The sequence below is a fragment of the Lysobacter sp. GX 14042 genome, assembly GCF_021390425.1.
Taxonomy (GTDB): Bacteria; Pseudomonadota; Gammaproteobacteria; order Xanthomonadales; family Xanthomonadaceae; genus Novilysobacter.
The window spans coordinates 55,892-110,184 of record NZ_JAJUWY010000004.1 but is presented as its reverse complement, the minus strand read 5'-3'; the positions used below and the strand labels follow the sequence as shown (position 1 = coordinate 110,184).

The window sequence follows — 54,293 nt, the reverse complement described above, 5'->3', positions numbered from 1 at the left end:
CAGCTGCAGCGCGGTCTGCTGCGCTCCGGTCGCGTTGGCGGCGGTGGCAGGCGCGGCGTCCTGCGGGGCGGCGTGGCTGATCCCGGCGGTGGCGATCAGCGCCGCTGCGAGGGCGGCGGGAAGCAACATGCGCATCTACGACTCCTTGGTGGGTGCGGGCCGGGCCCGGCAGTGCGCTAGCGATAGCAGGCCGGAGCCGCCGCCGCAAGCCTCACGGGGTGATCCGGTACAGCGGCGCGGGGATGAATTCGCCGGTGGCATACAGTGCGCTGCCGTCGGCCGACCAGCCCAGCGCTTCGGCCTGTGGCAGCCAGGGCAGGGGCTGCACGCGCGGGGTGCCGGCCACCGCGTTGGCCCAGTCCTGGCCCTCGCGGCGGTGGTAGAGCAGCAGGTGGCGGTAGGTCATCACCGCCAGGGTGCGGCGGTCGGGCGACAGCGAGGCGGCGGTGACCTGGCGCGCCAGCGGGGTGCGGCCTTCCGGGATCCCGCCGTCCTCCAAGCCGGGCATGCCGTAGAGCGTGCCCTGTGGCCGGGCGGTCAGCAGCTGCACGGTGGGCGGACGCAGCGGCAGCACGAACAGCTCCGGCGGCTGGCGCTTCTTGGACACCAGCAGGACTTCCCCGCGGACCGGGTCGACCGCGACCGCCTCGGCATCGCGCGGTCCGTCGGGCCAGCGGAACGCGATCGACCAGGCCGGGCGCAGGCGGCCGTTGGCGATCTCCGCGGGTTCCTCGAACACGTGCAGCTGCAGGCTGCGGCGCAGGCCGCCGTTGTCGCCGATGTCGGCCACCAGCAGGTAGCTGCGTCCGTCGAGCCGGAACGATTCCATGTCCTCCCAGTCGGTCTTGACCACCCCGTCGACGTTGAAGCTCGCCAGCCGGCGCCCGCTGGTGGTGACCGCGAACAGCCGCGCCGGGTTGCCGCCATCGTCATGCAGCCACAGCACGCCCTCGTGCCGGGTGGAGGCCGCCAGCCCGCTGATCTCGCGAAGCTGCATGTCCAGCAGGACCCCGGCCAGCGTCGTGCCGGAGGTATCGGGCGCCGCCCGGCAACCGGCCAGCACGGCGATGGCCGCCAGGACGGCAATGGCGAGGCGCAGGCGCAGGGAGGAACGGGTGGGTGGCATCGGGCGAAGCATCGCATGGACCGGGGCGGGCGTAACCGGCCGGTGGTGGCCGCAGCCGCTAGACTTGGCGCCCCATCACAGCCGCGCCGCCATGCCAGACACCACGCCCGACCGCTCTCCACCACGGCCCGTCACCCTCGGAACACCGCTGTCGCCGCACGCGACCCGGGTCCTGCTGCTGGGCTCGGGCGAGCTGGGCAAGGAAGTCGCGCTGGAGCTGCAGCGCTTCGGTGTCGAGGTGATCGCCGCCGACCGCTATGCCGACGCGCCGGCGATGCAGGTCGCCCACCGCAGCCATGTCCTGGACATGCTCGACGGCACCGCGGTCCGGGCCCTGATCGCGCGCGAGCGTCCGCACCTGGTGGTGCCGGAGATCGAGGCCATCCACACCCGCACCCTGGTGGAGCTGGAAGAGGAGTTCGCCGTGCGCGGCAGCGGCACCCGGGTGATCCCGACCGCGCGCGCCGCCTGGCTGACCATGGACCGCGAGGGCATCCGCCGGCTCGCCGCCGAGACCCTGGGCATCCCGACCTCGGCCTACCGCTTCGTCGACACCCGCGAGCAATACCTGGCCGCCATCGGGGCGATCGGGCTCCCGTGCGTGGTCAAGCCGGTGATGTCGTCCTCGGGCAAGGGCCAGTCGCTGGTCCGCGCCCCCGGCGAGGCGGAGGCCGCCTGGGACCATGCGCAATCCGGAGGGCGCGCCGGCAGGGGCCGGGTGATCGTCGAGGGCTTCGTCGATTTCGAGTACGAGATCACCCTGCTGACGGTGCGCCACCGCGACGGCACCACCTTCTGCGAGCCGATCGGCCATACCCAGGCCGACGGCGACTACCGGGAGAGCTGGCAACCGCAGCCGATGTCGCCGTTGGCGCTGGAGCGCGCGCAGGACATGGCGCGCCGCCTGTCCGCCGATCTCGGCGGGTGGGGCGTGTTCGGCATGGAGTTCTTCGTGCGCGGTGACCAGGTGTGGTTCAGCGAGGTCTCGCCACGCCCCCACGACACCGGCCTGGTCACCTTGGCCGGGCAGGACCTGAGCGAGTTCGCCCTGCACGCCCGCGCGATCCTGGGGTTGCCGGTGCCGGTGATCCGCAGCCGCGGACCGTCGGCTTCCTGCGCGGTGCTGGCCGAGGGCCATGGCGTGCCGGTGTTCGGCGCGGTCGAGGCCGCGCTCGCCGAACCCGACACCCAGGTGCGCCTGTTCGGCAAGCCTCGGGTCGAGGGGCGGCGCCGGGTGGCGGTCGCCCTGGCCCTGGGCGACGACATCGGGCATGCACGCGAGAAAGCCCGCCGCGCCGCAGCCCGGCTGCGGGTACACCTGCGCTGATTCCCCTCTACCGGAGCCGACATGCAACAGCGAGTGCTGGACCGTTACGCCGTTTTTTTCTTCCCCCAGGCCCTGGAGGCACTGGGCGAGGACGCCGCGCCATTCCTGGAGGGCGAGGGCAACAAGGCCCACGTGATCTGTCGTGAGATCGATACCGCCGGCGCATTGCTGGAGATGACCCTCGACTGCCAGACCCCTGAGGGCGAGCCGATCGAGGTCGAGTTGATGGTGCCCAGCAACATGGTGCGGATGATCGTCTCCGCGCGCAGCGATGGCAGTTTCGGCTTCCGCCCGCGCCCGGTGCCGCATCCGGTCCCGCAGGCGGAGATTCCGGGGCGCGGCATGGCGGCTTCGTCCAGCCCCGATCCCGCACCGGGTTCCGCGGCCTGACCCGGCGCTGGCCCGTCCGGCCGCTTCAGGGATTGGCGATGTCGACCCACACCAGGTGGTGATCGCTGGCCCCGGCGATGTCCGCTCCCGGGGCCCCCGGCTCCAGCCAGTACACCGCGCCGTCGCGCACCGCCAGGTTGTTCGAGGGCAACACGTAGTCCAGCCGCAGGGTCCCGCTGCGCGGGCCGAAGTCGCCGGTGTGCGTCGCGGTCTCGCCCTGGCGCGGCAACCCGTGCTCGCGCGCCCGCAGCACCGCGCCGCGGCTGCGCGGGATGAAGCCGGCATTGACCCGCGGGTGCGAGAGCAGCTGGTCGATCGCCCCCGGCGCGCCGTCGCCGTCCACCGGGTCGGCGTTGTAGTCGCCGGCGATCACGAAGCGTGCGTCCCGCGCCAGCCCGCCACACTCCCCGCTGTCATCGCACAGCCAGGGCAGCGCGCCGCCGCCGATGTACTCGGCCCACAAGCGGATCTCGTCGGCGTTGCGCCGGCCGTTGCGGTCCTCGGGACCGTCGAACACCGGCGGCGTGGGGTGCGCGGCCAGCAGGTGGATGGTGCCGATGGGCGTGGCCACCGGGACGTCCCAGTGCGACTTGGACGACAGCCGCAGCTGGCGCCAGGTCTCCGCCGGATACCACGGCTGGCCGGACGCCGGATCGAGGGGCTGGCGGGCACCCGGCATCGCGCTCCACGGCAGCAGCCGGAAACTGCGCACCTGCGAGGCGCGGATCGGATGCCGCGAGAGCACCAGCATGCCGTACTGCCCCGGGTGCAGGCCGTAGCCCCACGCATCGTTGCCGCGGTCGCGCCCTTCGCCGCCGGTCTCGCCGTTGCGGTCCAGGTCCAGCCCGCTGGGAACGCCGGTATTGACCGGTGCCAGGTAACGGTACGGATAGTGCAGCGCCTCGCCGCCGCCGGGCTGGGCCTGCTCCAGGTACCGGCGCTGGAACAGCGTGGCGGCGACGCCCTCCGGGTCGTAGTCGAACTCGTTGAGCAGCACCACGTCCGGGCGCACCCGCTGCAACACGGCGGCCACGTCTCGGGCGCCGGCGTCACCGGCACGCAGGCGCGCGACCAGGCCGCCGGCCTGCTCGTCGTACAGCGAGGTGTTGTAGGTCGCCACCCGCACCGTCCCACGCGAGCGCACCGCCTCGGCCCAGCCGTCGGGATCGCCGTGCACGTTCATGCGCACGCAACCGGCGACCAGCACGACCAGGCCGGCGAGGGCCAGCGGCCAGTGGCGGCGCAGCGCGGAGCGCGGGCGGGAGGAAGGGGACGGGGCGTGGGTATGGCGGGGCCGGTGCGGCGGCAGGGTCATGCAGGGTCTCCGGGTTGCAGGTCGCGCCAGCGGCGTCCGTCATGGATCTCGAGCGGACGGAAGCGCCGCTTGTACTCCATTTTCGGATGCCCGGCGATCCAGTAGCCCAGGTAGAGGTGGCGGTGGCCCTGCTGCCGGGCCCATTCCAGCTGGTGCAGGATCGCCAGGGTACCCAGGCTGCGGTGCGCCTGGTCCGGGTCGTAGAAGGTGTAGACCGCCGACAGGGCGGAATCGACGACGTCGGTCACCGCCACCGCCAGCAGCCGGCCGTCCTCGCGCAGCTCCAGGAACCGGCCGGTGTTCCAGCTGCCAGCCAGGAACTGGTCGAACTCGGTGGCGCCGTGGGTGTCCATGCCGCCGCCGCGATGGCGGGCACGCAGGTAGCGCTGGTAGAGCGCCAGCTGCTCCCTGGTGCGTTCGGCCGGCAGGACCCGCAGCTCCACCGCGGCGTTGCGCGCCAGGCAGCGGCGCTGGCTGCGGTTGGGAGTGAACCGGCGCACCGGGATCCGCGCTGCCACGCAGGCACGGCAGCCGGGACAGTGCGGGCGGTAGAGGATGTCGCCGGAGCGGCGGAAGCCCCAGCCCAGCGCCATCGGATACCAGTGCGGCAGGTGCGGATCGCGCGGGTCCAGCACCAGGTCGCGCGCGCTGCGCTCGGGCCAGTAACCACAGGCATGGGTGCCGGTGTGGAACAGGCGCAGGTCGCCGGGATCCTGGCTGGCATCGGTACCCATGGCGCGCAGCATAGCCCTGCCTCGTGTGGATGGGGTGCAGGTGCGGGACGGCGGCTCAGAAGCCGATCAGGCCGCGGCTCTCCACGTGGCGCAGGGTATCGGTGACCTGCCAGTGCTCATCCACGCGGGCCAGCTGCAGGGTCTTGTAGGTGGCCCAGCCGCGGTGGTGGTAGGACTCCAGCTCGGCGGTGGCGTGCGCCTCGTCGGCGGCCCGGAAGGCAGCCACCCGGACCAGGGTCGCGGGCTGGCCGCTCGCCCGGTGGAAGCTGCCGCGGTCCTCGTCGGCGACCTCCACGCACTGGCTGGCCGGCACCACCAGCACCCCGTCGCGGCGCAGCGGGTCGATGACGTGGGCCGGCGCGTCGGCACCGTCCACCGACAGGCATGCGACCGGGGTCGAGGCGTCCTCCAGCGCCAGGGCGAACACCGCGCGGGCCGCACCGGGCACGGTGGCGCCGACGCCACCGTCGAACGGGCCGGCGGCCAGCTGCGGCTCGGGCGGCGCCTGGGTGGCGATGCGGAACAGCGCGAACCCGCCGACCACCGCGATCGCCAGCAGCAGCGCGATCTTGAACAGCAGCATCCGCCGCTGTGCCGGGCGCGCGGCCTCCTCATGGCGGCTACGGAACTGGTAGCTGGGCGCGGTGCCGGCGCGGGTGGTGTCGATCAGGCCCGCCTCGCGCAACAGCTCACGCGCCCGGGGTTGCTGGTCGGACTGTACGACCCAGACCGCCGGGCGCGGCGCGCTGGCATCGCTGTAGCTGAAATGGCTGCGGCGCTGGCCCTTGTACGAGCGTCCGTTGGTGACCCGCACCTCGATGCCGGCCTGCTCGAGCAGGTGCGCGACCTGCTCGACGTTCTCCAGTCGCTGGCTGCTGAAGACCTGGCGCACCGTCAGCCCTGCGCCGGCACGGCGCGCGCGGCGGCGGCGTCGCCGACCACCCGGATCAGCCCTTCCTGGGCGGTGCTGGCGACCAGTCGCCCCTGGCGGTCGTAGATCTGGCCGCGGGCCAGGCCGCGCGAGGCCTGTGCGCTGGGGCTGTCGATGGAGTACAGCAGCCACTCGTCGACCCGGAACGGACGGTGGAACCACAGCGCATGGTCCAGCGAGGCCATCTGCACGTTCGGCTGGTAGTAGCTGATGCCGTGCGGGAAGGTGGCCGTGCCCAGCAGCTGGAAGTCGCTGGCGTAGGCCAGCAGCGCCTGGTGCAGCCGCGGGTCGTCGGGTACCCGGTCGCACAGCTTGAACCAGACCTGCTGGTGCGGCGGGCGCCTGGGCGGGTTGAGCTCGTCGCGCGGGTAGACGTGGCGGAACTCGAACGGACCGGTGCGCGAGAGCCAGCGCTGCACCTTGGTCGGCAGCTTCGCCAGGACCTTCTCGGGGACCGCGGCGGCCGGCTCGATGTCCTCCGGCGGCGGCACCGTGGGCATCGGCAGCTGGTGCTCGGCGCCGCCTTCCTGCTCCTGGAACGAGGCGGCCATGAAGAAGATCACCTGGCCGTGCTGGATCGCGGTCACCCGGCGCACCGAGAAGCTGCCGCCGTCGCGGGTGCGGTCGAGCTGGTAGACGATCGGCGCATCGATGTTGCCGGCGCGCAGGAAATAGGCATGCAGCGAGTGCGCGCCGCGCGGCGAGGACAGGGTCATCTGCGCGGCGGCCAGTGCCTGCCCGAGCACCTGGCCGCCGAAGACGTACTTCGTCCCGATGTCGCGGCTCTGGCCACGGAACAGGTTGTCCTCGAGGCGCTCCAGTGAGAGCAGCTCGACCAGCTCGGTGACGGGTGAGGACATGCGCAGGCCAGCTTGGGGGGACCGGCGATTATAGCGGCCGCGGGGCACCGGGGCCGGGCGCCAGGCGCCGCAGCGGGATGCGCGCCAGCACCTCGTCCCACGGGAACATCGGGCCGGGATCGCGCTTGCGCCGCACGCTGGCGCCCGGCGCGTCGGTGGCGTCCACCAGGCCGGTGTCCAAGTCCTCGTGGCCGGTGATCCAGCGCAGCCCGGGGCACTCGCGGGCCAGGCGGGCAAGCAGGCCCACCAGCGCCCCGGTCTGCGCGGCCGGGTAGGGCTCGTTCATCTCCTGGCGGCGGGAATCCCACCAGTCGGGATAGCGGCCGGTGTTGACCAGTTCGATGCCGAGACTGCGGGCGTTCCAGTCGCGCACGTGGTGGGCGACCCGGTCCAGGGGCACGTAGCGGTGCACGCTGCCGTCGCGGTCGATGTAGAAGTGGCCGCTGTTGCCGGTGCCCGAGGCGGGGTGGACGATGCGCTCGCCGTATTCACGGGCGGTGGCCAGATCCGGCAGTTCGGTGCAGTGGATGACCACCAGGTCGATCCGTGCCGGATCCCGCGGTTCCAGGCGCCCGGCGTAGGGCAGCAGGTGGTCGTGCACGGGGAGGGTGGGGACCGGTGGCGGCGGCTCGGGCGGCATGCCGCGGATGCTAGCATCGCAGCCCCTCCGCCCACGGTCCCGACATGCCCGGTCACTGCATCCTTTCCCACGGTTTCGAGAGTGGCCCGGAGGCGACCAAGGTGACCGCACTGGCCGAGACGGCCGGGCGGCTGGGCTGGAGCTGCGAGCGGCCGGACTACACCGACCTGGACGCCCGCAGCCAGGTCAGTGGACTGGGCGACGTGGCGGCCCGGGTGGAGCGGCTGCATGCGCTGGCGCAGGCGGCAGCCGCGCGCGGGCCGCTGGTGCTGGCCGGTTCCAGCCTGGGAGCCTGGATTTCCGGCCACGTCTCGCGCCGGGTGCGGGTGGCGGGGCTGTTCCTGATGGCGCCGCCGGTCAGGCTCGATGAAGCGCATCCGATCGAGGCCGACGAGGTGCCCACCAGCATCGTCCACGGCTGGGGCGACGAGCTGATTCCCGCCACGCACGTGGTCGACTGGGCGCAGGCGCGGCGCGCCACCTTGTTGATGGTCGACGACAGCCACCGACTTGCCGGCCACGTGGAGGCCAGCGCGCTTGCCTTCGGCGAGCTGCTGCGGCGCCTGGACGACTCCGCCGGCGACCTGCGCGCGGCCGCCCGATGAGGTTCTTCGCCAGCTGCGGCAAGGGCCTGGAGTACCTGCTGGCCGACGAGCTGCAGGCACTGGGCTGCGAGCGGGCGACCGCCACCATCGCCGGGGTGAACGTGGAGGGCACGCTGGCCGACGCGCAACGCGCGGTGCTGTGGTCGCGCCTGGCCAGCCGGATCCTGTGGCCACTCGCGGAATTCGAATGCCCCGATGCCGAGGCGCTGTATGCCGGCGTGGGCGCCGTGCCCTGGCCGGAGCACCTGGCCGGCGGGGACACCCTGGCGATCGATGCGCACGTGTCCGGCGAGGGCATCACCCACGCCCGCTACGCCGCCCAGCGTGCCAAGGACGCGGTGGTCGACGTCATGCGCCAGGCCACCGGCAGCCGCCCGGATGTCGACGTGGAGCACCCGGACCTGCGCCTGAACCTGGTGGTGCGCAAGGGCCGGGCGGTGCTGTCGGTCGACCTGGGCGGCGGGCCGCTGCACCGCCGCGGCTGGCGCGCCCACCAGGGCGAGGCGCCGCTGAAGGAGACCCTGGCCGCGGGCGTGCTGCTGCGGGGCCGCTGGCCGCAGGTGTACGCCGGTGGCGGCGCGCTGCTGGACCCGATGTGCGGCAGCGGCACGCTGCTGATCGAGGGCGCGTTGATGGCGGCCGACGTTGCGCCGGGCCTGCTGCGCCACGGCGGCTTCCCGCCCTCGCACTGGAAGGGCTTCGACCCGATGGAATGGCAGCGCCAGCTGGAGGACGCGCGCGGCCGCGAGTCCACCGGACGGGCCGCGCTGCGCCCGGTATTCACTGGCCGTGACCTGGACCCGCGGGCGATCGCCGCGGCGCGGGAGAACGAGGTGCTCGCCGGGCTGGCCGGCCTGGTCGACTGGAAGGTGGCGCCGGTCGCCGGGCTGGAATCCGCGCCCGGCGGGGACGCCGGACTGGTCGTCTGCAACCCGCCCTACGACCTGCGCCTGGCGGCCGATCCGGCGCTGTACCGCGAACTCGGCGACGCGCTGCGCCGTGCCGTGCCCGGCTGGAGTGCGAGCCTGCTGTGCGGCGATGCCGAGCTGGCCTACGCCACCGGCCTGCGGGCGAAGAAGAAGTACCAGGTGTTCAACGGCGCGATCGAGTGCACGCTGATCGTTGCCGACCCGGTCGCCCCGGCGCGCGCCGTGCGCGAAGACGCGCCCGCCCGACTGGGCGAGGGCGCGCAGATGGTCGCCAACCGGCTGCGCAGGAACCTGCGCCGGCTCAGGGCCTGGCGGCGCCAGGAAGGCGTCAGCTGCTTCCGCGCCTACGACGCCGACCTGCCGGAGTACGCGGCAGCGATCGATGTCTACGAAACCGGTGAAACCGCTCCCCGTACCTTCCTGCACGTGCAGGAGTACGCCGCCCCGGCCTCGATCCCGGAGGACGTGCAGCGCCGCCGGCTGAACGAACTGATGGCCGCCGCGCGCGAGGTCTTCGGGGTCCCGCGCGAGCAGGTCGCGCTCAAGACCCGGGCCCGTGGCAAGGGCGGCAGCAAGTACGGGCGCTTCGACCAGCGCGGGGAGTTCCTCACCGTGCACGAGGGCGACGCGCGCCTGCGGGTGAACCTGTTCGACTACCTCGACACCGGCCTGTTCCTGGACCACCGGCCGATGCGGCTGCGCATCGCCGAAGAGGCGGAGGACACCCGCTTCCTCAACCTGTTCGGCTACACCGGCGCGGCGACCGTGCACGCGGCGGTCGGCCGGGCGCGCGCCACCACCACCGTCGACCTGTCCGGCACCTACCTGCAGTGGTGCGCCGACAACCTGGCGCTCAATGGCGTGGGCGGCAGCCGCCACCAGCTGGTGCAGGCCGATGCCCTGGCCTGGCTGGAGGCCGATCGCGGCCAGTACGACCTGGTGTTCTGCGACCCGCCGACCTTCTCCAATTCCAAGCGTGCCGGCGACTTCGACATCCAGGCCGTGCACGTGCGCCTGTTGCGCGCGGCGGTGGCGCGGCTGGCGCCTGGCGGGGTGCTGTATTTCTCCAACAACTTCCGGCGCTTCAAGCTGGACGACGAGGCGGTGGCGGCGTTCGCAGCCATCGAGGAGATCACCCCCTCGACGATTCCCCCCGACTTCGAACGCAACGCCCGCATCCACCGCACCTGGCGCATCACCGGTAGGGCGCAATAGCCGCCCGCCTCACCGTTCCGGCGGATGACGGCCTCCGGCCTAATCCGCCCTGCGGCGGTGCATGGCAATGCCGGCCAGGCTAACGCCCACCGCGACCGCCACCACGATGATCGTCGCCAGCGCGTTGATCTCCGGGGTCACGCCCAGCTTGACCTTGGAGTACACCACCATCGGCAGCGTGCTCGAGCCCGGGCCGGAGGTGAAGCTGGCGATCACCAGGTCGTCCAGCGACAGGGTGAAGGCTAACAGCCAGCCGGCCAGCAGCGCCGGGGCGATCAGCGGCAGGGTGATGACGAAGAACACCCGCCAGGGCTTCGCGCCCAGGTCCATCGCCGCCTCTTCCAGGCTTTCGTCCATCGAGGTCATGCGCGAGCGCACCACCACCGTGACGTAGCAGGCGGTCAGGGTGATGTGGGCCAGGGTGATCGTGGTCATGCCGCGGTCGGGCCAGTCGAAGGCCTGCTGCAGGGTGACGAACAGCAGCAGCGAGGACAGGCCGATCATCACGTCGGGCATGACCATGGGCGCGGAGTTCATCAGGCTCAGCAGCCCGCGCCCCGGGAAGCGGCCGAAGCGCGACAGCGCCAGCCCGCTCGCCGTGCCCAGCGCCACCGCGGCGGTGGCGGTGATGGCGGCGATCAGGAAGCTGCGCTGCACCGCGTCCAGCAGCTGCTGGTTGGAGGCCAGCTCGGCGTACCAGCGCAGCGAGAACCCGCCCCACACGGTCGACACCCGCGAGGCGTTGAACGAGTACACGATCACCGAGAAGATCGGGATGTACAGGAACGCGTAGCCCACCAGCATCGCGGTGTAGAGGGCGAACGGCCGGCGGTTCATGCCTCGGCCTCGCGGTTGGCGCGGCGGTTTTCCACGTACTCGAACAGCAGCGTCGGGGCGACGATCAGCACCAGCATGGCGATGGTCACCGCCGCCGCCAGCGGCCAGTCACGGTTGGTGAAGAACTCGATCCACAGCACCCGGCCGATGGTCAGCGCATCCGGCCCGCCGAGGATGTCGGGGATCACGAACTCGCCCACCGCCGGGATGAACACCAGCAGCGCGCCGGCGATGATGCCCGGCATCGACAGCGGCAGGGTGATGCGCATGAAGGCATGCCAGGGCTTCGCGCCCAGGTCCTCGGCCGCCTCCAGCAGGGTGAAGTCCAGCCGCATCAGCGTGGCCGTGAGCGGCAGGATCATGAACGGCAGGTAGTTGTAGACGATGCCCACGTACACCGCGGCGTTGGTGTAGAGGATGCCCCAACCCGGATCGACCAGCCCCACCGCCGACAGCACCTGTCCCAGCAGCCCGTTGGCCTTGAGGATGCCCATCAGGGCATAGGTGCGCAGCAGCGAGCTGGTCCAGAACGGCAGCACCACCAGCACCAGCAGCACCATCCGCAGCGAGGGCCGCGCGCGGGCGATGCCGTAGGCGATCGGGTAGCCCAGCAGCAGGCAGAACAGGGTGGACACGGACGCGAACAGCAGCGACTTCAGGTACGCCGATACGTACAGCGGGTCGCTCAGCAGCATCGCGTAGTTGGATGCGCGCAGCCGCAGCGAGACCGCGCCGTCGGCGGCGGTCTCCATCAACGCGGTGTACGGCGGCACCTGGCCGAACACCGCCTGCGAGAAGCTGATCTTCAGCACGATCAGGAACGGGACCAGGAAGAACAGCCCCAGCCAGAGCATCGGCAGGCTGGTCACCAGGAAGCGCCCGCGGCGGGTGCGGAACTCGCGGCCGACCAGGCGGAACCAGCCGAACAGGTTGCGCACCACGTCGAACCAGAAGCCCCACACGCCGGAGGCGGGCGCAGCCTTCATCTGGTGATCCTCATGCCGTCAGCACCACCGCGCTGGCCGCCTCCCAGGACAGCCACAGGGTGTCGTCCCAGTCGTAGTGCGGCTCCGAGCTGCGCGCCACGTGGGTCTCCTGGACCCGGACGATCGCACCCGAGGCGGTCTTCACCCGGTAGACCGAAACGTCGCCCAGGTAGGCGACATCGGCCACCTTGCCCTCGACCACGTTCTCGGTGGCCGCGGTCCCGCGCTCGGGCGGGTGCTCGTGCACGTCGATCTTCTCCGGCCGTACCGCGACGCTCACCGCGGTGCCCTCCGGCAGCGGATCGGTGTGGCGGGCCAGCAGCTCGGCCTCCAGCCGGTCGCACTGGATGCGGACCGTGCCGGTCGCCTCGTCGCTGGACAGCACCCGGCCCTCGAACAGGTTGATGCCGCCAATGAACTCGGCCACGAACCGGGTCGAGGGGTACTCGTAGAGCACCGCCGGGGTGGAGACCTGGACCACGCGCCCGGTGTCCATCACCGCGATCCGCGAGGACATGGTCATCGCCTCCTCCTGGTCGTGGGTGACCATGATGAAGGTGGTGCCCACGCGCTCCTGGATGTTCACCAGTTCGAACTGGGTGTGCTCGCGCAGCCGCTTGTCCAGCGCGCCCAGCGGCTCGTCGAGCAGCAGCAGCTTGGGCTGCTTGGCCAGCGCCCGGGCCAGGGCCACCCGCTGGCGCTGTCCACCCGACAGCTGGTGCGGCTTGCGGTTGCCCAGCTGCGGCATGCGCACCAGCTCCAGCATTTGCTGGACCCGGTCGCGGATCTCCGCGGCCGGCAGCCTGTCCTGGCGCAGGCCAAAGGCGATGTTCTGCGCCACGCTCATGTGCGGGAACAGGGCGTAGCTCTGGAACATCATGTTCACCGAGCGCTTGTAGGGCGGCAGCCGGGTCACGTCGACCCCGTCGATCAGGATGCGGCCGCGGTCGGGGTCCTCCAGGCCGGCGAGGATCCGCAGCAGGGTGCTCTTGCCCGAGCCCGAGCCGCCGAGCAGGGCGAAGAACTCCCCGCGGTAGATGTCCAGCGTTATGTCGTCGCAGGCGTAGACCTTGCCGAAGGTCTTGGTCACGCCCTCGATGCGCACGAACGGCTGCGCCGCCGGGTCGCGCCACGGCTCGGTGGAGGCGACGGGGCCGGGGAGGATGCCTGGCGTGGCGTTCACGGGCTCAGCGGCCGCTCTTGATCTGGGTCCAGGCGCGCACGCGCTGGCGCTGCACGTCCTCCGGCAGCGAGACCGGGTCGACCAGCTTGGCGCGCACATCCGCGGGCGGGTACACGCCCTGGTCGGCGGCGATGTCCGGGTCGACCAGGGCGGTGGCGGCGAGGTTGGCGTTGGCGTAGGCGACGTAGTCGGTGATGGCGGCGATCACCTCCGGCTCCATCAGGTGGTTGATGAAGGCGTGGGCGGCGTCCGGATTGCGGGCGTCGGCGGGGATGGCCATGACGTCCATCCAGCGGATCGCGCCTTCCTTCGGGATCACGTAGCGGATGTCGGGCGCCGGGTTGCCGGTGTTCTCCGCCGCCTCCAGCGCCACGTCGCGGGCTTGGCCGATGTCGCCGGAATAGCCCATGACCAGGCAGGCGTCGCCGTTGGCCAGCGCGTCCTTGTACTCGGCGTTGTTGAAGGTGCGGATGTAGGGGCGGATCGCCGCGTAGGCCTGGCGGACCGCCTCGATCTCGTCGGCGGCGCCGGCATTGGGATCGCGCCCCATCCAGATCAGCGCGGCGCCGAATGCCTCCTGGTCGTCATCCAGGATGCTGATCCCGCAGCCGGCCAGCTTGCTGGCGCTGGCCGGGTCGAACAGCAGGTCCCAGCTGTCCAGCGGCACGTCGGCCCCGAGCGCGGCGCGGACCTTCTCCACGTTCACGCCCAGCCCGGTCGTGCCCCACATGTACGGCACGACGTGCCGATTGCCCGGGTCGATGTCGGTCAGCCCTTCCATGATCTCCGGGTCCAGGTGCTGCAGGTTGGGCAGCCTGTCCTTGTCCAGCGGCATGTACAGGCCGGCGGCGATCTGCCGCTGGGCGAACGGGCGGGCCGAAGGGAACACCACGTCGTAGCCGGCGCCGCCGGCGGTCAGCTTCGCCTCCAGCGTCTCGTTCTCGGAATAGACGTCGTAGTTGACCTTGATCCCCGTGGCCTGCTCGAAGCCGGAGATCGTGTCCTCGGCCACGTAGTCGGACCAGTTGTAGACGTTGAGCGCCTGGCCGCCGGTGCCGGCGCTGCCGGTGGAGTCGCCGCCGCAGGCGGCGAGAAGCAGGATGCAGGCCAACGGGGCGAGACGCAGGGACACGGCGGTTCTCCGGATCGGGTGGGGAGTGGATTCACGCGAAGGCCGCGTACGTGCGGGCAGGGTGCGTCGACGGGGGTCTGGCGCGCGTGAGGGCGCATGTTCGGAGTGCGCCGGCCCGGTGTCAACGCGGCTTCCGCCGCGTCACTGGCGGGTGTATCGTGCCGCCCCTTTTCGCCGCCTGGCGCGCGGCCCATTCCGATCCGGAGATCCACCGATGCGCAACACCCGTTTCCGCCGCAGGGCACTTTCCCTGGGCCTGGTCCTCGCGGTTCCGGCGCTGCCGGCAGTGGCGGCGCAGTCGACGCAGGAGCCGGACTGGAGCGTCGGCGGCAGCGTCACCGGCGCCACCGACTACGTCTGGCGCGGCGTGTCACAGACCGATGGGGACCCCGCCCTGCTGCTGGACCTGTACGCGGGGCATGAAAGCGGCTGGTACCTGGGGGCATCGGCGGCCAGCGTCGACTTCGGCGACCCGGACGACGGCATGGACTACGAGCTGTCGCCGTACATCGGCTGGGCCGGTGGGCTGGGCGCCGCCGAGCTGGACGTGTTCGTCTCCAGGGTGATGTACCCGGGGGTCAACGACGGCTACGACATCGATTACACCGAGATCGAGGCGAGCCTGGGCTTCGCGGAGTACTACCACGTCGGCCTGGCCTACTCGCCTGACATCTTCAACCTCGGCGGGCACGGCTGGTATTACACCGCCGGCGCGGAGTGGCCGCTGGGCGGCAGCGGGCTCACCCTGGCGGTGCAGGCCGGCCACTACGACCTGCGGGACGCCGCTGGCGACAGTTACAACGACTGGCTGCTGGGGCTGTCGCGCGGATTCGGGCCGGTCGACGTGCGGCTGCAGTACACCGACACCTCCAGCTACGGGGAAATCCTCGGCGAGTCGGTGGGCGCCCCGGCGCTGGCGGACGGGCGCACCACGCTGCTTGTGGGCTGGGAATTCTGAGGCCGCGTCGCCGACGATGAAGCGTTCCACCGGCGGGGGTGGCGTCGGCCGGCTCCGGCCCCGACATTGCGACGCATGACACCGCAAACCGGAGCGCATCCCATGACCACCCACGCCCACATCGACCGCATCGTGCGCGGCATGCCGACCTCCGACGGCGCCGGCGTGCGCCTGACCCGCGTCATCGGCACCCCGCAGCTGTCGGAGCTCGACCCGTTCCTGATGCTCGACGAGTTCGGCACCGACCGCGCCGAGGACTACATCGCCGGCTTCCCCGATCACCCGCACCGTGGCTTCGAGACCGTCACCTACATGCTCGACGGGCGCATGCGCCACCGCGACAGCCACGGCAACGAGGGCGTGCTGGTGCCGGGCAGCGTGCAGTGGATGACCGCCGGCCGGGGCCTGGTGCATTCGGAGATGCCCGAGCAGGAAGAGGGGCGCATGCGCGGCTTCCAGCTGTGGGTGAACCTGCCGGCGCGGCTGAAGATGAGCGAGCCGCAGTACCAGGAGTTCGCCGCCGAACGGATTCCGCTGGTCACGCCGGAGGCCGGGGTGACAGTGAAGGTGGTCGCCGGACGGGTCGGGGAGGTCGCGGGACCGGTCAGCCAGCCGGCGACGGAGCCGGTCTACCTGGACGTCTCACTGGATGCCGGCGCGGCCTGGGAGCACGCCCTGCCGCAGGGGCACAACGCGTTTGCCTATGTCTTCGAAGGCGCTGCGGCGATCGGGCAGGACGCCGCCGCACGTGAACTGGCCGCGCCGCAGCTGGCCGTCCTGGGTGGCGGTCCGCGGGTGCGGCTGCAGGCCGCCGGTGGGGGTGCCCGGGTGTTGCTGGTCGCCGGTCGCCCGCTCGGCGAGCCGGTGGCGCGCCACGGCCCGTTCGTCATGAACACCCGCGAGGAACTGATGCAGGCGTTCGCCGACTTCCAGGCCGGCCGCTTCTGAGCCTGTGCCCGGCGCGCCCGTCCTAGGGCGCGCTGCCGCCGCCGGCCACCTGGCGGCCGGTGCCAAAACGCAGTCCGCCGGCCAGGTCGAAGGCGCGTTCGAGCTCCTCGCCGTCCGGCGCCTGCAGCCAGAGATGCGCGATGCGGCCGTCCGGCAGCTTGATCAGCGTCTCGCGGGCGGCGATCTCCGGCTGGGTCGCGATCTCGGCGCGGAACCACTGCACCTGGAAGCCGCCGACCTGGCCGCGCTCCTCGCGGTTCTTGCGCTGTGGCTCGAACGGTGACTGGTCGGCGATGTACAGGCCGAAGGCCTCGCTCCCGTCCTCGCGCAGGGCGCGGCAGAAATCGGATTCCGCGGTGCCGCGGTGTTCCCAGCTCAAGCCCGAGTCGGGTGGAAGTTGCGGACAGCCCGGCGTGGACTGCTGCGCGTGCGTGGCCGAGGCGGCCAGCAACAGCCAGGGCAGGCAGAGTGCGATTGCTTTCATTGATCCCCCTTGCGTCCGCGTTGCGCGGAAGCAGTGCCGACACTAAGGGAAAACCCCTGCGTTGACAAACTTCCGGGTCCGGGCTAGCGCCGTGCCGGGTCGGGGCGCAGCGCCAGCAGCAGCCCCTGGGCGGCCGCGATCCGCGTGGCGGCATCCGGAAGCTCCAGGGTGATGCGCAGGCGGTCGGGTCCGTCCATCCGGTACTTCTGTGGCTGGCCCTGGATCAGCTGGATCACCGCCATCGGATCGACCGCCGGCTTGTCGACGAACTCGATCCGCCCGCCCGCAGCGCCCAGATCGAGTTTGCGGATGCCCAGTCCGGTCGCCGCCAGCTTGAGCTCGGCGATGGCGAACAGGTTCTTTGCCGGGTCGGGCAGCAGGCCGAAGCGGTCGATCATCTCCACCTGCAACTCGCGCAGCCCCCCGCCGTCGCGCGCGCCGGAGATCCGCTTGTACAGCGTCAGCCGGGTGTGCACGTCGGGCAGGTAGTCTTCCGGGATCAGCGCCGGTACGTGCAGGTCGACCTCGGTGCCGCGCGCCTCGACGGCATCGGCATCGGGCAGCTTGCCCTGCCTGATGGACCGCACCGCGCGCTCGAGCAGCTCGGTGTACAGGCTGAAGCCGACCTCGGTCATCTGCCCGCTCTGGTCCTCGCCCAGCAGCTCGCCGGCACCGCGGATCTCCAGGTCGTGGGTGGCCAGGGTGAAACCGGCGCCGAGCTCGTCCATCGAGGCGATCGCGTCCAGGCGTTTCTTCGCATCGCTGGTGATCGACTTGCTGTCGGGCACCACCAGGTAGGCGTAGGCGCGGTGGTGGCTGCGGCCGACGCGCCCGCGCAGCTGGTGCAGCTGGGCCAGGCCGAAGCGGTCGGCGCGGTTGATGATGATGGTGTTGGCGTTGGGGATGTCGATGCCCGATTCGATGATCGTGGTCGACAGCAGCACGTTGAAGCGCTGCTTGTGGAAGTCGAGCATCACCCGCTCCAGCTCGCGCTCGGGCATCTGCCCGTGGGCGATGCCGATGCGCGCCTCGGGCACCAGCGCCTGCAGTTCGCGCTGCATCCGGCCGATCGATTCCACGTCGTTGTGCAGGAAATAGACCTGGCCGCCGCGGGCCAGCTCGCGCTCGAAAGCCTCGCGCAGCTGGGCGTCGTCCCAGGGCACCACGAAGGTCTGCACCGCCAGCCGGTGCTCGGGCGCGGTGGCGATGATCGACAGGTCGCGCAGCCCGGCCATGGCCATGTTGAGCGTGCGCGGGATCGGGGTGGCGGTCAGGGTCAGCAGGTGGACGTTGGCGCGCAGCGCCTTGAGCGCCTCCTTCTGGCGCACGCCGAAACGCTGCTCCTCGTCGACGATCACCAGCCCCAGGTCCTTGAACCGCACGTCCTTCTGCAGCAGCCGGTGGGTGCCGACGATGACGTCGATGGTGCCCTCGGCCACCTTCTCCAGCTCGGCCTTGATCTCCTTGGTCGATTTGAAGCGCGAGAGCACCTCGACCCGGATCGGCCAGTCGGCGAAGCGGTCGTGGAAGTTGCGGTAGTGCTGCTCGGCCAGCAGTGTGGTCGGCACCAGCAGGGCGACCTGCTTGCCGGCCATCGCGGTGGCGAAGGCCGCGCGCACGGCGACTTCGGTCTTGCCGAAGCCGACGTCGCCGCAGACCACCCGGTCCATCGGCTGGCTGGACTGCAGGTCGCGCAGCACCGCCTCGATGGCGGCGTGCTGGTCGGGGGTTTCCTCGAACGGGAAGGCGGCGGCGAACGGCTCGTAGGCGGCGCGGTCGACATCGATCGCCAGCCCGGCGCGGGCCTGGCGCTTGGCCTGGATTTCCAGCAACTCGGCGGCGACGTCGTGGACCTTCTCGGCGGCCTTGTGCCTGGCCTTCGTCCACTGCTCGCCGCCCAGGCTGTGCAGCGGTGCGGTCTCCGCCGAGGCGCCGGAATAGCGGTTGATCAGGTGCAGCTGGCTGACCGGCACGTACAGCCGGTCGCCCTTGGCGTACTCGATCTCCAGGTATTCGTTCTTCTCGCCACCGGCTTCCAGGGTCACCAGCCCGCGGTAGCGGCCGACGCCATGGTCCTCGTGGACGATCGGCGCGCCCTCGGACAACTCGCCCAGGTCACGGATGATCGCCTCGGGCTCGCGCCCGGCCCGCTTGCGCCGCCGCGGCTGGCCGGCGCGCTCCGGGAACAACTGGCGCTCGGTGAGTACGGTGAACTGCGGCGAATCGAAGGCGAAGCCGTCCTCCAGCGGCGCCACGGCGACGAAGAACCTCCCTTCTCCCGAAGGGGCGGACGAGGGCGCCTTCCGGAGGAACGCGCTGAAGTCCGGCAGCACCTCGGGCTGCACCCCGGCGGCGTGCAGTATCTCCAGCAGGGCCTCGCGCCGGCCCGGCGAATCGGCGGCAACCAGCACCCCGCCCGGATAGCTTCCCAGGAAGCTCTTCAGCGCGCCCGCCGGCACCTGGTCGCGGGCGGCCAGCGGCAGCTCCGGCGCCGGCTGGCTGCCCAGTTCGTGCGCGCGCCCGCGCTGCGGGTGGTCCTCGCCGCAGATCTCCACCCGCGCACCAAGGTTGAGGCGCTCGCGCAGCTGGTCCGGCGAGAGGTAGAGCTCGCCGGGCGGCAGCAGGGGACGCTCCAGGTCGTGGCGGCGCTGCTCGTAACGCTCGCCGGTGTGGCGCCAGAAGGCCTCGGCCGCCTCCAGCGCCCCTTCGCCGACGACCGGCAGCGCGCTGTCGGCGAGGTAGTCGAACAGCGTCGCGGTTTCCCTGAAGAACAGGGGCAGGTAGTACTCGATGCCGCCCGGGGCGAGCCCGGACTTCAGGTCCTGGTACAGCGCGCTGCGGCGAGTGTCGAAATCGAAGCGCTCGCGCAGGGTGGCCAGGACGCGGGCGAGGGCCTCCTCCTCCAGCGGCAACTCGCGGCCGGGGAGCAGGTGGACGGAGTCGATCCGCTCCATCGAGCGCTGGGTTTCCGGGTCGAAGCCGCGGATGGTGTCGATTTCCTCGTCCAGCAGCTCGACCCGGAACGGCTGGTCGGCGCCCATCGGGTAGACATCGAGCAGGCCGCCGCGGACCGCGAAATCGCCGGGGTCGAGTACCTGCGGCACGTTCCGGTAGCCGGCCGATTCCAGCCGGCGCTTTTCCGCGTCCAGGTCCAGCCGCTGGCCCACGCGCACGTCGAAGGCGCCGCCGACGACGTGGCGGGTGGGCGCCAGCCGTTGCAGCAGGGTCTGCACTGGCACCACCACGATGCCGTGGCCGATCGACGGCATCCGGTGCAGGGCCGCCAGCCGCTGGCTGACGATCTCCGGATGCGGGCTGAAGCGGTCGTAGGGCAGGGTTTCCCAGTCGGGGAACGCGAGCACCGGGACCTCGCCGCCGGCGGCGGCCTGCGGCCCCAGCAGGGTGCGCAGGTCGTCTTCCAGCCGGCGTGCGGCGTGGTTGTCGCGGGTGATCGCCAGCAGTGGCCCGGGGTGCGCCGCGGCGGCGGAGGCGACATGCAGGGCGAGGGCGGTGACCGAGGCCGGCGCGCGCCACCAGGCACGCTGCTGTGCGGCCCGCGGCAGCGGCGGGACGGGAATGGGGAGTTGCATGGAATGGCGCGGAAAAAGAGCGCCGATGTTAGCCGATCGCTCCGCGGTCCACGGCCGTGGCGGTCCCGGAGTCCTGCTCCGGGGCAAGCTCGAGCACCACGCGCACCAGCCCGTCCTGCATCGATTCGCGCACGAAGCCCAGCGATTCGGCCAGTGCCAGCATCGGCTGGTTGTGCTCGAGCACGTCGCCATACAGCCGCTTGAGCTTCTTGCCCCGCGCCCACTTCACCAGCCGGGTCATCAGGTAGCGGCCCAAGCCTTGGCCGGCCACGTAATGGCTGACCAGGATGGCGAACTCGCCCTGCTCCTCGCCGGGGTCCATGGTGACCCGCGCCACCGCGCCGACCAGGGCTTCGCCGGGCGGCAGCGGCTCGGCCGCGACCAGGGCGAACTCGGTCTTCGGATTGACCCGGGTCAGGCGCTCGAGCATGTCCTCGGACAAGGCCTTCATCGAGTGCAGGAAGCGCTGGCGCACCTCCTCCGGCTGCAGCAGGGGAAAGGAGGCACGCAGCGGCTCGGCGTCCTCGGGGCGGATCGGTCGGATCAGGACCTCTCGCCCGTTGGGCAGCCGCTGGCGCTCGTGCCAGGGAGGAAGGCGTTCACGGACAGGCATGCGCGCGATGGTGGCACAGCAGATGTAAAGGAATCCTTCATCGACGCCGCTGCATTCCCGTCACGGCGGGGGGCGCAGCCATTCCAGCCGCCATGAGGCGCCGGCTTCGCCGAGGCGTTCGGCGAGTACCGGCAACGCCGGCGCGAGCGCCTTGTCGAGTTGCCAGGGCGGATTGAGCAGCAGCATCCCGCTGCCGTTCATCCGCAGCGGCGAGTCGTCGGGGCGGACCAGCAGCTCGACCAGCAGCGCCGACTTTGCCGGTAGCCCCGGAATCCTGCGCAGGAACGGGTGGAGTGCGCGGCGGCGCTTGACCGGGTACCAGATCGCCCAGCTCGCCTGTGGCCAGCGTTCCAGGCCATCGCGCGCGGTCTCCAGCAGCGTGTCGAACTCTTCCAGTTGCGCCTCGTAGGGCGGATCGACCAGGACCAGCCCGCGGTTGATCCGGCCTTCCCGGCCGCGCGGGGGAAGCAGGGCGCGTACCGCGGCGTAGCCGTCGCGGGCGTGCACGACCACCCGGGGATCGCCCGCGAACTGCGCCTTCAGGTGTTCGGCCTCGGTCGGCAGCAGCTCGCAGGCGGCGATGCGGTCCTGCTCGCGCAGCACGTGCGCCAGCAACCAGGGCGAACCCGGATAGGCGGTGGCGCCGTTGGCCTGGCGGCAGGCATCCACGGCGGCGAGGTAGCGGCCGATGGCCGGTTGCGCCGGGGCCTCCGCCAGCAGGCGCGCGACCCCGCCGTCGGCTTCCCCGGTGCGCAGTGCCTGGGCGCTGTCGAGCCGGTAAAGGCCGCGGCCGGCATGGGTGTCCAGGGCGAACAGGGCGGCCGGCTTGGCCAGCAGTGCGTCACACAGGGCAAGCACCACGATGTGCTTGAGGACATCGGCGTGGTTGCCGGCATGGAAGGCGTGGCGGTAGTTCATCGCGCAAGCGTAGCGTGCCGGTGGGCAGTGGGGCTGCTGTTCCGGTAACCGTGCGGTGTCGCCTTCGCGCGGCGTTTACATCCGCTGCCGCAGGATTCCGCGGTTGCGTCGCCCTGTGGCGCGCCCCATCTGGTCCTTCCCCTTGCCCATGAACCGTCGCGACCTGCTCGCCGCCAGCCTGTGCCTGCCGCTCGCCGCCCTGCCGGCGGGACGGGCGGTTGCGCGCGCGAGCCGGGCAGTGGCGGGGGCGGGCACCGTGTTCGGGGCCGGCACCGTTCCGGCCTTGGCGCGGGCGCTGGCCGACGGCCCCTGGCGGGCACCCCCGCAGGTCCTTCCGGACTGGCTGGAGGCGATGGACTATGACGCCTGGCGCGATGTCCGCTTCGATCCGGCGCGCGCACTGTGGGCTGGCGCCGGGCGCGGCTTCACCGCGCAGTTCTTCCATCCCGGTTTCCTGTTCCGCGAGCCGGTGGTGATGCACGAGGTCGTCGACGGCCACGCGCGGACCCTGGACTACCGTCCGGAACTTTTCGATTTCGGTGCCAACCGGGTGCCGGCCGGCGCGGCGGACAACCCGGTGGCCGGGTTTGCCGGCTTCCGGCTGCATGCCGCGCTCAACAGCGCCGACTACCTGGACGAGGTGTGCACCTTCCTGGGCGCGAGCTATTTCCGCGCGGTGGCGCGCGGTCAGCTGTACGGCCTGTCCGCGCGCGGACTGGCGCTGCGCACCGGCGATCCCGCGGGGGAGGAGTTCCCGCGCTTCACCGCTTTCTGGATCGAGCGGCCGGCGCCGCGGGCCAGCGAAGTGGTGGTGCACGCATTGCTCGACAGTCCGTCGGTGGCCGGCGCATTCCGGTTCGCGATCACCCCGGGCGCGCAGACCCTGATGGACGTACAGGCACGGCTGTATCCGCGGGTACGGCTGGAGCAGGCCGGCATTGCGCCGCTGACCAGCATGTTCCAGTTCGATGCCAGCGACCGCGGCGGCTTCGATGACTACCGTACCGCGGTCCACGACTCCGACGGCCTGGCGCTGCTGAACGGTGCCGGCGAGCAGCTGTGGCGGCCACTGGCCAACCCGGCCACGCTCCAGGAGAGTGCGTTCGCCGATCGTGGCCCGCGTGGTTTCGGCCTGATGCAGCGCAAGCGCGATTTCCGCGACTTCGGCGATGCCGAGGCGCACTACGAGCGCCGGCCCAGCCTGTGGGTCGAGCCGCGCAGCGATTGGGGCCGGGGCCATGTGCACCTGGTCGAGATCCCCACTGCCGACGAGTACCTGGACAACATCGTGGCCTTCTGGCGCCCGCAGGCCGCGCTCGAGCCCGGCCGCGAGCACCGCTTCGACTATCGCCTGCACTGGTGCGACCGGCACGACTGGAACCCGGGCCTGGCACGGGTGGCCCGCACCGCCACCGGTGCGCTGGCCGACGGCGGCCGCCGGTTCGTCATCGACCTGGCCGGCGCCCATGTCGATGCCAGGCCCGAGCCGCTGCCCATGGCGACGGCCGATGCCGGCCGGCTGGCCAACCCGACCGTGCACCCGTTGCCCGGCAGCGGGTGGCGGCTGGCGTTTGAACTGCACCCGGGCGAGGCGCCCGTGGTGGAACTGCGTGCCGGACTGACCGGCGCGGGTGGTACCCCCCTTTCGGAAACCTGGCTGTATCGATGGACGCGATGAACCCCGCTGTACCCACTCCCTACAACCACATGGCCGCGACCGACTCGCGGGGCATGCCGCTGCTGCCCGCGGAGTCCCCGCTGGAGATGCCCATCGCCTCGCTGGCCGAACACGAGCCGGCGCCGCGGGTGCTGCCCGGCGCGCCGCGTGGCATCGCCTGGCGGCGGCTGTGGGTGTTCGGTGGCACCGCCGCGCTGACCGGCTACGCCGTCTACCAGCTGTGGTGGGCGCTGCGCCCCGGTGGCATCGGGATGCCGGAGTGCCTGGCGCTGGTGCTGTTCGCCGCGCTGTTCGTCTGGGTGGCGCAGAGCTTCGCCAGTGCGCTCGCCGGCTTTGCCCTGATCGTGCACGGTTACCGCCGCCCGGAACGCCTGGGCCTGATCGAGGGTGCCTCGCTGCCGCGGCTCACCCGGCGCACCGCCCTGCTGGCCCCGACCTATAACGAGGATCCCGAGCGGCTGATGGCCGGACTTCAGGCGGTCTACGAATCACTGCAGTCCACCGGGCGGCTGGAGCACTTCGACTTCTTCGTGCTCAGCGACAGCACCCGGCCGGAGATCCGCGCCCGCGAGCGCGATGCCTTCGACGCGCTGCGCCAGCGCACCGGCGGCCATGCCCGGCTGTTCTATCGCCACCGCAGCGAGAATACCGAGCGCAAGGCCGGCAACATCGCCGAGTGGGTGCGCCGCTTCGGTGGCGCCTACCCGCACATGCTGACCCTGGACGCCGACAGCCTGATGACCGGCAAGTGCCTGGTGCGCCTGGCGCGGGCGATGGAGCGGCATCCGCGGGTGGCGCTGATCCAGACCCTGCCCACCGTGGTCAACGGCAACACCGCGTTCGCCCGCATGCAGCAGTTCGCCGGCCGCGTGTACGGACCGGTGCTGGCGGTGGGCAATGCGTGGTGGCACGGCACCGAAGGCAATTACTGGGGCCACAACGCGATGGTGCGCACGGCCGCCTTCGCCGCCTGCACCGGGTTGCCGAAGCTGCGCGGGCCGGGCCCGTTCGGTGGCGACGTGCTCAGCCATGACTTCGTCGAGGCCGCGCTGCTGCGCCGCGGCGGCTGGGCGGTGCACCTGGTGCCCAACCTGGGCGGCAGCTTCGAGGAAGGGCCGCCTTCGCTGACCGACATGCTGATCCGCGACCGTCGCTGGTGCCAGGGCAACCTGCAGCACGCCGGGGTGCTGCCCGCCCGCGGGCTGCACTGGGTCGGACGCTGGCACATGCTCACCGGGATCGGCCATTACCTGACCGCGCCGCTGTGGGCGATGCTGATCGCCATCGGCCTGCTGCTGACCACCACCGGCGGCGCGTTCGCGCCCGGCCAGTGGGACGGCCCGGGCGGTGCCGAGCGTTTCCTGTGGGTGTTCGGGCTGACCGTGGTGCTGCTGCTGGGGCCCAAGCTGCTGGGCTTCATCCTGGCCTTCTTCGATCCGTGGGCACGGCGCCGTTGCGGCGGGGCACTGCGGATGCTCGCCAGCATGCTGCTGGAAACCGCGCTGACCACGCTGATGGCGCCGATCACGATGTACGTGCAGTCGCGCGGCGTGGCCGAAGTGCTGGCCGGGCGGGACTCGGGCTGGGAGAGCCAGCGCCGCGACGACGGGACCCTGCCATGGCGGGTGCTGGCCCGGCGCTACGCCGGCGTGACCGCCTGCGGCATGGTGGGCGCGGTGTGTGCGTGGATGTTGTCCCCGCCGTTGGCGCTGTGGATGTCGCCGGTGCTGGCCGGCATGGTGCTGTCGATTCCGCTGGTCGCGCTGACCACCGCGCCGGGGCCGTCGGCCTGGCTGCGCCGGGTGGGGCTGTTCCGCACCGCCGAGGAAAGCGCGCCACCGCCGGTGCTGGTACGGGCGCAGCAGCTGCGGGCAGGCCTGGCCGGCCATGCGCCGGAGCGCCTGCCCGACGAGGTGGAGGTGGTCGACGCCGCATCCGGCGAGCCGGCGTACGCGCGGGATTGAGGCATCCGGCGCAATAGCCGCTGGCGGCGTATTGCGCCGGACCGTTGAACCCGGTGGGGATCAATCCACCGCGACGTGCAGCTCGACCCCCAGCGCGGCCATCGCGGCCGGTTCGCCCTCGAGGTCGGCGCGCAGCAGCGGCCGCGCCTCCAGCCAGTGGCGATCGAAGGTGATCTGCAGCCTGGGACCGTCCGCACGGGCCACCAGCCGCGGCACCGGGTCGGCCTCGTGGCCGCGGTGGATCAGCACGGCCAGCCGCAGCAGCGCCGCGTTGTGCCGGGCGGCCGGCAGCAGCCGGTCGGGCAGGGCGTCGAAGGCGTGCCTGGGGATCTTGCGCCGCTGGGTCCGTACCAGCGCGGCCAGGAACTGCTGCTGCTGGCGCGAGAATCCGGCGATGTCGGAGTGCTCGACCACGTAGGCGCCGTGGATGTGATACTGGCTGTGGGCGATGGTCAGTCCGACCTCATGCAGCCGGGCCGCGCGGGCCAGCAGCAGCCGGTCGTCGTGGTCCATGCCCCAGGCGCCGGACAGCTGGTCGAACAGGCGCAGCGCGGTCGCCTCCACCCGGCGTGCCTGGTCGCGGTCGATGCCGTAGCGGCTCATCAGCGCATCCACCGCGGCACCGCGCGGGTCGTCCGCGCCACCGCGCCCGACCATGTCGTACAGCACGCCCTCGCGCATGGCCGCCTTGCTGGTCATCAGCCGCTCCAGGCCCAGGGCCTGGAACGCGGCTTCCAGCACCAGCAGCCCGCCGGCGATGATCGGCCGGCGCTCGCTGCCCAGGCCGGGCAGGTCGATCGCCTCGATGCGGCGCGCGGCCAGCATCGCATCGCGTACCTGCGGCAAGGCCGCGGCGGTGATCGCGCCCTTGGTCAGCCCCAGCTCGGCACAGATCGCGCCGATCGCCTTGTTGGTGCCCGACGAACCGATCGCGTCGTCCCAGCCCAGCGCGCGGTAGTTGCCGGCGAACTGCTGGAACTCGGCCAGCACCTCGGTGAGCGCCTCGTCCCAGCGCCTGCGGTCGAGCCGGCCGTCGGCGAAGAACCGGCGGGTGGTGGCGATCGAACCCAGCTGCAGGCTCTCGCGCTCGATCGCATCCAGCCCGCTGCCGATGATGAACTCGGTCGAGCCGCCGCCGATGTCGATTACCAGCCGCAGCTTGCCCGGTGCGGGCGGCTGCGCATGGGCGACCCCCAGGTAGACCAGGCGGGCCTCCTCGCGCCCGGAAACGACTTCGATGGCGTGGCCCAGGGCACTTTCCGCCGGCATCAGGAAGGCCTGGGGAGCGGCCAGCCGGCGCACGGTGTTGGTCGCCAGTGCACGGACCCGGTGCGGGGGGATGTCGCGGATGCGCTGGCCGAAGCGGGACAGGCAGTCGAAGGCCCGCGTGCGCGCCTCCCGGCTCAGGCTGCCACGCGCGTCCAGGCCTTCGCCCAGCCGCACCGTCTCGCGCAGGCGGTCGACCACCCGCAGCTGGCCGAGCAGCGACTGCGCGACCACCATGTGGAAACTGTTGGAGCCCAGGTCGACGGCCGCCAGCAGCTCGCCATCCTGCAGCGGCGTGGCCGTTCCCGGCAGGGTGCCCTTCATCGGCGGATGATCGCTCATCCGGCGTACCGCGCCAGCAGCCAGGCCTGTGCCGAATGCGGCGGCTGGTCGCCGGGCTCGAGTTGCCGGTAACTGCCGTCGGGCTGCATCTCCCATGCGTTCACGTTGTCGGCCAGGTAGTTGGCCAGGCCTTCCTCGTATACCCGGGCGGCCAGGGCCGGATCCAGGATCGGGAAACAGGCCTCGACCCGCCGCAGCAGGTTGCGCTCCAGCCAGTCGGCGCTGGCGCAGTACAGCTCGGGCACGCCGTCGTTGCCGAACCAGTAGATGCGGCTGTGCTCCAGGAAGCGGCCGACGATCGAGCGGACCCGGATGTTGTCGCTGATTCCGGGTACCCCGGCCCGCAGGGTGCAGGCGCCGCGCACGATCAGGTCGATCGACACCCCCGCCTGCGAGGCGGCGTAGAGGGCCCGGATCACGCCCGGCTCGTTGAGTGCGTTCATCTTGGCGATGATCCGGCCGGGACGGCCGGCTCGCGCATGCGCGGCCTCGCGCCCGATCCGGGCCAGGATCCCGCTGTGCAGGGTGAAGGGGGATTGCAGCAGCTGTTGCAGCCGCGGTTCCGGGGCCAGCCCGGAGAGCTGCTGGAAGATCTGGTGCACGTCGGCGGTCAGCTGCGGATGGGCGGTCAGCAGGCCGATGTCGGTGTAGGCGCGCGCGGTGCCGGCATGGTAGTTGCCGGTGCCCAGGTGGGCGTAGCGGCGCAGCTTGCGCCCTTCGCGACGCACCACCAGCATCATCTTGGCGTGGGTCTTGAACCCGGCCACGCCGTAGACCACCTGCACCCCGGCTTCCTGCATGCGGTCGGCGAAGCCCAGGTTGGCTTCCTCGTCGAAGCGTGCGCGCAGTTCCACCACCGCGGTCACGTCCTTGCCGTTGCGCGCGGCCTGGATCAGTGCCTCTACGATCTGCGAGCCTTCGCCGGAGCGGTACAGGGTCTGCTTGATCGCCAGCACCGACGGGTCCGCGGCGGCCTGGCGCAGCAGCTCCAGCACCGGGGCGAAGGCATCGAACGGGTGGTGCAGGAGCACGTCGCCGGCGGCGAGGGTCTCGAACATCGAGTCCACGCCCGGCAGGGCGCGTGGCTGGAACGGCGGGAACTTCAGGTCCGGGCGGTCGACCAGGTCGTGGACCTTGATCACCCGGTTGAGGTTGACCGGTCCATCGATGTGGTAGACCGCCTGCTCGTCCAGGTCGAACTTCTCCAGCAGGTGGCGCACGATCCGGGTGGGGCAGTCGCGGGCGATCTCCAGCCGCAACGGGCGCAGGTAACCACGGCCGAGCAGTTCGTCGCGCAGGGCCAGGGCGATGTTGTCGACCTCGTCCTCGTCGAGCTCGAGTTCCGCGCTGCGGGTGACCCGGAACTGGTAGGCGCCATGGACCGCCATCCCGGGGAACAGCTCGCCGATGAAGGTCGACAGCAGCGAGGACAGGAACACGAAGTCGTGCGGTCCGCCGCTGACCCTTTCCGGGATCTGGATGATCCGCGCAAGCGAGCGCGGCGCCCGGACGATCGCGTGCTGGCCTTCACGGCCGTACGCGTCACGGCCTTCCAGGACCACCACGATGTTCAGCGACTTGTTGAGGATCCTGGGGAAGGGGTGCGCCGGGTCCAGGCCGAGCGGGGACAGGACCGGCATCACCTTGCTGCGGAAGTAGCCGCGCAGCCAGCGGGTCTGTCGCGGGTTCCAGCGCTCGCGGCCGAACACCCGCACCCCGGCCAGGCTCAGCTCGGGGCGCAGCACCTCGCGCCAGCAGCGGTACTGCGCGTCCACCAGCTCCCGGGCGCGTTCGTGGATGCGTGCCATCAGCGCCGCGTACGGGAGTGCATCGGCCGCCGTTGGCCGCCCGAGTTCCTGGGCGCGCTGCAGGTTGCCGGCGCGGATCTCGAAGAACTCGTCCAGGTTGGTGCTGCTGATGCACAGGAAGCGCAGGCGCTCCAGCAACGGCACCCGCGGGTCCAGGGCCTGGGCCAGCACGCGGGTGTTGAAATCCAGCTGGGCCAGCTCACGGCTGGCGTACAGCGCCGGATCACGCAGCGGGTCGTCGTTGCCGTCGCTGTACAACCCCGCATCCACCGGGGCGAGTCCACCGGGCGCGGTGCCGGCGGGCGGGTCGGATTGCGTGCTCAAGGTCGCGTCTCCATCAACGCTCCGGGCCGGCATCGGCCGAACGCGGGCGGACCCGTGCGGGACCGAAGTGGCAGGTGAAGGTACTGCCGACACCCACCTCGCTGGCGATGGTCAGCCGTCCCTGGTGCAGGTGCAAGGCGTGCTTGACGATCGCCAGGCCCAGGCCGGTCCCGCCGCTCTCGCGCGAGCGGCTGGCCGACACCCGGTAGAAGCGCTCGGTCAGCCGCGGCAGGTGCGCCGGGGCGATGCCGTATCCGGAATCGGCCACCTCCAGCAGCACGCCCCCGTCCCCGGCGCGGCGCAGCCCGATCGTGATCCCGCCCTCGCCCGCGGTGTGCCGCACGGCATTGGAGACCAGGTTGGAGAACGCACTGTGCAGCTCGCGCGCGCTGCCCCACAGGTCGACCCCCGCCTGGTCCTCCACGCGGATCCGGTGACGGCCGTGGCCGAGCGCCACCGCCTCGCGGCGCAAGGTGTCGAGCATCGCCGCCATCGGCACTTGGTCCTCGTTGGCGAGCTGGTCGGCCGACTCCAGCCGCGAGAGCATCAGCAGGTCCTCCACCAACTGCGCCATGCGCCGGGACTGCTGCTGCATCTCGCGGATCATCGGCTGGCGCCCGGGCTGCCCGTCGTCGTCCATCAGGTCGAGGTAGCCATGCAGCACCGTGAGCGGGGTGCGCAGCTCATGGGAGACGTTGGCCACGAAGTCGCTGCGCGTCCGCTCCAGGCTCAACAGCCGGGTGATGTCGCGGGCGACCAGCAGCCACAGCGAGTCGGAATAGGGGATCAGCTTCAGGCTGAGGGTGGAACTGCCGTCGGGCGAGGCGACCTCAAGTGGCTCGGCATGCCGGCCCGAGGCCAGCCAGCGGGCCAGCGGCAGCGGTCGCAGGCATTCGGCCAGCGGCGCGCCGATCGACTCCGGATACCGCAGGCCCAGCATCGAGGTGCCGATCTCGTTGAACCACAGCACCCGCTGGCTGTTGCGCTCGACCACCACCACCGCGTCGGGCAGTGCGGCCGCCGCGGCGCGGTAGGCGCGCAGCATTTCCAGCAGGCGGTTCTTGCGCGAGCGGGTCTCGTCCTGGGTGCGGTGGAGCAGCCGGTCGAGCTCGTTCCAGGCGCCGCGTGAGCCGTCCGGTGGCGGCAGCCGCCGGCGCGCGGTGAGCCGGGCCAGGATCCGGTGCAGCCGCCAGTAGTGCCAGGCGATCACTGCCAGCGCGGCAAGCGCGAGCGCTTCCCATGGATGCCCCAGCACGGCGCCGCCGAGGCCGGCGAACACCAGCAGCAGCGCCAGCACCGCGACGGTGCGCAACCAGGCCTTGTGGATGTCCTCGGGCATGGCGGCAGTATCGGCCAGGCGGCCGCGTTCAGCTGTCGACCGCACCGGAGAAGCGGTAGCCGGCGCCGCGGACGGTCTGCACCATGCCGTCCAGGGCGAACGGCTCCAGGGTCTTGCGCAGGCGGCGGATGTGCACGTCGATGGTGCGCTCCTCCACGTACACGCTGCCGCCCCAGACGTGGTCGAGCAGCTGCGAGCGCGAGTACACCCGGTCGGCGTGGGTCATGAAGAAGTGCAGCAGCCGGTATTCGGTCGGGCCGATCTGCACCGGCTGCTCGCCCCCGGCGGTGCCGGCGAACACCCGGTGGGCGGCGCCGTCGATGCGCAGCGCGCCGATGCTCACGCTGCCGTCCTCGTCATCCTCGCGCGAGCGGCGCAGCACGGCGCGGATCCGGGCCAGCAGTTCGCGGGCCGAGAACGGCTTGACCACGTAGTCGTCGACCCCGGACTCCAGGCCGGCGACGCGGTCGTTCTCCTCGCCACGGGCGGTGAGCATGATGATCGGGATCTCGCGGGTCAGCGTCTCCCGGCGCCAGCGCCGCGCAAGCTCCAGGCCGCTGGTGCCCGGCAGCATCCAGTCCAGCAGGATCAGGTCGGGGATGCGGTCGGCGATGGCGATCTGCGCCTGCTGCGCATCGCCGGCATGGACCGGTTCGTACTCGCCCTTGCGCAGGGCGAAGGCGACCATGTCGCGGATGGCCGGCTCGTCCTCGACGATCAGGATGCGCTTGTGCATTCGACACCAACGGGGCGGGAGGGCGGTGCCAGTACACTACCGTCCGGTGACAGTGCGATGACAGGCGGCTCAGCGGCGGCGGTCGAGGACGTCGTCGCGGATGCCCTGACGGTGCAGTTCCAGGACCACCGGAGTGATGCGGGCGATGCGTGCCTCGATCCGTTCACGGGCGTAGTAGTCGACCTCCGGCCGCGCCTTGAGCGTGTTGAGCTGCACCAGCGCCTGCTCGGCCCGGCCGCCGAGGAATGCGGCCTCGGCCCAGGCCTCGCCGGCGCGGACCGGGTCCCCGGCGACCTCGCTGGCACGGGCGAAGGCGCGCTGGAACGCCAGGTCCGATGCCCCGCCGGCCGAAAGCGGGCGCAGCAAGGCCTGGGCCCGGCGACCGTCGGCTTCGGTGTTGCGGGCAGTCAGGGCTTCCGCCCAGCCCAGGGCCACCGCGCGGTTGCCCGGGGCACGGCGCGACAAGGCCTGGAAATGGCGGTCGGCGGCCTCGTGCTCGCCCGAGCGGGCGAGGGCGGTGGCCAGTCCCAGTTCCACCCACAGGTCGCGTGGATGTTCCTCCAGCAGCTCCCCGAGCAGCGCCACCGCCTGTCCGGGCCGGCTCGATTGCAGCTGCGCCAGGGCCAGGCCATAGCGCTGCGCATCGTCGAGCGGGCCGGCGGCCTGCATCTGCCGGTACTCGCGGATCGCCTGCTGCGGGGTCTCCGCGGTGAGCACCCGGAGCCGTTCGCGGGCGTGGCCGAAGCGCCCGGTCCCGTCCCCGCCTGCCGCCGCGCCGACCACCTCCAGGCCCGCCGGCAGCAGCGGGTTGCCGCCGCCCATCGGTCCGGCGGCGAACACCGGGGCCGGGGTCCCGATCTGCCCGGCGCGTGCCTTGGTCTCGCTGATGCGGGTGGTGGTCACCGGGTGGGTGCGCAGGTAGTCGGGGAACTCGTAGGCCCCCGCGGCGTTGACCCGCGACAGCGCCTGCATGGTGACGAAGAAGTCGGCCATTGCGTGCGGGTCGTAGCCGGCGCGCGACAGGGTGCGGATGCCGACCCGGTCGGCCTCGTGCTCGTTGGAGCGGGTGTAGTTGATCTGTGCCTGCTGGGCCAGGCCCATGGCGGTCACCATGACCGCCTGGGTGGCCTCGCCGGCCGAGCTGCCGCCGGCAGCCTGGGCGGCGGCGATCGCGCCCAGCATCGCCAGCAGGATCGGCATCTGGTCGCGCTGGGCGCGTTCGACCGCCCGCAGCACGTGCTGCTGGGTCACGTGGGCGATCTCGTGGGCCAGCACGCCGGCGACCTCGTCCTCGCGCTCGGCGGCCAGCACCAGCCCCGAGTTCACCCCGATGTAGCCGCCGAGGGTGGCGAAGGCATTGACCTGCCGTTCCTTGAGCATGAAGAAGTTGAACGACTGCCGCGGGGTGTCGCTGTGCGCGCCCAGCCGGCCGCCCAGCGAGGACAGCCACTCGTCGATCAGCGGATCGTCCAGCACGTAGTCGTAATGGCGCAGCTGGGCCAGCATCATCTGCCCGTACTCGCGCTGCTGGTGCGGGGTCAGCAGTTCCCCGGCCGAGGAGCCGATGTCGGGCAGGCGGTCCTGGGCGGTGGCCAGTGGCGCGGCCAGTCCGAGCATCAGGGCGGCGGTGAGCAGGCAGGTGCGGTGCAAGCGTTGACTCCCGGATCCGGGGCCCGTGCGGGCGTGGACAATGGCGCGGGTGGAAAACCGCGCCGGCGGACCCATCTCAGCTGCATTCGACCACACCCGGCGTCCCGAGTTCACGACAGGAGGAAAACACCCCATGAACGCACCAGCGCAACCGGAGATCACGATCTACTCCACCGCGGTCTGCCCGTACTGCGTCGCCGCCAAGAATTTCCTGCAGAGCCAGGGACGCACCTGGACCGAGGTCCGGATCGACAAAGATCCGGCCGAGCGCACCAGGATGGTCGAGCGCACCCGGCGCACCAGCGTGCCGCAGATCTTCGTCGGCGAGACCCACGTGGGCGGCTACGACGACATGATCGCCCTGCACCGGGCGGGCAGGCTGGCCCCCCTGCTGGACGGCGGGGAGTAGCCCGGGCGCCGGTCGCGCCTGCAGTGGCGGGGCGGCTCTGGCATAATTCGGCGGCTCACACACGCCACCGTATGCCCCGGTGCGTTGGCCCACCAGCTGGAAAATCCCCCCAATGACGCAAACCATCACGGTCATCCGCGGCGACGGCATCGGCCCGGAAATCATGGACGCCACCCTGCACGTGCTCGATGCCCTGCAGACCGGGCTGGAATACGAGTTCGCCGACGCCGGCGTGGTCGCGCTGGAGAAGACCGGCGAGCTGCTGCCGGAGGCCACGATGGACTCGATCCGCCGCAACCGGGTGGCGCTCAAGAGCCCGCTGACCACCCCGATCGGCGGGGGCTTCTCCTCGATCAACGTCGAGCTGCGCAAGCGCTTCGACCTGTACGCCAACGTGCGCCCGGCGGTCTCGTTCCCCAACACCAAATCGCGTTTCTCCAGCGGCGTGGACATCCTCACCGTGCGCGAGAACACCGAGGGTGCGTACCTGGCCGAAGGCCAGACCGTATCCGAGGACGGCGAAACCGCGACCTCGATGATCCGCGTCACCCGCCACGGTTCCGAGCGCATCGCGCGCTACGCCTTCGAACTGGCCCGCAGCACCGGCCGCAAGAAGGTCACCGCGGTGCACAAGGCCAACATCATCAAGTCCACCTCGGGCCTGTTCCTCAAGACCGCGCGCGAGGTCGCCGCGCAGTACCCGGACATCGCCTTCGAGGAAATGATCGTCGACAACGCCTGCATGCAGCTGGTGATGCGGCCCGAACAGTTCGACGTGATCGTCACCACCAACCTGTTCGGCGACATCATCTCCGACCTGTGCGCCGGGCTGATCGGCGGCCTGGGGCTGATCCCGGGCGCCAACATCGGCACCGATGCGGCGATCTTCGAGGCCGTGCATGGCACCGCGCCGGACATCGCCGGCCAGGGCAAGGCCAACCCGTGCGCGCTGCTGCTGGGGGCGGCGCAGATGCTCGACCACCTGGGCATGTGCGAGAAGGCCGAGCGCCTGCGCGCGGCGATCGTCGCCACCCTCGAGGCCCGCGACAGCCTGACCGGCGACCTCGGCGGCGACGGCACCACCATGGGTTTTGCCAAGGCGATCGCCGGCCGGGTCTGACCGTCCGGCACGGGCGAAAAACCAGGCAGGCAACGACGGGGCGCCCATCGGCGCCCCGTCGTCGTTTGTGTCCCGGCCGTGGCCTCGACAGGCCGGGCAGTCCCGGGCACACTCGCACGCCTCTTCCATCCGCATGAAGCGATGAAGCAATCCATGCCCGAGCGGCCGTCCCCCAGTGCGCTGGCGCTCACGCCGCTGCTGCTGTTCCTGTCGTTGTTCTTCGGCGTCGGGCTGTACTTCACCCTGCAGGGTGAGGAGATGGGCTTCTACCGGTTGCAGGCGCCGGTCGCGGCACTGCCCGCGCTCGCCCTGGGGGCCTGGCTGCTGTGGCGGCGCGGCGGCCGTGCGCTGGACACCCTGCTGGAGGGGATGGGGCAGCCGAACGTGATGCTGATGGTGCTGGTGTTCCTGCTTGCCGGCGCCTTCGCCAATGTCTCGCGTGCCATTGGCGCGGTGGATGCGGTGGTCGCGCTGGGGCTTGGGGCATTGCCGCCGGAGCTGATCCTGCCGGCGCTGTTCCTGGTCGCCGGCTTCGTGTCGCTGGCGATCGGCACCTCCATGGGCACCATCGCGGCGGTGGTGCCGGTGGCGGTCGGGATCGCCGACGCCGCCGGGCTGGACATGGCCCTGGTGCTGGGCGCGGTGGTCGGCGGGGCGATGTTCGGCGACAACCTCTCGATCATCTCCGACACCACCATCGCCGCCACCCGCACCCAGGGGGCGCGGATGAACGACAAGTTCCGCGAGAACCTCAAGCTCGCCGTGCCCGCGGCGCTGGCGACCGCGCTGCTGCTGGCCTGGGCCGGGGAAGTGGCGCCGGTGCAGGCGCCGGTGCAGGCGCCGGAGGCCGCGCCGGCGTGGCTGGTGGCGCCCTACGTGCTGGTGCTGGCGCTCGCCCTGGCCGGGGTCAACGTGGTCGTGGTGCTGGCCATCGGCCTGGTCGTCGCGGGGGTGATGGGCGCCTTCGCGCCCGGCAGCTACGACCCGGTGAGCTTCGGCAGCGATATCTACGCCGGCTTCGAGTCGATGGTCGAGATCACCCTGCTGTCGATCCTGATCGGCGGCCTGGCGGCAATGACCCGGGCCGCCGGCGGACTGGAGTGGATGTCACGCGCGATTGCCCGGCTGGCCCGCGGCGGCCGCAGCCGGCGGATGGGCGAGGCCAGTATTGCCGCGCTGGCCGCCGGCAGCGACGTGCTGACCGCCAACAACACCGTGGCGATCCTGGTCAGCGGCGAGCTGGCCCGCGACATCGCGGCCCGGCACGACATCACGCCGCGTCGCGCGGCCGCCGTTCTCGACGTGTCGGCCTGCGTCGCCCAGGGCGTGCTGCCCTACGGTGCGCAGATCCTGCTGGCCGGCTCGCTGGCCGGCATCTCGCCACTGCTGATCGTCGGCAAGGTCTGGTACTGCTGGGCGCTGGCGGCCGCGGCGGCGGTGGCGATTGCCTGGCCGCGCCGGAGCGTGGCCCCACCGCCCGCGCAGAACGCGGCTCAGTCGCGTGACTGAAGCTTGGCCAGCAGGCGCAGGAACTCCACGTACAGCCACACCAGCGTGACCATCAGCCCGAAGGCGCCGTACCACTCCATGTACCTGGGTGCGCCCTGCTCGACGCCGCTTTCGATGAAGTCGAAGTCCAGCACCAGGTTCAGGGCGGCGATCACCACCACGACCAGGCTGAAGCCGATCCCGACGAGGCCGCTCTCGTGGATCATCGGGATGTCGATGCCGAACAGCCCGAGCACGATCGAGGCCAGGTACACCAGCATGATCCCGCCGGTCGCCGCGGCGACCCCGAGCTTGAAGTTCTCCGTGGCCCGGATCAGCCCGCTGCGGTAGGCGAACAGCAGCGCGAACAGGGTGCCGAAGGTCAGCAGCACCGCTTGCATCACGATGCCTTCGTACAGGTGGTTGAACATCGCCGAGACAGCGCCCAGGAACAGGCCCTCCACCAGCGCGTACATCGGGGCGGTGACCGGGGCCCATTCCTTCTTGAACACCGTCACCAGCGCCAGCACCAGTCCGCCGATCGCGCCGCCCCACATGTACGGCGCGGCACCGACGATGCCGGCCGGGGTCGAGACCTGGCTCCAGGCGAACGTGGCAGTGGCCACCGCCATCAGCAACAACATGCCGGTCTTGTTGACGGTGCCGTTGAGGGTCATGGTGCCCTGGTCGCCGCGCACGATGGCGCCGCTGCCGGGGTCGAGGAAGGTGGACTCCTTCAGAGCCGGGTTGCCGCTGCGGATCATGCATTTCCCCTGTGGGTCTGGTTGGGTCTGGGTGGGGCCCGCCGCGGCGGACCGTGCCGCCCCTGCGGGGCGCGCCCGGAGCATACACGGTGGGCGCCGGCGGGCGGGGCGGCCCGCCGCCGCCCAGAGTGATTGACAGGCGCCGGCGCGGTGCGCAGAATTACCGGTCTTTCGCGGCGCTGGCGCGCAACGGAAGCCCGGATCGGGGCATAGCGCAGTCTGGTAGCGCATCTGGTTTGGGACCAGAGGGTCGGGGGTTCGAATCCCTCTGCCCCGACCATCCGGCAGGTCGCAGACACAGGCGCCCGTAGCTCAACCGGATAGAGCACCGGCCTTCTAAGCCGGTGGTTGCAGGTTCGAGTCCTGCCGGGCGCGCCAGTCCATGCGAGAATGCGACACCCGTGGTGGATGTAGCTCAGTTGGTTAGAGTACTGGATTGTGATTCCAGTGGTCGGGGGTTCGAATCCCCTCATCCACCCCATTTTTCTTCAGCGCAGGTATTGCTTCCCAGGGCGGGGTGCCTGTTACAATTTGCAGCCCGGGCCGTTAGCTCAGTTGGTAGAGCAGTTGACTCTTAATCAATTGGTCCAAGGTTCGAATCCTTGACGGCCCACCAAACCGAAGGCCCCTGACAGGTTGTCAGGGGCCTTTTTCTTGCCGCACGTGGCGGCACGGGCACGGCCGGCCTAGAATCACGCCTGCGCACGGCCATCGCGCGAAAGTGGCGGAACTGGTAGACGCCCCGGCTTTAGGTGCCGGTGAGGGTGACCTCGTGGGGGTTCGAGTCCCCCCTTTCGCACCATCCGCCTGGGGCGCGCCCGCGCCGTGCCGCCGCGGCTCTGGCGGCGCTGCCCCGATTGCGCCAAACTATGCCGTTCGCCGGGCGCGGGACCCCAACGCCTGCCTGCGCGGCATCCCGGGAGCCTGGTTGGCCCCCGGATCCACCCAATCCCAGACAACACAATCGTGCCGCGGCCCCGAGCCGTGGCGGCAGGAGTCGATATGCAAGCCACGGTCGAATCGCTCGGTGACCACGAACGCCGCCTGACCTTCAGTCTCCCGGCCGACCGGTTGAAGGGCCAGGTCGACCAGCGCCTGGGCGAGATCGCCAGGACCACCCGGCTCAAGGGCTTCCGTCCCGGCAAGGTGCCGCGCAGCGTGATCGAGCAGCGCTTCGGCAGGCAGGTCCGCCAGGAAGTGCGCGAGCAGCTGGTGCGCGAGTCCTTCAACGAGGCGGTGCGCGCCAACGAGCTGCAGATCGCCGGCAACCCGGACCTCAGGCCGGCCAGCGACGCCGACGACGAGGCGCAGTACGTCGCCACCTTCGAGCTGGTCCCGGATTTCGGCGAGATCGACGTATCGAAGCTCGAGGTGGTGCGCCACACCTCCGAGGTCACCGACGCCGACATCGACACCATGATCGAGAACCTGCGCGCGCAGCGCCGGAGCTGGGACGTGGTCGAGCGTGGCGCGCTGGAAGGCGACGCGGTCGAGCTGGAGAACTGGGCGCAGGTCGGCGACGAGCGCGTCCCCGCCGAAGGCACCGAGCGCGGCACCAGCGTGGTCGGTTCCGGGTCGATGCTGCCGGCGCTGGAGTCCGCGCTGGAGGGCATGAAGGCGGGCGAGGAGAAGCAGGTCGAGGTCGGGTTCCCGGCCGACTGGCGCGTTCCGCAGTTCGCCGGCAAGACCGCCCAGGTCCACCTGAAGGTGGTGAAGGTGTCCGAGCCGGTGCTGCCCGAGGTCGATGCGGAGTTCATCAGGAGCTTCGGCGTGCGCAGTGGTGACCCGGAGCAGTTCCGCAAGGACATCCGGACCAACCTGGAGCGCGAGCTCAAGGGCGCGCTGATGGCCCGCCTGCGCCGCGAGGTCAGCGAGAAGCTGGCCGCCGCCTACGGTTCGGTGGCGATGCCGCCGAAGCTGGTCGAGTCCGAGGCCCGCAACATGGCCTTCCAGGCCGCCGAGCAGGCGCGTCGCCAGGGCCGCCCGTCGCAGTTGCCGGACAACGCCCATGAGCAGTTCATGGAGGCTGCCCGCCAGCGCGTGCTGGTGGGCCTGCTGGTGGGCGAGGTCGCCCGCCGCAACGAGCTGCGCCTGGACCCGGCGCGGGTCGACGAGACCCTCAACCTGATCGCCTCCACCTACGAGGAGCCGCAGCAGGTCATCGAACTGTACCGCCAGGATCCGCAGCTGATGCAGGGGCTGCGTGGCCGGGTCATGGAGGAGCAGGCGATCGACTGGATCGCCGAGCGCGCCAGCCACACCGACCAGCCGCTGCCGTTCGCCGAGGCGATCCGCCAGTAAGGCACCGCTGAACCGCTGCCGGCGCCCGTCGCCGGCAGCCTTGCCCGGGCCTTGCGGCCCGGGGCGAATGGCCCCAGATTGGCCGGCCAGACACAAACGTACCTGCAGGCCCAGACCCGATGGACAACCAGACCCGAGCCCTCAACCTCGTTCCGATGGTGGTCGAGCAGACCAGCCGCGGCGAGCGCGCGTACGACATCTATTCGCGCCTGCTGAAGGAGCGGGTGATCTTCCTGGTCGGCCCGGTCAACGACGCGGTGGCCAACGTGATCGTCGCCCAGATGCTGTTCCTGGAAGCCGAGAACCCCGAAAAGGACATCAGCCTCTACATCAACTCGCCCGGTGGCGTGGTCACCGCCGGCATGGCGATCTACGACACCATGCAGTACATCCGCCCGGACGTGAGCACCATCTGCGTCGGCCAGGCCGCCTCCATGGGCGCGCTGCTGCTGGCGGCGGGGGCCAAGGGCAAGCGCTACGCTCTGCCGAACTCGCGGGTGATGATCCACCAGCCGCTGGGCGGGTTCCAGGGCCAGGCCAGCGACATCGAGATCCACGCCCGCGAGATCCTCGCCCTCAAGCAGCGCCTCAACGAGGTGCTGGCCAGCCACACCGGCCAGGCGCTGGAAACCATCGCCCGCGACACCGAGCGCGACAACTTCAAGAGCGCGGCGGCCGCACGCGAGTACGGCCTGGTCGACGAGGTGCTGGAGCGCCGTCCGGACGACACGATCCAGGCCGGGTGACCGGAATCTTCCGCAACTACTTGATCCGAAAAGAAAATAGCAGCCGCCGCGGCGTCCCGGGACGGGCGCGGACGCTGTGCTATTCTCGGCCCGCGACACCCTGGGACGCGCCCCGCGCGCCCCCGAGAGCTGAACATCAGGCAACCGAATGACCGACGACCGACAGGGCCGCAGCACCGGCGACAGCAGCAAGATCCTCTACTGCTCCTTCTGCGGAAAGAGCCAGCACGAGGTGCGCAAGCTGATTGCCGGCCCGAGCGTGTTCATCTGCGACGAATGCGTCGAGCTGTGCAACGACATCATCCGCGAGGAACTCGAGGAGAAGGGCCAGTCCGGGCGCAGCCAGTTGCCCAAGCCACGCGAGATCATGGACGTGCTGGACCAGTACGTGATCGGCCAGCAGCGGGCCAAGAAGACCCTCTCGGTCGCGGTGTACAACCACTACAAGCGCATCGAGAGCCGCCAGAAGAGCGATGACATCGAGCTGGCCAAGTCCAACATCCTGCTGGTCGGTCCGACCGGTTCGGGCAAGACCCTGCTGGCCGAGACCCTGGCGCGCATGCTCAACGTGCCCTTCACCATGGCCGATGCGACCACGCTGACCGAGGCCGGCTACGTCGGCGAGGACGTGGAGAACATCATCCAGAAGCTGCTGCAGAAGTGCGACTACGACGTCGACAAGGCGCAGCAGGGCATCGTCTATATCGACGAGATCGACAAGATCTCGCGCAAGTCCGACAACCCCTCGATCACCCGCGACGTGTCCGGCGAGGGCGTGCAGCAGGCGCTGCTCAAGCTCATCGAGGGCACCCTGGCCAGCGTGCCGCCGCAGGGCGGGCGCAAGCACCCGCAGCAGGAGTTCCTGCAGGTCGACACCCGCAACATCCTGTTCATCGTCGGTGGCGCGTTCGCCGGGCTGGACAAGCTCATCGCCAAGCGCAGCACCGAGGCCGGCGGCATTGGGTTCGGCGCCAAGGTCAAGAGCGGCGAGCGCAAGGCCGAGGTGGGCAAGGTGCTGGCCCAGGTGGAGCCGGAGGACCTGGTCAAGTTCGGCCTGATTCCCGAGTTCGTGGGCCGCCTGCCGGTGGTCGCCACGCTGGAGGAGCTCGACGAGGAGGCGCTGGTCAGGATCCTGACCGAGCCGAAGAACGCGATCACCAAGCAGTTCCGCAAGCTGTTCGAGATGGAAGGCGTGGAACTGGAGTTCCGCCCCGACGCGCTCGCCGCGATCGCCCGCAAGGCGATCAAGCGCAAGACCGGTGCCCGCGGCCTGCGGACCATCGTCGAGTCGGTGCTGCTGGATACGATGTACGAGCTGCCGTCGCTGGAGAACGTCAGCAAGGTGGTGGTCGACGAATCGGTGATCGACCACAAGAGCGAGCCCTACCTGATCTACCAGGCGCCGCCCGCCAGCCCGCAGAAGGCGGCCGCCGGCGACTGAGCCGGGCGGCACGCCCACCTTGGAGTTGCCCGTCAGCCGCCTGTCCCCGCAGGCGGCTGACTGCTTTCAGGGCCTGGCGGGCCGGCCCGGGGCAAGGTGGGTTGCAACGAATCCGCACGCCCCCATAACCCTGCAGAGCCCTCCCGATGGGAGGTGCAGCCGAATTCCCGTGGCCGGCGCCATCCGCCGCCCCGATGCATTGCCGGAGCCTTCCAATGACCCGATCCGCCCGCCAGACGCTCGAACTGCCGGTCCTGCCGTTGCGGGACGTGGTGGTGTTTCCCCACATGGTCATCCCGCTGTTCGTGGGCCGTGACAAGTCCATCCACGCCCTGGACCGGGCGATGGAGGGCGACAAGCAGATCCTGCTGGTGGCGCAGAAGTCCGCCGAGACCGACGACCCCGGCGCCGACGACCTGTACGCCACCGGTACCCTGGCCCAGGTGCTGCAGCTGCTCAAGCTCCCGGACGGCACCATCAAGGTGCTGGTCGAGGGCGTCTCGCGCGTGGAGGTGACCGGCGTGGCCGACCGCGACGGGGCACTGGTCGGCAGCGCGGAAGTGGTCGAGCCCGAGCAGGACCGCGGGGACCGCGAGACCCAGGCGGTGATGCGCTCGCTGATGGGGCTGTTCGAGCAGTACGTGAAGACCAACCGCAAGCTCCCGCCGGAGCTGCTGCAGACCCTGTCGGGCATCGATGACCCCGGCCGGCTGGCCGACACCGTCGCCGCCCACCTGGCGGTGCGCGTGGCCGACAAGCAGAAGCTGCTGGAGAGCCACCGCATCGGTGAGCGCATGGAGCTGCTGATCGGGCTGGTGGACGGGGAGATCGACGTCCAGCAGCTGGAAAAGCGCATCCGCGGCCGGGTCAAGTCGCAGATGGAGAAGAGCCAGCGCGAGTACTACCTCAACGAGCAGATGAAGGCGATCCAGAAAGAGCTCGGGGACATGGACGATGCGCCAAACGACATCGAGGACCTGACCCGGAAGATCGCCGAGGCCGGGATGCCGAAGGAAGTCGAGGCCAAGGCTCGCGGCGAGCTCAACAAGCTCAAGCAGATGTCGCCGATGTCGGCCGAGGCCGCGGTGGTGCGCAACTACCTGGACTGGCTGCTGGGCGTGCCATGGAAGAAGCGCAGCAAGGTGCGCCGTGACCTGAAGGCCGCCCAGGAAGTGCTGGACGCCGACCATTACGGGCTGGAGAAGGTCAAGGAGCGGATCCTGGAGTACCTGGCGGTGCAGACCCGGGTGCGCAACATGAAGGCGCCGATCCTGTGCCTGGTCGGCCCGCCGGGCGTGGGCAAGACCTCGCTCGGGCAGTCGATCGCCAGGGCGACCAACCGCAAGTTCGTGCGCATGAGCCTGGGCGGGGTGCGCGACGAGGCCGAGATCCGCGGCCACCGCCGCACCTACGTCGGCTCGATGCCGGGCCGGATCGTGCAGAACCTCAACAAGGCCGGCACGAAGAACCCGCTGTTCGTGCTCGACGAGATCGACAAGATGTCGATGGACTTCCGTGGCGACCCGTCCTCGGCGTTGCTGGAGGTGCTCGACCCGGAACAGAACCACAGCTTCAACGACCATTACCTGGAGGTCGACCTGGACCTGTCGGAGGTGATGTTCGTCGCCACCTCCAACTCGCTCAACATCCCCGGCCCGCTGCTGGACCGCATGGAGGTCATCCGCATCCCCGGCTACACCGAGGAGGAGAAGCTCTCCATCGCCACCCGCTACCTGCTGCCCAAGCAGCTCAGGGCCAACGGACTGAAGGAGGGCGAGCTGAAGGTCGCCGAGGCGGCGCTGCGCGACATCATCCGCTACTACACCCGCGAGGCCGGCGTGCGCAACCTGGAGCGGGAGATCTCGCGGATCTGCCGCAAGGTGGTCAAGGAGATCGCGCTCGCCGGTCCACAGAAGAAGCAGAAGACCGTCAGCGTCAACGCGAAGAACCTCGACAAGTACCTCGGGGTGCGCCGTTTCGACTTCGGCCGCGCCGAGGAGCAGAACGAGATCGGCCTGGTCACCGGCCTGGCCTGGACCGAGGTCGGCGGCGACCTGCTGCAGATCGAGTCCACCCTCGTCCCCGGCAAGGGCCAGCTGCTGCTGACCGGGCAGCTGGGCGACGTGATGAAGGAGTCGGCCTCCGCGGCGCTCAGCGTGGTGCGCGCGCGTACCGAGCGGCTGGGCATCGACCTGGAGTTCCTGCAGAAGCAGGACGTGCACGTGCACGTGCCGGAGGGCGCCACCCCCAAGGACGGTCCGAGCGCCGGCATTGCCATGGCCACCGCGCTGGTGTCGATGCTGACGAAGAACCCGGTGCGCTCGGATGTCGCCATGACCGGCGAGATCACCCTGCGCGGGCGCGTGCTGCCGATCGGCGGGCTCAAGGAAAAGCTGCTGGCCGCGTTGCGTGGCGGCATCACCACCGTGATCATTCCGTCGGAGAACGAGAAGGATCTGGTCGACCTGCCCAAGGCGGTGAAGGAGGGCCTGGAGATCATCACCGCCAAGTGGATCGACGAGGTGCTGGACGTGGCACTGGAGCGCCCGCTGGGTCCGCCAGGTGGCAAGAAGGCGGGCGGCGAGGAGGTCGGCAAGCTGCCGGTCCCGCGTCGGCGCAAGCAGGAGCCACAACCCGGCGTCAAGCACTGAACGCGCAATTGCGACGCAACCGGTCACGCGCAAAGCCCCGTCGTTGCTTGCTTTCAGCTTGCGCAGGCCCTGCCTCGCTGGTATAACGAGCGGCACCGCGCGCTCGGGCTTCAGTAGGGGGTGGAGTGCCGCGGCAACGCCGCTCGGTTGCCTTCCGCACGCGGAAGGCACCGGTTCTCAGAGCAAATGCGGAAAGATCCGCACAGGGAGTCCTATCGAATGAACAAGGCTGAGTTTGTGTCCGCCGTCGCCGACGCTTCGGAGCTGTCCCGGGCTGACGCCGCCCGCGCCGTCGACGCGGTGGTCGGTACCATCACCGCCGCACTGAAGAAGGGTGAGAACGTCACCCTGGTCGGTTTCGGCACCTTCGAGGTGCGTGAGCGCGCCGCTCGCCAGGGCCGCAACCCGAAGACCGGCGAGGCCATCAAGATCAACGCCTCGAAGAATCCGTCGTTCAAGGCTGGCAAGGCGCTGAAAGACGCTGTAAACTAAGCGGCTCGCCCACCGGCGCCGCAGCAGATCGCAGGGCCGGTCCAGCAACTGGATCCAGAAGCGGGATCCAGGATCTGGGTGCTTAGCTCAGTGGTAGAGCGTCTCCCTTACAAGGAGAGGGTCGGGGGTTCGAAACCCTCAGCACCCACCAGCACCAGGCAGGGCAAAGGTTTCAAGGCGCGGAGCGGTAGTTCAGTTGGTTAGAATGCTGGCCTGTCACGCCGGAGGTCGCGGGTTCGAGTCCCGTCCGCTCCGCCAGTTTCACCCGAAGGCGCCGGTCCTGCCGGCGCCTTCGACATATAAGTGAGAGAGCCGTGCATTGCCTGCACGGTAGTGGTTCAAGCGCGGAGCGGTAGTTCAGTTGGTTAGAATGCTGGCCTGTCACGCCGGAGGTCGCGGGTTCGAGTCCCGTCCGCTCCGCCATCCCTGAAAAGGACGCCCGACCGGGCGTCCTTTTTCTTTGGGCCCCCAGTCGGTCTTCCGGCAGGGCCCGGAGTGGATGACGAACGGGTAAACTGGGCGGCTTACATCGCCGACCCGACCGAACATGCTGCAAAAACTCCGCGACAAGACGACCGGCTGGATCGCTACCGCGATTGTCGGCCTGCTGATCATCCCTTTCGCCTTCTTCGGCCTGGAGCAGTACATGGTCGGCGGCGCGGGCAACACTGCCGCCGTGGTCAAGGCGCCGCCTTCCTGGTGGAACTCGGCGCCTTCGTTCTGGCCCGCCTCCATGCTCTGGCAGGAGGACGAGATCAGCCTGGACGAGTTCCGCGAGCGCTTCGACCAGGTGCGCCAGCAGCGGCGCGAGGTCGAAGGCGAGGGCTTCGACGCACGTACCTTCGAGGCGCTGCCCAGCCGTGTGCAGGTGTTGGGCGGGCTGGTCGACGAGCGCGTGCAGGCGATTGCCGCCCGACAGGCCGGCCTGCGGGTGGGTGACGCCCTGGTCCGCGACACCATCCAGGGGATCCCGGCGTTCCAGGTCGACGGCCGTTTCGATCCGCAGCGCTACCGCCTGGCGCTGTCATCGCAGATCCCCCCGCAATCGCCGCGCCAGTTCGAGCAGGTGATCCGCCAGAGCCTGGAGCAGTCCCTGCTGGCCGGGGCGCTGGCCGGCAGCGAGTTCGTCACCGCCGGTGAGCTGGAGCGGGTGGTGCAGTTGCTGGGCGAGCGTCGTGACGTGAGCATGCTGCTGGTGCCGGCCGACGGTGAATCGGCCGCGCAGCCGGTGGCCGATGAGGCGCTGCAGGCCTGGTACGACGCGCATCCGGACGATTACCGCGCTCCCGAGAACGTCACCATCGAGTACATCGTGGTCGACGCCGAGGCATTGCCGGAACCGCCGCCGGCCGACGAGGCGACCCTGCGGCAGCGCTTCGCCGCGCAGGCCGAGCGCCAGGGAGAGCAGGCCCAGCGGCTGGTCTCGCATATTCTGGTCGAGGTCCCCGAGGGAGCCGGCGAGGACGCCGTGCAGGCGGCGCGCGACGAAGCGGCCGGGCTCGCCGCCCAGGCCAGCGCCGACGGGGCCGACTTCGCCGCGCTGGCGGCATCCAGCAGCGACGACCCGGGTTCGGCCGAGCAGGGCGGCGACCTGGGCTGGGTCACCCCGGGGACCTTCCCCGACGCGATCGATACCGCCCTTGCAGCGATGCAGCCCGGAGAAGTCAGCGAACCGGTGCGGACCGAGTTCGGTTGGCACGTGCTGTGGCTGCGCGAGGTCCAGCAGGGTGAAAGCGAGAGCTTCGAACAGGCCCGCGAGCGCCTGGCCGCCGAGCAGGCGCAGGCCGACCGCGACAACGCGTTCGACGAGCTCAGCCGCCAGGTCGTGGATGCGGTGCTGCAGTCGCCGGCCTCGCTGCAGCCGGCCGCCGAGGCGGTCGGGGTCCAGGTGAAGGTCCTCGGCCCGTTCACCCGTGAGTCGACCGAAGGCCTGGCCGCCGAGCCGGCGATCCGCCGCGCCGCGTTCTCCGAGGCCCAGATCGAGGACCGGATGATCAGCGACCCGATCAGCCTGGGCGCCGGGCGCAATGCCTGGCTGCGGGTGACCGGGCACAATCCCGAGCAGCCACACCCGCTGGCCGAGGTGCGCGGACAGGTGGAGGCGGCCGTCCGTGCCCGCCGCCTGCACGACGCCGCCAGCGAACGGGCCCGCGAGCTGGAGTCCGGCATCGCCGCGGCGGGCAGCCTTGCGCTGCTGGCCGAGGCCGAGGGCCTGGACGCCCCGCAATCGGTGCCGCAGGTGCCGCGTGGCGCCCCGCTGGTCGCACCGGGTGTGTCGGAAGCGATCTTTGCCGCCCCGGCGCCTGCCGAGGACACCCTGTCCAGCGGCCATCAGGTGCTCGACGACGGCGGCATCGTGCTGTTCACGGTCGATGCGGTGACCCCGGGCGACGCCGGCAGCGTGCCCGCGGAGCAGGCCGAGATCCTGCGCAGCCAACTGGTCCAGGCCGTGGGCATCGACGATGTGCAGGCACTGGTCGAAACACTGCGCTCGCGGTTCAAGATCGAGGTGTTCGAACAGAACCTGTGACCGGCGGCCGTCCCGGCCACCGGCATGAAAAAGCCCGGCTCCTGGCCGGGCTTTTTCGTGGGTGCAGGGGGGGTCAGTCTTCGCTGCCGACGCCGCTCATGCCCAGGATGTTGTAGCCCGAATCGACGTAGGTCACCTCGCCGGTGATGCCCGAGGCCAGGTCCGAGCACAGGAACGCGGCGGTGTTGCCGACATCCTCGATGGTCACGGTCCGGCGCAGCGGCGCGTGCGACTCGAAGTGGCCCAGCATCTTGCGGAAGTTGGCGATGCCGGCCGCCGAGAGGGTCTTGATCGGGCCGGCCGAGATCGCATTGACGCGGGTGCCTTCCGGGCCGAGGTTCAGCGCCAGGTAACGCACGGTGGCTTCCAGGCTCGCCTTGGCCACGCCCATCACGTTGTAGTTCTGCAACGCCCGGACCGCGCCGAGGTAGCTCAGGGTCAGGATCGAGCCGTTGCGGCCGGCCATCAGCGGGCGCGCGGCCTTGGCCAGCGCGGCCAGCGAGTAGGCCGAAACCTCATGGGCGGTGTTCCAGTTCTCGCGGGTCAGCCCGTCGAGGAACTCGCCCTCGATCGCCTCGCGCGGAGCGAAGGCGATCGCGTGGACGAGGATGTCGAAGCCGCCGTCCCAGCGCTTGCCCAGCTGCTCGAAGCAGTCACCGATCTGCTCGTCGCTGGTCACGTCCAGCGGCAGCACGATGTCGCTGCCGAAGGCCGCTGCGGCCTTCTCCACCCGCGGGCGCATCTTGTCGTTGAGGTAGGTGAACGCCAGCTCCGCGCCCTGGCGGTGCATCGCCTCGGCGATGCCGCTGGCGATCGAGCGGTCGCTGGCGATGCCGGTGATGAGTGCACGCTTGCCTTGCAGGAAACCCATGGATGCTCCTCGGTGTCCATCCGCGGCCGGCATGGCCGCGCAATCGCCTAGTTTAGCCGGGTACCCGGCGTGCGGCTCAGCGGGAGCCGCCAGCGGCCCCGGCGGGGCTGACGGCCGTGCCCTGGGGCGCCGCCGGGGCGGCGACCAGCAAGCGGGCGGGCTGCCCGGCAGCGCGCGCGATCCGGCCATCGACATGGGCCGGGTTGAGCCGCCGCAGGCCCGCCGCATCCTGGCCATGCTGGCTGGCCCACTCGCGCACCCGCTCCACGTCCCCGGGCAGTTCGATCGCCTGCAGCCGCGGCACCGGCCGGTCCATGGCCGCCTGCCAGTTGGCGGCGTCGTGGGCCTCCAGCATCACGCAGGTCAGTGCCTGGAGCTTGGAGACATAGGCCCGGCTCATGCGCGGCACGCCTTCCAGCTCGTCCAGGCGCACGTCGCGCGCCTGCTGCCCGTTGCGGCGCAGCACGCCGAGCATCCGGTGCTCGCCGGCGTTGTAGGCCATCGCCGCCAGGCGCCAGTCACCGGCGAACATGCCGTGCAGGGTCTTGAGGTAGCGCACCGCCGCGCGCGTGGAGTCCACCGGCGAGAGCCGGCCGTCATAGCCGGCGCGGATCGGCACCTTGTGGTTGCGGGCGGTGACCGTGATCATCTGCCACAACCCGGCCGGGCCCGAGGGGCTGCGCGCATCGGCGCGGTATCCGCTCTCGATGAACGGGATCAGTGCGTACTCGGTGGGCAGGTGCGCGGCGCGGACCGCGTCGACCACGTAGCCGAACAGGGCCAGCGAGTCCTCCGGCCCGGTTGCGAGCTGGCCGGGGGTGGTGGCGAAATGCGCCTGCCAGCGCTGGCTGGCATCGGCCGGGCAGGCCGGGTCGGCCAGGCCGGCACGGAAGTTCTCGTAGATCGACAGGCCGCTGCGGGTGTCGATGCCGCTCGTGGCGGGCTCCGACGCCGGTGCGGCACCGGACGCCACCGCCATCACCAGGGCCAGGCCAAGGCCGGCAACGCCGCTGCGCCACCTCATGCGCGGAATCCATCCTTCCACGCCCGCAGGATCGCCAGGGTGTCGGGGGCGTCCCGTGGCTCGCGTCCGGCATGGCGTGCCGCGGCCTCGATCACCCCTGGCCGGTCGCAGCGCAGGAATGGATTGCAGGCCAGTTCATCCGACAGCAGTGCCGGCAGGGTGGGGCGTTGGGCATTGCGCATGGCGTGGGCTTCCTCGGTGCGCCGGGCCAGGGCCGGGTTGCCCGGCTCGACGGCACGGGCGAAGGCGGCATTGGCCAGGGTGTACTCGTGGCCGCAGCACACCCGGGTGGAGCCGGGCAGCGCGGCCAGCCGCATGAGCGAGTGGTGCATCTGGGCCGCGCTACCCTCGAAGAGACGGCCGCAACCCAGGCTGAACAAGGTGTCGCCACTGAACAGCACCCCGCCTTCCGCGGGGCCGTGGAACGCGATGTGGCTGCGGGTATGGCCGGGCACTTCCAGCACGTGGAAGGCCTGCCCGCAGAGCCCGACCACTTCGCCTTCGGCCACCCGGCGCGTGGCGTGGGCGATGCGCGGGTCGGCCGGAGCGATCACCTCGAGCCGCGGCCAGCGTTCCAGCAGGTCCGGCACCCCGCCGACATGGTCGTGGTGGTGGTGGGTGAGCAGTACCGCGTCCGGGCGCAGGCCTTCGGCCGCGGCGGCGAACACCGGACCGGCCTCGCCCGGATCCACCAGCAGGGTCTGGCCCCCGGCCTGGAGCACCCAGATGTAGTTGTCGTCGAACGCGGGCAGGGGATGCAGCTGCATGGTGCCTCCTGGTCTGCGGCGTGCCGGCGCGGTAGCCGTCGATGACGGGGTGGCGCAGAATCGGGACGTCCTTCTCCCGGCACCGCAAGCCCGCGACCATGCCCCTGCTGCTCCCCCGACGTCAAGGCGCCACCCCGCCGCCATCCGGCGCTCCGCGCGCGCCCGACTGGTTCGATGGCGAGGCCGGGCAGGCCCTGCTGCGCAGCGAGGCCGAGGCCGTCCGGCGGGTCCTGGCCGGCTGCCCGGCGCTGCCGTGGGCCTGGCTCGGGATCCCGGCCGCAGTGGCGCCCGCAGGCTCACGCGGCCTGTTGTTGCGACCGGACGGGCAGCAGTGGCGTGGCGCCGTGCGCTGTGGCCTGCCGTTGCCGATCGCCAGCGAATCGCTGGGGGCGGTGCTGCTGCAGCACGTGCTCGACGGGGACGACGATCCCGGTGGCCTGCTGGAGGAGTGCGCGCGGGTCCTGGCGCCGGGTGGCACGCTCTGGCTGGCGGCGCTCAATCCGTGGGCGCCGTACCGGATGCGCTGGGCCGGTACCGGCCTGCAGGCGCGGACCCCGGGTGGCTGGCAGTCGCGCCTGCGCCGCGCAGGACTGCCCGCGGGCGCCGTGCAGCTGCAGTGGCTGGGCCCGACATGGCATGCCCGGCCGGGCGCCGCCGGCATCGGCGCGCTCGACCTGCTGCGCGCCGGCCTGGCAATGACCGTCACCAAGCGGATGCAGGCCGGGGTACTCTCGGGAGGACGCCGGGTGCTGCGCTGGCGACCGGCGGCGGTGCCGGTTGCCGGTCATGCCTCGGGGCAGGCCGGCGGGGCCGCCGCTCGTCGATAATGCACCGATGAGCGAAGCATCCAGACAAGTCCAGATCCATACCGACGGTGCCTGCCTGGGCAACCCCGGTCCCGGCGGCTGGGCCGCCCTCCTGCGTTACCGCGGCCACGAGCGCGAGCTGGCCGGTGGTGAGCCGCAGACCACCAACAACCGGATGGAGCTGATGGCCGCCATCGCCGCCCTCGAGGTGTTGCGCGAGCCCTGCCAGGTGGTCCTGCATACTGACTCCCAGTACGTGCGCCAGGGGATCACCCAGTGGATGGCCGGCTGGCTGCGCAAGGGCTGGAAGACCTCCGGCGGGGCCGCGGTCAAGAACCGCGACCTGTGGGAACGCCTGCACGCGGCGGCGGCGCGCCACCAGGTCGACTGGCGCTGGGTCAAGGGCCACTCCGGCGACCCCGACAACGAACGGGTCGACGTGCTGGCCCGTGACCAGGCGCGTGCCCAGCGCGCCGGCGCCCCCGCCTGAGCCGGTAGAATGCGCGCATGCGGCAAGTGATCCTCGATACCGAAACCACCGGCCTGAGCTGGGAGCGCGGCAACCGGGTGGTGGAGATCGGCTGCGTCGAGTTCGTCGAACGGCGACCGACCGGGCGGACCTTCCACCGCTACCTCAATCCCGACTGCGCCTTCGAGCAGGGCGCGCAGGAAGTCACCGGGCTGACCCTGGAGTTCCTCGCCGACAAGCCGCGCTTCGCGGAGATCGTCGACGAGTTCCTGGAATTCATCGACGGCGCCGAGCTGGTGATCCACAACGCCGCGTTCGACGTCGGCTTCCTCGACAACGAGCTGCGCCTGGCCGGCACCACCTATGGCTGCCTGGCCGATCGTTGCCGGGTCGAGGACTCGCTGCTGCTGGCGCGCCAGCGCTACCCGGGCCAGCGCAACTCGCTGGATGCACTGTGCCGGCGGCTGGGTGTCGACAACACCCACCGCCAGCTGCACGGCGCGCTGCTGGACGCGCAGCTGCTGGCCGAGGTCTACATCGGGCTGACCTCGGGGCAGGAGGAGATCGGCTTCGGCTCGGCCGACAGCGCCGGGGCGGGGGCCTCCCTGGTGCACTACGACGCCACCCTGCCGCGGCCGCGGGTCACCGTGCAGGCGGCGGAGCTGGCGGCACACGAAGCCCGCCTGGACGCGTTGCGCAGGAAGGCGGGGCAGGCGGTATGGGACCGGGCGGCCCCGGCGGCCCTCGGGGACAGGGAGGCGCTGCCGGCCTGAGCCTGCGCGGGCTCAGTGGTTGCGCACCAGCACCACGGTGATGTTGTCCGAGCCGCCGCCATCGAGCGCGGCCGCCACCAGCGTGTCCACGCATTCCTGTGCGCTGCAGTCGCCCAGGCCCAGCACCCGGGCGATCTCGGCATCGCCGACCTCCTCGGTCAACCCGTCGCTGCACAGCAGCAACTGCATGCCCGGGCGCAGCTCGCCGGTCATGGTCTCGACGTTGAGCTGGCGCGGGTCGGTGACCCCGAGCGCCTGGGTGACCACGTTGCGCTGTGGATGGCTGCGCGCCTGCTCGTGGCTGATCGCGCCGCTGGCGACCAGCTCCTGCACGTAGCTGTGGTCCTGCGACAGCTGCGCGAGCTGGCCGTCGCGCCACAGGTAGATCCGGCTGTCGCCGACCCAGGCGACCTCGAAGCGCCGTCCCGCCACCCGTGCGGCCACCACCGTGGTACCCATCGGCAGGGCGTCGCGGCGGGTGCGCGAAGTGCGGATGATCTCCTCGTCGGCGATGCGCACGGCCTGCGCCAGCGTGGTGCCGGAGCGGACCTCGCGGACGATCGCCTCCCGCGCCAGGGCACTGGCGACCTCGCCGTAGTCGTGCCCGCCCATGCCGTCGGCAACCAGCCAGAGCCCGAGCTCGCTGTCGCCGTAATAGCTGTCCTCGTTGAGCTCCCGGCGCAGGCCGACGTGGGTCAGGTGTCCGAATTCGATCATGGGTGGGCAGGTGTGGCCGACGCGGCGCCAGGCTCGTTGGCGACATCAACGCAATCATCGATGCCGCGGGGCCATCGTACAAGCAGCGCAAACGACGATCCCGGCGCCGGGCCGGGATCGTCGATGGACTGCGAATCTGGCGGAGAGGGGGGGATTCGAACCCCCGAGGCGCTATAAACGCCTGCCTGATTTCGAGTCAGGTACATTCAACCACTCTGCCACCTCTCCAGGCGGGCCGCGTCGCGCAGAACCGGGCGCGGCGGGCGCGTAATGATACGGTCCAGCGCGGTTGCCGACAAGCGGCGGCCGCGTGCGCTGGCCCGCCGGGCATCGCCGATTACACTGGCCTCCCTTTCCGCAACCGGCCTGCCCGATGTCCGAGATCCTCACCCCCGTATCGTTCGGCGAACTGCTGGACAAGATCGCGATCCTGCAGATCAAGTCCGAGCGGATGACCGGCGAGGCCAGGCTCGCCAACGTGCGCCGGGAGTTGTCGGCATTGGAGAAGACCTGGATGGCGCATCCGGCGGCCGGCACCGACGTCGCCCGGCTGCGTGCCGAGCTCAAGGCGGTCAACGAGCGCCTGTGGGAGATCGAGGACGAAATCCGGCTGAAGGAGAAGGCGCAGTCGTTCGACGACGGGTTCGTGCGCCTGGCGCGCAGCGTCTATTTCCAGAACGACGAGCGCGCGCGGATCAAGAAGGAGATCAACCTGGCCCTGGGTTCGGCCTACGTCGAGGAGAAGTCCTACCAGGACTATTCCAGCGGCGCTCCCTCGCCCTGAGCGCGACCGGGGTGGTCGGCGCGGTAGCGCTCGAACGCGGCCACCGCGTCGTCCACTGTCACCAGGTCCATCACCCCCGGACGCTCGATCTTGGTGCCCCAGCGCAGCCCGGCCGCCGGGCGGCCCAGATAGCGCCTGGCCGCCTCGTCGTAGCGGTCCACGCAGTAGCGGCGGTCCGAGTACGGTCCGCTGCGTTCCGGGTTGCTGGCCGCATGCAGGCCGAGCACCCGGGTCCCCATCGCATTGGCGATGTGCATCGGCCCGGAGTCGGGGGTGACCAGCAGGTCGGCCCGGGCCAGCAGGGCGGGCAATTGCTTGAGGGTGTCCTTGCCGACCAGGTCCAGCACCGGGCCGGCGGTGGCGGCGACGATGGCGTCCGCGGTTTGCCGCTCCAGCGCGCTGCGCCCCCCGCACAGCACCACCCGCCAGCCCTGGCGCAGCGCATGGCTGGCGAGTGCCGCATGGCGCGCCGGCTCCCAGTTGCGCAGCACGTGGCTGGAGCACGGCGAGACCATCAGCACCGGCCGGCCGTCGTCGTCCCACTGGGCCGCGGCCCATTCGTGCGCCGCGGCAGGGACCGGCAGGTCCCAGCGCACCGCCTGCTGGCGCAGCCCGAGTGGTTCGCAGAAGCTGCCGATCGCATCGAGCACGTGTTGCCCGGGCCGCGCCGGGATCCGGGTGTCGACGAAAAGTCCGTGCCCGTCCTTCGATCGCGCGCGGTCGTAGCCGACGCGGGTGCGGGCCGGGATGAACGCCGACAGCAGGTTCGCCCGCCCGGCCACCTGCATCTGCAGCAGCGCGTCGAAGCGGCCGTGGCCCCGTTGCAGCTCCCGCCGGATCCCGAGCATGCCGCGCAGGCCGGACTTCTTGTCGTATTCGACGAAGCTGACGCCTTCCAGCCCTTCCAGCAGGCGGTGCTCGCCGCGGCCGATCACCCAGGTGAGCGGCACGCCGGGCCACGCCGACCGCAGGGTGCGCACCAGTGGCACCACGTGGGTCACGTCGCCCAGGGCGGACAGCCGCAGCAGGCAGAGGGAAGCGGGTGCGTGTGCGCTTGTAATTGCTAGACTCCGGCGGGATGACGGGGTACGACGCTACCGAGGGATTGACACCGTTCCGTGAGGACCGCGGCTTCGGCGCGATTCTGTTCGACACCGCCCGGGTGCGGCAAGCGGAGCCGGAATGGTTCCGGCCGTCGTCGTGGGAGGAGCGCGCCCGTCCGGTGGAGAGTGGCGGCCGCGGGGGGGCATGGTTCATCGACGCGCCCTTCGGGCAGGCGGTGCTGCGGCGCTACCTGCGCGGCGGCATGGTC

The 54,293-nt window shown here is 70.9% G+C and carries 47 protein-coding genes, 9 tRNA genes and 1 pseudogene (2 of these 57 running past the window's edge); 30 read left to right on the top strand and 27 right to left on the bottom strand.

The genetic code is table 11. The annotated features are described in order from the left end of the window. Positions 1-135, bottom strand: partial view of a DUF3887 domain-containing protein gene (locus LY625_RS07825; protein WP_233739430.1) — the start only. The gene continues 312 nt to the left of window position 1, outside the view; 135 of the gene's 447 nt are visible here — the first part of the coding sequence; it begins with the start codon at positions 133-135; the stop codon falls past the left edge of the window. 76 nt (positions 136-211) lie between these two features. Beyond that, positions 212-1,126: a hypothetical protein gene (locus LY625_RS07820; protein WP_233739428.1), complete on the bottom strand. Its 915-nt coding sequence runs from the start codon at positions 1,124-1,126 to the stop codon at positions 212-214. Positions 1,127-1,217: 91 nt separating this feature from the next. Between LY625_RS07820 and purT the strand changes: the two genes are divergently transcribed. Continuing rightward, a complete protein-coding gene (gene purT, locus LY625_RS07815; RefSeq protein ID WP_233739426.1) occupies positions 1,218-2,453 on the top strand; it encodes a formate-dependent phosphoribosylglycinamide formyltransferase in 1,236 nt (411 codons plus the stop codon). 21 nt (positions 2,454-2,474) lie between these two features. Continuing rightward, positions 2,475-2,843, top strand: a complete 369-nt coding sequence (locus tag LY625_RS07810) for a hypothetical protein (protein ID WP_233739424.1) — start codon at positions 2,475-2,477, stop codon at positions 2,841-2,843. 25 nt (positions 2,844-2,868) lie between these two features. Here LY625_RS07810 and LY625_RS07805 read toward each other — a convergent pair whose 3' ends face one another. The 5 genes and pseudogenes from LY625_RS07805 to LY625_RS07785 all read right to left on the bottom strand — a co-directional run bounded on the left by LY625_RS07805 (position 2,869) and on the right by LY625_RS07785 (position 7,323). Further along, positions 2,869-4,026: an endonuclease/exonuclease/phosphatase family protein gene (locus tag LY625_RS07805; protein WP_233739570.1), complete on the bottom strand. Its 1,158-nt coding sequence runs from the start codon at positions 4,024-4,026 to the stop codon at positions 2,869-2,871. 128 nt (positions 4,027-4,154) lie between these two features. Then, the gene (locus tag LY625_RS07800; RefSeq protein ID WP_233739422.1) at positions 4,155-4,904 is read right to left on the bottom strand and encodes an arginyltransferase; all 750 of its coding nucleotides are present in this window, start codon (positions 4,902-4,904) and stop codon (positions 4,155-4,157) included. Positions 4,905-5,544: 640 nt separating this feature from the next. Then, positions 5,545-5,784, bottom strand: a pseudogene (locus LY625_RS07795) (DUF2007 domain-containing protein); the annotation flags it as partial. Between the two features lie 2 nt (positions 5,785-5,786). Continuing rightward, on the bottom strand, positions 5,787-6,683 hold the full coding sequence (tesB, locus tag LY625_RS07790) for an acyl-CoA thioesterase II (protein ID WP_233739420.1): 897 nt from the start codon (positions 6,681-6,683) through the stop codon (positions 5,787-5,789). A gap of 28 nt (positions 6,684-6,711) precedes the next feature. Beyond that, a complete protein-coding gene (locus tag LY625_RS07785; protein WP_233739418.1) occupies positions 6,712-7,323 on the bottom strand; it encodes an N-acetylmuramoyl-L-alanine amidase in 612 nt (203 codons plus the stop codon). Positions 7,324-7,367: 44 nt separating this feature from the next. On the opposite strand from LY625_RS07785, the gene LY625_RS07780 reads away from it, so the two are divergent. Both LY625_RS07780 and rlmKL read left to right on the top strand, forming a co-directional pair. Then, positions 7,368-7,928 (top strand): hypothetical protein, encoded by a 561-nt coding sequence (locus LY625_RS07780; protein WP_233739416.1) that lies wholly within the window; start codon positions 7,368-7,370, stop codon positions 7,926-7,928. Further along, entirely contained in the window at positions 7,925-10,072 is a 2,148-nt protein-coding gene (gene rlmKL / locus LY625_RS07775) for a bifunctional 23S rRNA (guanine(2069)-N(7))-methyltransferase RlmK/23S rRNA (guanine(2445)-N(2))-methyltransferase RlmL (protein WP_233739401.1), read from the top strand. The genes LY625_RS07780 and rlmKL overlap by 4 nt, the downstream gene beginning before the upstream one ends. A 39-nt stretch (positions 10,073-10,111) precedes the next feature. On the opposite strand, the gene LY625_RS07770 is transcribed toward rlmKL, so the two are convergent. The 4 genes from LY625_RS07770 to LY625_RS07755 are packed head-to-tail and all read right to left on the bottom strand — an operon-like array spanning position 10,112 to position 14,210. Then, positions 10,112-10,909 (bottom strand): ABC transporter permease subunit, encoded by a 798-nt coding sequence (locus LY625_RS07770; protein ID WP_233739385.1) that lies wholly within the window; start codon positions 10,907-10,909, stop codon positions 10,112-10,114. Next, complete coding sequence (locus tag LY625_RS07765; RefSeq protein WP_233739383.1) at positions 10,906-11,895, bottom strand: ABC transporter permease subunit; 990 nt, start codon at positions 11,893-11,895, stop codon at positions 10,906-10,908. The genes LY625_RS07770 and LY625_RS07765 overlap by 4 nt, the downstream gene beginning before the upstream one ends. A gap of 10 nt (positions 11,896-11,905) precedes the next feature. Then, complete coding sequence (locus LY625_RS07760; RefSeq protein WP_233739381.1) at positions 11,906-13,078, bottom strand: ABC transporter ATP-binding protein; 1,173 nt, start codon at positions 13,076-13,078, stop codon at positions 11,906-11,908. Positions 13,079-13,082: 4 nt separating this feature from the next. Further along, the gene (locus LY625_RS07755) at positions 13,083-14,210 is read right to left on the bottom strand and encodes an extracellular solute-binding protein (protein ID WP_233739379.1); all 1,128 of its coding nucleotides are present in this window, start codon (positions 14,208-14,210) and stop codon (positions 13,083-13,085) included. Between the two features lie 214 nt (positions 14,211-14,424). Between LY625_RS07755 and LY625_RS07750 the strand changes: the two genes are divergently transcribed. Further along, on the top strand, positions 14,425-15,168 hold the full coding sequence (locus LY625_RS07750; protein ID WP_233739377.1) for a TorF family putative porin: 744 nt from the start codon (positions 14,425-14,427) through the stop codon (positions 15,166-15,168). A gap of 102 nt (positions 15,169-15,270) precedes the next feature. Continuing rightward, complete coding sequence (locus LY625_RS07745) at positions 15,271-16,116, top strand: pirin family protein (RefSeq protein ID WP_233739358.1); 846 nt, start codon at positions 15,271-15,273, stop codon at positions 16,114-16,116. Between the two features lie 22 nt (positions 16,117-16,138). Here LY625_RS07745 and LY625_RS07740 read toward each other — a convergent pair whose 3' ends face one another. The 4 genes from LY625_RS07740 to rlmJ all read right to left on the bottom strand — a co-directional run bounded on the left by LY625_RS07740 (position 16,139) and on the right by rlmJ (position 21,721). Further along, positions 16,139-16,600, bottom strand: coding sequence for a hypothetical protein (locus tag LY625_RS07740; RefSeq protein WP_233739356.1), 462 nt, complete (start codon positions 16,598-16,600; stop codon positions 16,139-16,141). An 83-nt stretch (positions 16,601-16,683) separates the two neighbouring features. After that, a complete protein-coding gene (mfd, locus tag LY625_RS07735) occupies positions 16,684-20,190 on the bottom strand; it encodes a transcription-repair coupling factor (protein ID WP_233739354.1) in 3,507 nt (1,168 codons plus the stop codon). A gap of 28 nt (positions 20,191-20,218) precedes the next feature. Further along, positions 20,219-20,803 (bottom strand): GNAT family N-acetyltransferase, encoded by a 585-nt coding sequence (locus LY625_RS07730; protein ID WP_233739352.1) that lies wholly within the window; start codon positions 20,801-20,803, stop codon positions 20,219-20,221. 60 nt (positions 20,804-20,863) lie between these two features. After that, positions 20,864-21,721: a 23S rRNA (adenine(2030)-N(6))-methyltransferase RlmJ gene (gene rlmJ, locus LY625_RS07725; protein WP_233739350.1), complete on the bottom strand. Its 858-nt coding sequence runs from the start codon at positions 21,719-21,721 to the stop codon at positions 20,864-20,866. Positions 21,722-21,869: 148 nt separating this feature from the next. Here rlmJ and LY625_RS07720 point away from each other — a divergent pair, with 148 nt between their 5' ends. Both LY625_RS07720 and mdoH read left to right on the top strand, forming a co-directional pair. After that, a complete protein-coding gene (locus LY625_RS07720) occupies positions 21,870-23,399 on the top strand; it encodes a glucan biosynthesis protein G (RefSeq protein WP_233739343.1) in 1,530 nt (509 codons plus the stop codon). Continuing rightward, positions 23,387-25,363, top strand: a complete 1,977-nt coding sequence (mdoH, locus tag LY625_RS07715; RefSeq protein ID WP_233739341.1) for a glucans biosynthesis glucosyltransferase MdoH — start codon at positions 23,387-23,389, stop codon at positions 25,361-25,363. The genes LY625_RS07720 and mdoH overlap by 13 nt, the downstream gene beginning before the upstream one ends. 60 nt (positions 25,364-25,423) lie before the next feature. Here the strand turns inward: mdoH and LY625_RS07710 are convergent, their stop codons facing one another. From LY625_RS07710 to LY625_RS07690, 5 genes are all read right to left on the bottom strand, one after another. After that, positions 25,424-26,953 (bottom strand): Ppx/GppA phosphatase family protein, encoded by a 1,530-nt coding sequence (locus LY625_RS07710; protein ID WP_233739569.1) that lies wholly within the window; start codon positions 26,951-26,953, stop codon positions 25,424-25,426. Between the two features lie 14 nt (positions 26,954-26,967). Then, entirely contained in the window at positions 26,968-29,049 is a 2,082-nt protein-coding gene (ppk1, locus tag LY625_RS07705; RefSeq protein WP_233739568.1) for a polyphosphate kinase 1, read from the bottom strand. A gap of 67 nt (positions 29,050-29,116) precedes the next feature. Further along, on the bottom strand, positions 29,117-30,442 hold the full coding sequence (gene phoR / locus LY625_RS07700) for a phosphate regulon sensor histidine kinase PhoR (RefSeq protein ID WP_233739339.1): 1,326 nt from the start codon (positions 30,440-30,442) through the stop codon (positions 29,117-29,119). Positions 30,443-30,470: 28 nt separating this feature from the next. Then, positions 30,471-31,178, bottom strand: coding sequence for a phosphate regulon transcriptional regulator PhoB (gene phoB / locus LY625_RS07695; RefSeq protein ID WP_233739337.1), 708 nt, complete (start codon positions 31,176-31,178; stop codon positions 30,471-30,473). Between the two features lie 69 nt (positions 31,179-31,247). Beyond that, a complete protein-coding gene (locus tag LY625_RS07690) occupies positions 31,248-32,795 on the bottom strand; it encodes a M48 family metalloprotease (RefSeq protein ID WP_233739567.1) in 1,548 nt (515 codons plus the stop codon). Between the two features lie 166 nt (positions 32,796-32,961). On the opposite strand from LY625_RS07690, the gene grxC reads away from it, so the two are divergent. From grxC to LY625_RS07675, 3 genes are all read left to right on the top strand, one after another. Further along, entirely contained in the window at positions 32,962-33,237 is a 276-nt protein-coding gene (grxC, locus tag LY625_RS07685; RefSeq protein ID WP_233739335.1) for a glutaredoxin 3, read from the top strand. A 112-nt stretch (positions 33,238-33,349) separates the two neighbouring features. After that, on the top strand, positions 33,350-34,357 hold the full coding sequence (locus tag LY625_RS07680; RefSeq protein WP_233739333.1) for an isocitrate dehydrogenase: 1,008 nt from the start codon (positions 33,350-33,352) through the stop codon (positions 34,355-34,357). Positions 34,358-34,498: 141 nt separating this feature from the next. Then, positions 34,499-35,866, top strand: coding sequence for a Na+/H+ antiporter NhaC family protein (locus tag LY625_RS07675; RefSeq protein WP_233739331.1), 1,368 nt, complete (start codon positions 34,499-34,501; stop codon positions 35,864-35,866). Here the strand turns inward: LY625_RS07675 and LY625_RS07670 are convergent. Then, the gene (locus LY625_RS07670) at positions 35,851-36,609 is read right to left on the bottom strand and encodes a Bax inhibitor-1/YccA family protein (protein WP_233739329.1); all 759 of its coding nucleotides are present in this window, start codon (positions 36,607-36,609) and stop codon (positions 35,851-35,853) included. The genes LY625_RS07675 and LY625_RS07670 overlap by 16 nt on opposite strands. Before the next feature lie 203 nt (positions 36,610-36,812). On the opposite strand from LY625_RS07670, the gene LY625_RS07665 reads away from it, so the two are divergent. The 14 genes from LY625_RS07665 to LY625_RS07600 all read left to right on the top strand — a co-directional run bounded on the left by LY625_RS07665 (position 36,813) and on the right by LY625_RS07600 (position 46,770). After that, positions 36,813-36,889 (top strand) — tRNA-Pro (locus tag LY625_RS07665). 21 nt (positions 36,890-36,910) lie between these two features. After that, positions 36,911-36,987: transfer RNA gene (locus LY625_RS07660), tRNA-Arg, on the top strand. Between the two features lie 26 nt (positions 36,988-37,013). Next, positions 37,014-37,090, top strand: a tRNA-His gene (locus tag LY625_RS07655). Positions 37,091-37,149: 59 nt separating this feature from the next. After that, a tRNA-Lys gene (locus tag LY625_RS07650) sits at positions 37,150-37,225 on the top strand. Positions 37,226-37,324: 99 nt separating this feature from the next. Continuing rightward, positions 37,325-37,411 (top strand) — tRNA-Leu (locus LY625_RS07645). 200 nt (positions 37,412-37,611) lie between these two features. Beyond that, positions 37,612-38,910, top strand: coding sequence for a trigger factor (gene tig / locus LY625_RS07640; RefSeq protein WP_233739327.1), 1,299 nt, complete (start codon positions 37,612-37,614; stop codon positions 38,908-38,910). 119 nt (positions 38,911-39,029) lie between these two features. After that, positions 39,030-39,656: an ATP-dependent Clp endopeptidase proteolytic subunit ClpP gene (gene clpP, locus LY625_RS07635; protein WP_233739318.1), complete on the top strand. Its 627-nt coding sequence runs from the start codon at positions 39,030-39,032 to the stop codon at positions 39,654-39,656. A gap of 148 nt (positions 39,657-39,804) precedes the next feature. Beyond that, positions 39,805-41,097, top strand: coding sequence for an ATP-dependent Clp protease ATP-binding subunit ClpX (clpX, locus tag LY625_RS07630; protein ID WP_233739316.1), 1,293 nt, complete (start codon positions 39,805-39,807; stop codon positions 41,095-41,097). A gap of 215 nt (positions 41,098-41,312) precedes the next feature. After that, on the top strand, positions 41,313-43,748 hold the full coding sequence (gene lon, locus LY625_RS07625; RefSeq protein WP_233739314.1) for an endopeptidase La: 2,436 nt from the start codon (positions 41,313-41,315) through the stop codon (positions 43,746-43,748). 219 nt (positions 43,749-43,967) lie between these two features. Beyond that, complete coding sequence (locus LY625_RS07620; protein ID WP_233739312.1) at positions 43,968-44,240, top strand: HU family DNA-binding protein; 273 nt, start codon at positions 43,968-43,970, stop codon at positions 44,238-44,240. Positions 44,241-44,316: 76 nt separating this feature from the next. Then, positions 44,317-44,391: transfer RNA gene (locus LY625_RS07615), tRNA-Val, on the top strand. 30 nt (positions 44,392-44,421) lie between these two features. Beyond that, positions 44,422-44,498 (top strand) — tRNA-Asp (locus LY625_RS07610). An 88-nt stretch (positions 44,499-44,586) separates the two neighbouring features. After that, positions 44,587-44,663 (top strand) — tRNA-Asp (locus LY625_RS07605). 124 nt (positions 44,664-44,787) lie between these two features. Continuing rightward, positions 44,788-46,770, top strand: a complete 1,983-nt coding sequence (locus LY625_RS07600; RefSeq protein ID WP_233739310.1) for a SurA N-terminal domain-containing protein — start codon at positions 44,788-44,790, stop codon at positions 46,768-46,770. Between the two features lie 73 nt (positions 46,771-46,843). On the opposite strand, the gene LY625_RS07595 is transcribed toward LY625_RS07600, so the two are convergent. From LY625_RS07595 to gloB, 3 genes are all read right to left on the bottom strand, one after another. Then, positions 46,844-47,641 (bottom strand): enoyl-ACP reductase, encoded by a 798-nt coding sequence (locus LY625_RS07595; RefSeq protein WP_233739308.1) that lies wholly within the window; start codon positions 47,639-47,641, stop codon positions 46,844-46,846. Between the two features lie 76 nt (positions 47,642-47,717). Continuing rightward, positions 47,718-48,665 carry a lytic transglycosylase domain-containing protein gene (locus LY625_RS07590; RefSeq protein WP_233739306.1) on the bottom strand — a complete coding sequence of 316 codons (948 nt, stop codon included), beginning with the start codon at positions 48,663-48,665 and terminating at the stop codon, positions 47,718-47,720. Further along, positions 48,662-49,432: a hydroxyacylglutathione hydrolase gene (gene gloB / locus LY625_RS07585; RefSeq protein ID WP_233739304.1), complete on the bottom strand. Its 771-nt coding sequence runs from the start codon at positions 49,430-49,432 to the stop codon at positions 48,662-48,664. The genes LY625_RS07590 and gloB overlap by 4 nt, the downstream gene beginning before the upstream one ends. Before the next feature lie 98 nt (positions 49,433-49,530). On the opposite strand from gloB, the gene LY625_RS07580 reads away from it, so the two are divergent. The 3 genes from LY625_RS07580 to dnaQ are packed head-to-tail and all read left to right on the top strand — an operon-like array spanning position 49,531 to position 51,480. After that, positions 49,531-50,259: a methyltransferase domain-containing protein gene (locus tag LY625_RS07580; protein ID WP_233739302.1), complete on the top strand. Its 729-nt coding sequence runs from the start codon at positions 49,531-49,533 to the stop codon at positions 50,257-50,259. Between the two features lie 7 nt (positions 50,260-50,266). Next, on the top strand, positions 50,267-50,728 hold the full coding sequence (gene rnhA / locus LY625_RS07575) for a ribonuclease HI (protein ID WP_233739300.1): 462 nt from the start codon (positions 50,267-50,269) through the stop codon (positions 50,726-50,728). Between the two features lie 17 nt (positions 50,729-50,745). Continuing rightward, complete coding sequence (dnaQ, locus tag LY625_RS07570; protein ID WP_233739298.1) at positions 50,746-51,480, top strand: DNA polymerase III subunit epsilon; 735 nt, start codon at positions 50,746-50,748, stop codon at positions 51,478-51,480. Positions 51,481-51,492: 12 nt separating this feature from the next. Here the strand turns inward: dnaQ and LY625_RS07565 are convergent, their stop codons facing one another. Continuing rightward, positions 51,493-52,197, bottom strand: coding sequence for a PP2C family serine/threonine-protein phosphatase (locus tag LY625_RS07565; protein WP_233739296.1), 705 nt, complete (start codon positions 52,195-52,197; stop codon positions 51,493-51,495). 137 nt (positions 52,198-52,334) lie between these two features. Beyond that, positions 52,335-52,425 (bottom strand) — tRNA-Ser (locus LY625_RS07560). 145 nt (positions 52,426-52,570) lie between these two features. Here LY625_RS07560 and LY625_RS07555 point away from each other — a divergent pair. Next, positions 52,571-52,981: a DUF6165 family protein gene (locus LY625_RS07555; protein ID WP_233739294.1), complete on the top strand. Its 411-nt coding sequence runs from the start codon at positions 52,571-52,573 to the stop codon at positions 52,979-52,981. Here the strand turns inward: LY625_RS07555 and LY625_RS07550 are convergent. Then, positions 52,954-54,042, bottom strand: a complete 1,089-nt coding sequence (locus LY625_RS07550) for a glycosyltransferase family 9 protein (RefSeq protein ID WP_233739566.1) — start codon at positions 54,040-54,042, stop codon at positions 52,954-52,956. The genes LY625_RS07555 and LY625_RS07550 overlap by 28 nt on opposite strands. A 17-nt stretch (positions 54,043-54,059) precedes the next feature. Here LY625_RS07550 and LY625_RS07545 point away from each other — a divergent pair, with 17 nt between their 5' ends. Continuing rightward, a protein-coding gene (locus LY625_RS07545) for a 3-deoxy-D-manno-octulosonic acid kinase (protein ID WP_233739285.1) crosses the window boundary here: on the top strand, positions 54,060-54,293 show its 5' portion. 516 nt of this gene lie beyond the right edge of the window; the window shows 234 of its 750 coding nt (coding positions 1-234); the start codon lies at positions 54,060-54,062; its stop codon lies off the right edge, out of view.

What these genes read in the sequence shown, in the direction of transcription:
- purT (WP_233739426.1), top strand. Translation starts at nt 1,218, where the DNA reads ATGCCAGACACCACGCCCGACCGCTCTCCACCACGGCCCGTCACCCTC.
- tig (WP_233739327.1), top strand. Translation starts at nt 37,612, where the DNA reads ATGCAAGCCACGGTCGAATCGCTCGGTGACCACGAACGCCGCCTGACC.
- LY625_RS07710 (WP_233739569.1), bottom strand. Translation starts at nt 26,953, where the DNA reads ATGAAGGGCACCCTGCCGGGAACGGCCACGCCGCTGCAGGATGGCGAG.
- LY625_RS07565 (WP_233739296.1), bottom strand. Translation starts at nt 52,197, where the DNA reads ATGATCGAATTCGGACACCTGACCCACGTCGGCCTGCGCCGGGAGCTC.
- LY625_RS07600 (WP_233739310.1), top strand. Translation starts at nt 44,788, where the DNA reads ATGCTGCAAAAACTCCGCGACAAGACGACCGGCTGGATCGCTACCGCG.
- grxC (WP_233739335.1), top strand. Translation starts at nt 32,962, where the DNA reads ATGAACGCACCAGCGCAACCGGAGATCACGATCTACTCCACCGCGGTC.
- LY625_RS07780 (WP_233739416.1), top strand. Translation starts at nt 7,368, where the DNA reads ATGCCCGGTCACTGCATCCTTTCCCACGGTTTCGAGAGTGGCCCGGAG.
- LY625_RS07670 (WP_233739329.1), bottom strand. Translation starts at nt 36,609, where the DNA reads ATGATCCGCAGCGGCAACCCGGCTCTGAAGGAGTCCACCTTCCTCGAC.
- clpX (WP_233739316.1), top strand. Translation starts at nt 39,805, where the DNA reads ATGACCGACGACCGACAGGGCCGCAGCACCGGCGACAGCAGCAAGATC.
- LY625_RS07745 (WP_233739358.1), top strand. Translation starts at nt 15,271, where the DNA reads ATGACCACCCACGCCCACATCGACCGCATCGTGCGCGGCATGCCGACC.
- LY625_RS07595 (WP_233739308.1), bottom strand. Translation starts at nt 47,641, where the DNA reads ATGGGTTTCCTGCAAGGCAAGCGTGCACTCATCACCGGCATCGCCAGC.
- LY625_RS07810 (WP_233739424.1), top strand. Translation starts at nt 2,475, where the DNA reads ATGCAACAGCGAGTGCTGGACCGTTACGCCGTTTTTTTCTTCCCCCAG.
- LY625_RS07770 (WP_233739385.1), bottom strand. Translation starts at nt 10,909, where the DNA reads ATGAACCGCCGGCCGTTCGCCCTCTACACCGCGATGCTGGTGGGCTAC.
- LY625_RS07680 (WP_233739333.1), top strand. Translation starts at nt 33,350, where the DNA reads ATGACGCAAACCATCACGGTCATCCGCGGCGACGGCATCGGCCCGGAA.
- LY625_RS07580 (WP_233739302.1), top strand. Translation starts at nt 49,531, where the DNA reads ATGCCCCTGCTGCTCCCCCGACGTCAAGGCGCCACCCCGCCGCCATCC.
- LY625_RS07590 (WP_233739306.1), bottom strand. Translation starts at nt 48,665, where the DNA reads ATGAGGTGGCGCAGCGGCGTTGCCGGCCTTGGCCTGGCCCTGGTGATG.
- lon (WP_233739314.1), top strand. Translation starts at nt 41,313, where the DNA reads ATGACCCGATCCGCCCGCCAGACGCTCGAACTGCCGGTCCTGCCGTTG.
- LY625_RS07720 (WP_233739343.1), top strand. Translation starts at nt 21,870, where the DNA reads ATGAACCGTCGCGACCTGCTCGCCGCCAGCCTGTGCCTGCCGCTCGCC.
- rlmJ (WP_233739350.1), bottom strand. Translation starts at nt 21,721, where the DNA reads ATGAACTACCGCCACGCCTTCCATGCCGGCAACCACGCCGATGTCCTC.
- mdoH (WP_233739341.1), top strand. Translation starts at nt 23,387, where the DNA reads ATGGACGCGATGAACCCCGCTGTACCCACTCCCTACAACCACATGGCC.
- clpP (WP_233739318.1), top strand. Translation starts at nt 39,030, where the DNA reads ATGGACAACCAGACCCGAGCCCTCAACCTCGTTCCGATGGTGGTCGAG.
- LY625_RS07730 (WP_233739352.1), bottom strand. Translation starts at nt 20,803, where the DNA reads ATGCCTGTCCGTGAACGCCTTCCTCCCTGGCACGAGCGCCAGCGGCTG.
- rnhA (WP_233739300.1), top strand. Translation starts at nt 50,267, where the DNA reads ATGAGCGAAGCATCCAGACAAGTCCAGATCCATACCGACGGTGCCTGC.
- LY625_RS07805 (WP_233739570.1), bottom strand. Translation starts at nt 4,026, where the DNA reads ATGAACGTGCACGGCGATCCCGACGGCTGGGCCGAGGCGGTGCGCTCG.
- phoR (WP_233739339.1), bottom strand. Translation starts at nt 30,442, where the DNA reads ATGCCCGAGGACATCCACAAGGCCTGGTTGCGCACCGTCGCGGTGCTG.
- LY625_RS07675 (WP_233739331.1), top strand. Translation starts at nt 34,499, where the DNA reads ATGAAGCAATCCATGCCCGAGCGGCCGTCCCCCAGTGCGCTGGCGCTC.
- LY625_RS07765 (WP_233739383.1), bottom strand. Translation starts at nt 11,895, where the DNA reads ATGAAGGCTGCGCCCGCCTCCGGCGTGTGGGGCTTCTGGTTCGACGTG.
- gloB (WP_233739304.1), bottom strand. Translation starts at nt 49,432, where the DNA reads ATGCAGCTGCATCCCCTGCCCGCGTTCGACGACAACTACATCTGGGTG.
- LY625_RS07690 (WP_233739567.1), bottom strand. Translation starts at nt 32,795, where the DNA reads ATGCTCGGACTGGCCGCGCCACTGGCCACCGCCCAGGACCGCCTGCCC.
- dnaQ (WP_233739298.1), top strand. Translation starts at nt 50,746, where the DNA reads ATGCGGCAAGTGATCCTCGATACCGAAACCACCGGCCTGAGCTGGGAG.
- LY625_RS07820 (WP_233739428.1), bottom strand. Translation starts at nt 1,126, where the DNA reads ATGCCACCCACCCGTTCCTCCCTGCGCCTGCGCCTCGCCATTGCCGTC.
- mfd (WP_233739354.1), bottom strand. Translation starts at nt 20,190, where the DNA reads ATGCAACTCCCCATTCCCGTCCCGCCGCTGCCGCGGGCCGCACAGCAG.
- LY625_RS07740 (WP_233739356.1), bottom strand. Translation starts at nt 16,600, where the DNA reads ATGAAAGCAATCGCACTCTGCCTGCCCTGGCTGTTGCTGGCCGCCTCG.
- LY625_RS07750 (WP_233739377.1), top strand. Translation starts at nt 14,425, where the DNA reads ATGCGCAACACCCGTTTCCGCCGCAGGGCACTTTCCCTGGGCCTGGTC.
- rlmKL (WP_233739401.1), top strand. Translation starts at nt 7,925, where the DNA reads ATGAGGTTCTTCGCCAGCTGCGGCAAGGGCCTGGAGTACCTGCTGGCC.
- LY625_RS07620 (WP_233739312.1), top strand. Translation starts at nt 43,968, where the DNA reads ATGAACAAGGCTGAGTTTGTGTCCGCCGTCGCCGACGCTTCGGAGCTG.
- LY625_RS07785 (WP_233739418.1), bottom strand. Translation starts at nt 7,323, where the DNA reads ATGCCGCCCGAGCCGCCGCCACCGGTCCCCACCCTCCCCGTGCACGAC.
- tesB (WP_233739420.1), bottom strand. Translation starts at nt 6,683, where the DNA reads ATGTCCTCACCCGTCACCGAGCTGGTCGAGCTGCTCTCACTGGAGCGC.
- LY625_RS07800 (WP_233739422.1), bottom strand. Translation starts at nt 4,904, where the DNA reads ATGCTGCGCGCCATGGGTACCGATGCCAGCCAGGATCCCGGCGACCTG.
- phoB (WP_233739337.1), bottom strand. Translation starts at nt 31,178, where the DNA reads ATGCACAAGCGCATCCTGATCGTCGAGGACGAGCCGGCCATCCGCGAC.
- LY625_RS07555 (WP_233739294.1), top strand. Translation starts at nt 52,571, where the DNA reads ATGTCCGAGATCCTCACCCCCGTATCGTTCGGCGAACTGCTGGACAAG.